The sequence below is a fragment of the Faecalibacterium sp. i21-0019-B1 genome (assembly GCF_042852915.1).
In the GTDB taxonomy this organism is placed as follows: Bacteria; Bacillota; Clostridia; order Oscillospirales; family Ruminococcaceae; genus Faecalibacterium; species Faecalibacterium taiwanense.
Genome location: NZ_AP031425.1, coordinates 338621 through 395388, shown reverse-complemented (window position 1 = coordinate 395388; position 56768 = coordinate 338621). Strand labels below are relative to the sequence as shown.

General features: G+C 57.5%; 51 protein-coding genes and 3 rRNA genes (1 of these 54 cut by a window edge). 13 read left to right on the top strand and 41 right to left on the bottom strand.

All coding sequences use genetic code 11. The annotated features are described in order from the left end of the window. Window positions 1-16: 16 nt before the first annotated feature. The 4 genes from clpB to ACGHP1_RS01870 form a co-directional block, all read right to left on the bottom strand. Entirely contained in the window at window positions 17-2629 is a 2613-nt protein-coding gene (clpB, locus tag ACGHP1_RS01885; protein ID WP_097774301.1) for an ATP-dependent chaperone ClpB, read from the bottom strand. 322 nt (window positions 2630-2951) lie between these two features. Continuing rightward, window positions 2952-3854, bottom strand: coding sequence for a DegV family protein (locus tag ACGHP1_RS01880; RefSeq protein ID WP_005943906.1), 903 nt, complete (start codon window positions 3852-3854; stop codon window positions 2952-2954). A 45-nt stretch (window positions 3855-3899) separates the two neighbouring features. Then, the gene (locus ACGHP1_RS01875) at window positions 3900-5192 is read right to left on the bottom strand and encodes an adenylosuccinate synthase (protein ID WP_044953951.1); all 1293 of its coding nucleotides are present in this window, start codon (window positions 5190-5192) and stop codon (window positions 3900-3902) included. 210 nt (window positions 5193-5402) lie between these two features. Continuing rightward, window positions 5403-5627: a DUF896 domain-containing protein gene (locus ACGHP1_RS01870; protein WP_005943900.1), complete on the bottom strand. Its 225-nt coding sequence runs from the start codon at window positions 5625-5627 to the stop codon at window positions 5403-5405. A gap of 131 nt (window positions 5628-5758) precedes the next feature. Between ACGHP1_RS01870 and ACGHP1_RS01865 the strand changes: the two genes are divergently transcribed. Then, window positions 5759-6388 (top strand): epoxyqueuosine reductase QueH, encoded by a 630-nt coding sequence (locus ACGHP1_RS01865; RefSeq protein ID WP_097781321.1) that lies wholly within the window; start codon window positions 5759-5761, stop codon window positions 6386-6388. Window positions 6389-6416: 28 nt separating this feature from the next. On the opposite strand, the gene ACGHP1_RS01860 is transcribed toward ACGHP1_RS01865, so the two are convergent. From ACGHP1_RS01860 to rsxC, 7 genes are all read right to left on the bottom strand, one after another. Further along, a complete protein-coding gene (locus ACGHP1_RS01860) occupies window positions 6417-7556 on the bottom strand; it encodes an MFS transporter (RefSeq protein ID WP_390507415.1) in 1140 nt (379 codons plus the stop codon). 132 nt (window positions 7557-7688) lie between these two features. Beyond that, a complete protein-coding gene (locus tag ACGHP1_RS01855) occupies window positions 7689-8588 on the bottom strand; it encodes an RnfABCDGE type electron transport complex subunit B (protein ID WP_390507413.1) in 900 nt (299 codons plus the stop codon). Between the two features lie 15 nt (window positions 8589-8603). After that, complete coding sequence (locus ACGHP1_RS01850) at window positions 8604-9236, bottom strand: electron transport complex protein RnfA (protein ID WP_005943888.1); 633 nt, start codon at window positions 9234-9236, stop codon at window positions 8604-8606. Between the two features lies 1 nt (window position 9237). Continuing rightward, window positions 9238-9903, bottom strand: coding sequence for an electron transport complex subunit RsxE (gene rsxE / locus ACGHP1_RS01845; protein WP_005943886.1), 666 nt, complete (start codon window positions 9901-9903; stop codon window positions 9238-9240). Window positions 9904-9919: 16 nt separating this feature from the next. After that, window positions 9920-10468: an FMN-binding protein gene (locus tag ACGHP1_RS01840; RefSeq protein ID WP_097777392.1), complete on the bottom strand. Its 549-nt coding sequence runs from the start codon at window positions 10466-10468 to the stop codon at window positions 9920-9922. After that, complete coding sequence (locus tag ACGHP1_RS01835) at window positions 10465-11424, bottom strand: RnfABCDGE type electron transport complex subunit D (RefSeq protein ID WP_291012736.1); 960 nt, start codon at window positions 11422-11424, stop codon at window positions 10465-10467. Before ACGHP1_RS01835 ends, ACGHP1_RS01840 begins: the two co-directional genes overlap by 4 nt. Then, window positions 11424-12740: an electron transport complex subunit RsxC gene (rsxC, locus tag ACGHP1_RS01830; RefSeq protein WP_242959231.1), complete on the bottom strand. Its 1317-nt coding sequence runs from the start codon at window positions 12738-12740 to the stop codon at window positions 11424-11426. The genes ACGHP1_RS01835 and rsxC overlap by 1 nt, the downstream gene beginning before the upstream one ends. Window positions 12741-13051: 311 nt before the next feature. Between rsxC and ACGHP1_RS01825 the strand changes: the two genes are divergently transcribed. After that, the gene (locus ACGHP1_RS01825; protein ID WP_005943878.1) at window positions 13052-13177 is read left to right on the top strand and encodes a hypothetical protein; all 126 of its coding nucleotides are present in this window, start codon (window positions 13052-13054) and stop codon (window positions 13175-13177) included. 134 nt (window positions 13178-13311) lie between these two features. On the opposite strand, the gene ACGHP1_RS01820 is transcribed toward ACGHP1_RS01825, so the two are convergent. The 11 genes from ACGHP1_RS01820 to ACGHP1_RS01770 all read right to left on the bottom strand — a co-directional run bounded on the left by ACGHP1_RS01820 (window position 13312) and on the right by ACGHP1_RS01770 (window position 23722). After that, a complete protein-coding gene (locus ACGHP1_RS01820) occupies window positions 13312-13848 on the bottom strand; it encodes a DUF5662 family protein (RefSeq protein ID WP_390507410.1) in 537 nt (178 codons plus the stop codon). A 163-nt stretch (window positions 13849-14011) separates the two neighbouring features. Next, complete coding sequence (locus tag ACGHP1_RS01815) at window positions 14012-15913, bottom strand: glycosyltransferase (protein WP_390507408.1); 1902 nt, start codon at window positions 15911-15913, stop codon at window positions 14012-14014. A gap of 1 nt (window position 15914) precedes the next feature. Continuing rightward, window positions 15915-16658 carry an ABC transporter ATP-binding protein gene (locus ACGHP1_RS01810; RefSeq protein WP_005943870.1) on the bottom strand — a complete coding sequence of 248 codons (744 nt, stop codon included), beginning with the start codon at window positions 16656-16658 and terminating at the stop codon, window positions 15915-15917. A 12-nt stretch (window positions 16659-16670) separates the two neighbouring features. Continuing rightward, window positions 16671-17480: an ABC transporter permease gene (locus tag ACGHP1_RS01805; protein ID WP_390507406.1), complete on the bottom strand. Its 810-nt coding sequence runs from the start codon at window positions 17478-17480 to the stop codon at window positions 16671-16673. Between the two features lie 6 nt (window positions 17481-17486). Next, on the bottom strand, window positions 17487-18053 hold the full coding sequence (gene rfbC, locus ACGHP1_RS01800; protein WP_097777386.1) for a dTDP-4-dehydrorhamnose 3,5-epimerase: 567 nt from the start codon (window positions 18051-18053) through the stop codon (window positions 17487-17489). Between the two features lie 71 nt (window positions 18054-18124). Then, the gene (locus ACGHP1_RS01795) at window positions 18125-19465 is read right to left on the bottom strand and encodes a D-alanyl-D-alanine carboxypeptidase family protein (RefSeq protein ID WP_294648618.1); all 1341 of its coding nucleotides are present in this window, start codon (window positions 19463-19465) and stop codon (window positions 18125-18127) included. Window positions 19466-19561: 96 nt separating this feature from the next. Continuing rightward, a complete protein-coding gene (locus ACGHP1_RS01790) occupies window positions 19562-20152 on the bottom strand; it encodes a dipicolinate synthase subunit B (RefSeq protein WP_390507403.1) in 591 nt (196 codons plus the stop codon). Beyond that, complete coding sequence (locus ACGHP1_RS01785; RefSeq protein ID WP_390507401.1) at window positions 20149-20943, bottom strand: NAD(P)-dependent oxidoreductase; 795 nt, start codon at window positions 20941-20943, stop codon at window positions 20149-20151. Before ACGHP1_RS01785 ends, ACGHP1_RS01790 begins: the two co-directional genes overlap by 4 nt. A 137-nt stretch (window positions 20944-21080) precedes the next feature. Next, entirely contained in the window at window positions 21081-21674 is a 594-nt protein-coding gene (locus ACGHP1_RS01780; RefSeq protein ID WP_005943857.1) for an ECF transporter S component, read from the bottom strand. A 142-nt stretch (window positions 21675-21816) separates the two neighbouring features. Continuing rightward, window positions 21817-22797 carry a Gfo/Idh/MocA family oxidoreductase gene (locus ACGHP1_RS01775; RefSeq protein ID WP_332375874.1) on the bottom strand — a complete coding sequence of 327 codons (981 nt, stop codon included), beginning with the start codon at window positions 22795-22797 and terminating at the stop codon, window positions 21817-21819. Window positions 22798-22825: 28 nt separating this feature from the next. Next, on the bottom strand, window positions 22826-23722 hold the full coding sequence (locus tag ACGHP1_RS01770; protein WP_390507399.1) for a type III pantothenate kinase: 897 nt from the start codon (window positions 23720-23722) through the stop codon (window positions 22826-22828). 228 nt (window positions 23723-23950) lie between these two features. Between ACGHP1_RS01770 and coaBC the strand changes: the two genes are divergently transcribed. Further along, on the top strand, window positions 23951-25147 hold the full coding sequence (gene coaBC / locus ACGHP1_RS01765) for a bifunctional phosphopantothenoylcysteine decarboxylase/phosphopantothenate--cysteine ligase CoaBC (RefSeq protein ID WP_097774290.1): 1197 nt from the start codon (window positions 23951-23953) through the stop codon (window positions 25145-25147). A gap of 36 nt (window positions 25148-25183) precedes the next feature. On the opposite strand, the gene ACGHP1_RS01760 is transcribed toward coaBC, so the two are convergent. After that, entirely contained in the window at window positions 25184-26032 is an 849-nt protein-coding gene (locus ACGHP1_RS01760) for a DegV family protein (protein ID WP_390507397.1), read from the bottom strand. 329 nt (window positions 26033-26361) lie between these two features. Here ACGHP1_RS01760 and murC point away from each other — a divergent pair, with 329 nt between their 5' ends. Next, complete coding sequence (gene murC, locus ACGHP1_RS01755) at window positions 26362-27744, top strand: UDP-N-acetylmuramate--L-alanine ligase (RefSeq protein ID WP_294648621.1); 1383 nt, start codon at window positions 26362-26364, stop codon at window positions 27742-27744. A gap of 62 nt (window positions 27745-27806) precedes the next feature. Here murC and ACGHP1_RS01750 read toward each other — a convergent pair whose 3' ends face one another. The 5 genes from ACGHP1_RS01750 to ACGHP1_RS01730 form a co-directional block, all read right to left on the bottom strand. Continuing rightward, a complete protein-coding gene (locus ACGHP1_RS01750) occupies window positions 27807-28280 on the bottom strand; it encodes an LURP-one-related/scramblase family protein (RefSeq protein WP_005943839.1) in 474 nt (157 codons plus the stop codon). A gap of 147 nt (window positions 28281-28427) precedes the next feature. Beyond that, the gene (locus tag ACGHP1_RS01745; protein WP_390507394.1) at window positions 28428-30041 is read right to left on the bottom strand and encodes a TraX family protein; all 1614 of its coding nucleotides are present in this window, start codon (window positions 30039-30041) and stop codon (window positions 28428-28430) included. Window positions 30042-30181: 140 nt separating this feature from the next. Beyond that, a 5S ribosomal RNA gene (gene rrf, locus ACGHP1_RS01740) occupies window positions 30182-30298 on the bottom strand. A 127-nt stretch (window positions 30299-30425) separates the two neighbouring features. Then, window positions 30426-33260 (bottom strand): 23S ribosomal RNA (locus ACGHP1_RS01735). Window positions 33261-33525: 265 nt separating this feature from the next. After that, window positions 33526-35036: ribosomal RNA gene (locus tag ACGHP1_RS01730) — 16S ribosomal RNA — on the bottom strand. The 16S, 23S and 5S rRNA genes sit together here, the layout of an rRNA operon. Before the next feature lie 574 nt (window positions 35037-35610). Between ACGHP1_RS01730 and aroD the strand changes: the two genes are divergently transcribed. Together aroD and ACGHP1_RS01720 are read left to right on the top strand one after the other, a co-directional pair. Then, a complete protein-coding gene (aroD, locus tag ACGHP1_RS01725; protein WP_390507392.1) occupies window positions 35611-36366 on the top strand; it encodes a type I 3-dehydroquinate dehydratase in 756 nt (251 codons plus the stop codon). 37 nt (window positions 36367-36403) lie between these two features. Next, entirely contained in the window at window positions 36404-36811 is a 408-nt protein-coding gene (locus tag ACGHP1_RS01720) for a hypothetical protein (protein WP_097781243.1), read from the top strand. A gap of 104 nt (window positions 36812-36915) precedes the next feature. On the opposite strand, the gene ACGHP1_RS01715 is transcribed toward ACGHP1_RS01720, so the two are convergent. From ACGHP1_RS01715 to ACGHP1_RS01680, 8 genes are all read right to left on the bottom strand, one after another. Next, window positions 36916-38127, bottom strand: coding sequence for an NADP-dependent isocitrate dehydrogenase (locus ACGHP1_RS01715; RefSeq protein ID WP_005937607.1), 1212 nt, complete (start codon window positions 38125-38127; stop codon window positions 36916-36918). A gap of 84 nt (window positions 38128-38211) precedes the next feature. After that, window positions 38212-39399, bottom strand: a complete 1188-nt coding sequence (locus ACGHP1_RS01710; RefSeq protein ID WP_097774283.1) for a pyridoxal phosphate-dependent aminotransferase — start codon at window positions 39397-39399, stop codon at window positions 38212-38214. Window positions 39400-39418: 19 nt separating this feature from the next. Continuing rightward, complete coding sequence (locus tag ACGHP1_RS01705; protein WP_097774282.1) at window positions 39419-40600, bottom strand: cation diffusion facilitator family transporter; 1182 nt, start codon at window positions 40598-40600, stop codon at window positions 39419-39421. Between the two features lie 183 nt (window positions 40601-40783). Beyond that, a complete protein-coding gene (ptsP, locus tag ACGHP1_RS01700; protein ID WP_371292250.1) occupies window positions 40784-42424 on the bottom strand; it encodes a phosphoenolpyruvate--protein phosphotransferase in 1641 nt (546 codons plus the stop codon). A gap of 106 nt (window positions 42425-42530) precedes the next feature. Next, entirely contained in the window at window positions 42531-42794 is a 264-nt protein-coding gene (locus tag ACGHP1_RS01695; protein ID WP_005937619.1) for an HPr family phosphocarrier protein, read from the bottom strand. Window positions 42795-43087: 293 nt separating this feature from the next. Further along, the gene (locus ACGHP1_RS01690; protein WP_005937622.1) at window positions 43088-43810 is read right to left on the bottom strand and encodes a DUF4830 domain-containing protein; all 723 of its coding nucleotides are present in this window, start codon (window positions 43808-43810) and stop codon (window positions 43088-43090) included. A gap of 364 nt (window positions 43811-44174) precedes the next feature. Further along, a complete protein-coding gene (locus tag ACGHP1_RS01685) occupies window positions 44175-45032 on the bottom strand; it encodes a Cof-type HAD-IIB family hydrolase (RefSeq protein ID WP_390507388.1) in 858 nt (285 codons plus the stop codon). A 14-nt stretch (window positions 45033-45046) separates the two neighbouring features. After that, the gene (locus ACGHP1_RS01680) at window positions 45047-46249 is read right to left on the bottom strand and encodes a GH25 family lysozyme (protein WP_390507386.1); all 1203 of its coding nucleotides are present in this window, start codon (window positions 46247-46249) and stop codon (window positions 45047-45049) included. A gap of 342 nt (window positions 46250-46591) precedes the next feature. Here ACGHP1_RS01680 and ACGHP1_RS01675 point away from each other — a divergent pair, with 342 nt between their 5' ends. Continuing rightward, the gene (locus ACGHP1_RS01675) at window positions 46592-47650 is read left to right on the top strand and encodes a PTS transporter subunit IIC (RefSeq protein WP_005937634.1); all 1059 of its coding nucleotides are present in this window, start codon (window positions 46592-46594) and stop codon (window positions 47648-47650) included. Between the two features lie 116 nt (window positions 47651-47766). Here the strand turns inward: ACGHP1_RS01675 and ACGHP1_RS01670 are convergent, their stop codons facing one another. Together ACGHP1_RS01670 and ACGHP1_RS01665 are read right to left on the bottom strand one after the other, a co-directional pair. Next, window positions 47767-48276, bottom strand: coding sequence for an 8-oxo-dGTP diphosphatase (locus ACGHP1_RS01670; protein WP_044953245.1), 510 nt, complete (start codon window positions 48274-48276; stop codon window positions 47767-47769). Between the two features lie 163 nt (window positions 48277-48439). Then, window positions 48440-49033: an RICIN domain-containing protein gene (locus ACGHP1_RS01665; protein ID WP_097774277.1), complete on the bottom strand. Its 594-nt coding sequence runs from the start codon at window positions 49031-49033 to the stop codon at window positions 48440-48442. Window positions 49034-49257: 224 nt separating this feature from the next. Here ACGHP1_RS01665 and ACGHP1_RS01660 point away from each other — a divergent pair, with 224 nt between their 5' ends. The 6 genes from ACGHP1_RS01660 to ACGHP1_RS01635 all read left to right on the top strand — a co-directional run bounded on the left by ACGHP1_RS01660 (window position 49258) and on the right by ACGHP1_RS01635 (window position 53395). Next, window positions 49258-49779 (top strand): nitroreductase, encoded by a 522-nt coding sequence (locus tag ACGHP1_RS01660; protein ID WP_154260633.1) that lies wholly within the window; start codon window positions 49258-49260, stop codon window positions 49777-49779. 8 nt (window positions 49780-49787) lie between these two features. Next, window positions 49788-50282 carry a GNAT family N-acetyltransferase gene (locus tag ACGHP1_RS01655; protein WP_005937642.1) on the top strand — a complete coding sequence of 165 codons (495 nt, stop codon included), beginning with the start codon at window positions 49788-49790 and terminating at the stop codon, window positions 50280-50282. Between the two features lie 102 nt (window positions 50283-50384). After that, a complete protein-coding gene (locus ACGHP1_RS01650) occupies window positions 50385-50684 on the top strand; it encodes a YerC/YecD family TrpR-related protein (RefSeq protein WP_005937644.1) in 300 nt (99 codons plus the stop codon). 161 nt (window positions 50685-50845) lie between these two features. Next, window positions 50846-51397, top strand: a complete 552-nt coding sequence (locus tag ACGHP1_RS01645; protein WP_097774274.1) for a DJ-1 family glyoxalase III — start codon at window positions 50846-50848, stop codon at window positions 51395-51397. A gap of 14 nt (window positions 51398-51411) precedes the next feature. Next, window positions 51412-52296: a fumarylacetoacetate hydrolase family protein gene (locus tag ACGHP1_RS01640; protein ID WP_390507381.1), complete on the top strand. Its 885-nt coding sequence runs from the start codon at window positions 51412-51414 to the stop codon at window positions 52294-52296. 148 nt (window positions 52297-52444) lie between these two features. Then, window positions 52445-53395: an ROK family glucokinase gene (locus ACGHP1_RS01635; RefSeq protein ID WP_390507379.1), complete on the top strand. Its 951-nt coding sequence runs from the start codon at window positions 52445-52447 to the stop codon at window positions 53393-53395. 64 nt (window positions 53396-53459) lie between these two features. Here the strand turns inward: ACGHP1_RS01635 and ACGHP1_RS01630 are convergent, their stop codons facing one another. The 3 genes from ACGHP1_RS01630 to ACGHP1_RS01620 form a co-directional block, all read right to left on the bottom strand. Next, entirely contained in the window at window positions 53460-55250 is a 1791-nt protein-coding gene (locus ACGHP1_RS01630) for an ABC transporter ATP-binding protein (protein WP_390507377.1), read from the bottom strand. 271 nt (window positions 55251-55521) lie between these two features. Beyond that, window positions 55522-56244 (bottom strand): YggS family pyridoxal phosphate-dependent enzyme, encoded by a 723-nt coding sequence (locus ACGHP1_RS01625; protein ID WP_005937660.1) that lies wholly within the window; start codon window positions 56242-56244, stop codon window positions 55522-55524. A gap of 5 nt (window positions 56245-56249) precedes the next feature. Beyond that, on the bottom strand, window positions 56250-56768 hold the 3' portion of the coding sequence (locus ACGHP1_RS01620) for a TIGR01440 family protein (RefSeq protein WP_097774267.1). 42 nt of this gene lie beyond the right edge of the window; 519 of the gene's 561 nt are visible here — the last part of the coding sequence; its start codon lies off the right edge, out of view; it ends in the stop codon at window positions 56250-56252.

The window sequence follows — 56768 nt, the reverse complement described above, 5'->3', positions numbered from 1 at the left end:
ACAGGTAAAATTCACATTATCGCAGGGTCAAAGCGCCATTCTCGCAGTCTACCGTCAGGGTGTTGCCCTCGGTATAGCTGCCCTGAATGATGGCCTTGGCAATCAGGGTCTCCACGCGGCTCTGGATGAACCGCTTGATGGGACGTGCGCCATAGACGCTGTCGTAAGCAGAATCGATGATGAAGTCCTTGGCAGCGGTGGTGACCTCCAGCTTGAGGTGCTTGCCCTCGTCCATGCGCTTGCGCAGATCCTGCAGCTGCAGATCCACGATCTTGCGCATCTCGTCCTTGGTCAGGCTCTTGTAGTAGACGATCTCATCCAGACGGTTCAGAAATTCGGGGCGGAACTTGCTCTTCAGCAGTTGGTCGATCTGGTGCTTTGCTTCCTCGCTCAGCTCGTTGGAGCCGTTGGCACGGCGCTGCTCCAGATCGTTCAGGATGATGTCGCTGCCCAGATTGGAGGTGAGGATGATGACCGTATTCTTGAAGTCCACGGTGCGGCCCTGACTGTCGGTGATGCGGCCATCGTCCAGCACCTGCAGCAGGATGTTGAACACATCGGGGTGGGCTTTTTCCACCTCATCGAACAGCACCACGCTGTAGGGCTTGCGGCGCACAGCCTCGGTCAGCTGGCCGCCCTCTTCGTAACCGACGTATCCCGGAGGCGCGCCGATCAGACGGCTGACGCTGAACTTTTCCATATACTCGGTCATATCGATTCGCACCATGTTGCGCTCGTCGTCAAACAGGGCCTGTGCCAGTGCCTTGGCCAGCTCAGTCTTGCCCACGCCGGTGGGGCCGAGGAACAGGAAGCTGCCGATGGGGCGGTTGGGGTTGGCGATACCGGCGCGGCTGCGCAGGATGGCCTCGCTCACCTTGGTCACAGCCTCGTCCTGACCGATGACCCGCTGGTGCAGCACATCGTCCAGATGCAGCAGCTTCTCGCGCTCACCCTCCACCAGTTTCTCCACCGGGATGCCGGTCCAGCGGGCCACGATGCGGGCGATTTCCTCATCGGTCACGCGGTCACGCAGCAGGCTGTCCTCCTTCTTGGCGGCGGCGATCTTCTCTTCCTCTTCCAGCTGTTTCTGCAGCTGAGGCAGCTTGCCGTATTTCAGCTCGGCAGCCTTGTTCAGGTCGTACTCACGCTGAGCCTTTTCAATGTCGGCATTGGTCTGCTCGATCTGCTCACGCAGGGATTGCACCTTGCCGATGGCGTTCTTCTCGTTCTCCCACTTTGCCTTCATGCTGCGGAACTTGTCCTGCAGCTCGGCCAGCTCCTTTTCCAGATCCTTCAGGCGGCTCTGGCTCAGGGCATCGGTCTCCTTTTTCAGGCTCACCTGCTCGATCTGCAGCTGGGTGATGCGGTGGGCCAGATCGTCCATCTCGCTGGGCATGCTGTCCATCTCGGTCTTGATCATGGCGCAGGCTTCATCCACAAGGTCGATGGCCTTATCCGGCAGGAAACGATCCGTGATATAGCGGTCGGAAAGGGTGGCAGCGGCGATCAGGGCGCTGTCGTTGATCTTCACGCCGTGGAACACCTCATAGCGCTCCTTCAGGCCGCGCAGGATGGAGATGGTGTCCTCCACGGTGGGCTCATCCACCTGTACCGGCTGGAAGCGGCGCTCCAGAGCGGGGTCTTTCTCGATATACTGGCGGTACTCGTCCAGCGTGGTGGCACCGATGCAGTGCAGCTCGCCCCGGGCCAGCATGGGCTTGAGCAGGTTGCCTGCGTCCATGGCACCATCGGTCTTGCCGGCACCCACGATGGTGTGCAGCTCATCGATGAAGAGGATAATCTTGCCCTCGCTCTTCTTCACCTCGTTCAGCACGCTCTTCAGGCGCTCCTCGAACTCGCCGCGGTACTTTGCACCGGCCACCAGAGCGCCCATGTCCAGACTGAACACGATGCGGTCCTTCAGGTTTTCGGGCACATCGCCGCGCACGATACGCTGTGCAAGACCCTCTGCAATGGCGGTCTTGCCAACGCCGGGTTCACCGATCAGGCAGGGGTTGTTCTTGGTCTTACGGGACAGGATGCGGATCACGTTGCGGATCTCCTGATCACGGCCGATGACGGGGTCCAGCTTCTGCTTGCGGGCAAGATCTACCAGATCCTGACCATACTTCTGCAGGGCGTTGTAGGTCTCCTCGGGATTGTCGTTGGTGACGCGCTGGTTGCCGCGCACTGCTGTGAGCTGCTGCAGGAACTTATCTTTAGTGATGCTGAACGCACGGAACAACTCGGTGGTGTTCTGGGTCTGCTCGTCCAGCAGACCAAGGAACACATGCTCCACGCTGATATAGTCGTCCTTCATGGCCTTGGCTTCTCGGGCGGCGGCGCTGAGCACCTTATCGGCAGCCTGCGAGATATAGACCTTGTCGGGGTCACGGCCGGAGCCGGAGACCCGGGGCAGAGCCGAAAGCTTTTCGGCCACGGCGGCAGCAAAGCTGCCGGGGTCAACATTCAGCTTCTGCAGCAGCTGCGGGATCAGGCCCTGCTCCTGCGAAGCGAGGGCGTGCAGCAGATGTTCAGGTTCCAATTGATTGTGCTGGTACTCCACAGCCAGCTGTTGCGCTGCCTGCAGAGCCTCCAGCGTTTTCTGTGTATATTGATTGGTATTCATAAAGTCAAGCCTCCATTCATACCGGAAGGTTTATTTTAGCGGACACGATAGTCATCTGCTAAAAGCCCGGTGCAGAGATGCTGCCGAACGGGAAGCAGCGGCTATTCTTCAGTTGTTTCACGGTTTCAAGCACCTCCTGCCGAACTGGTTTTACTTGTTTTAGCACTCTATCTGTTCGACTGCTAAAACTATACTCCTGTTTTCCCACTTTGTCAATAGGGTTCATAAAAAGTTTGCAAATAGGAAAAAAGCGCCTGCGGGGGCTAAAAAAAGACCACCGCACAACGTTTGTGCGGTGGTCTTGCCTTTTTATATAAAGATATCAGCCCTGCTTTTTCCAGCGGCGCATCACGCCCATGCCCAGCGCATAGGGGCCGGTGTGCACGGCAATGGTGCAGCCGATCTGCAACAGGCCCACTTCGCACTGTGCGCCGGGGTACTTTGCACGCAGGGCCGCGCGGGTCTGCATCCACAGGCGCTTGCCTTCCTCTTCGTCGTAGCCGTAGCCTACGGTGATGCGGTAGTCGTCCGGGGTGCCGCCGTGGGCATCCAGATAGTTCATCAGCTGTTCCAGCGCTTTTTCAAAGCTCTTCTGTCGGCCGCGTGCCACACCGCCGGAGAAGATCTCACCATCCTTGAACAGGATCATCGGCTTGATGCCCAACATGTTGGCTGCACGGCCCGTCACCTTGCCGATGCGGCCGCCCTTGATGAGATAGTCCAGATTGCCTACCGTGAAGAAGATCTGGTTGGTAGCTTTCTCTGCTTCCAGCCATGTCACAGTCTCGTCCAGCGTGCAGCCTGCGTCCCGCATGGCCACGGCGTTTTCCACCATGGTGGACTCGGTAACGGTAGCCGCCGCGCTGTCAATGACCTCAATGCGGGCATCGGGGAAATCTTCCAGCACCAGATCCCGGGCATTGCGGGCGCTGCCCACACAGCCGCTCATCTTGCTGGTGAACACCAGACACAGCACATCCCGGCCAGCAGCAGCATGGGCACGGAATGCCTGCTCAAAGTCCTCAATGGAAGCAAGGCTGGTTTTGGGGTAGGCCGAAGGGTTGTCCACCATGAACTGGTAGAAGTCCCGCACGGCGATCTCCTTGCCTTCTTTGCGGTAGTGCTCGCCGTCCAGCGAGACATAGAAGGGCACGACCTCGATTTGGAGCTGTTTGGCAGTGTCCAGCGTCAGGTCGCATGCGCTGTCGGTAATGATATCAAACATCTGTGACGCTTCCTTTTCTGAATCATTCAGGAGCTTTGCAGGGGATCATACGTGGTGGATATAAGCCTCACGCTCGGCACCCACAGAGATGTAGGTGATCTTGCAGCCGACAGCCTTTTCCAGATATTCCACGTAATCGCGTGCTTCCTTGGGCAGGTCTTCCCACTTGCGGGCTGCGGTGATATCACAGTGCCAGCCGGGCAGGTACTCCACCACGGGCTGTGCGGTGTCCAGAGCTTCGCCCATGGGGAAGCGGGTGGTGGTGCTGCCATCGGTCAGCTTGTAGGCAGTGACCATGGGGATCTTTTCCATGTAGTCCAGCACGTCCAGCAGGGTCAGAGCAACTTCATCGCAGCCCTGGCAGAACACGCCGTAGCGGCTTGCCACCAGATCGATGGGGCCAACGCGGCGGGGACGGCCGGTGGCTGCACCGTACTCGTGGCCAGCCTCACGCAGGTCGTGCTTTTCCTCTTCGGTCATAGCCAGCTCGGCAGTGAAGGGGCCGTCACCCACGCAGGAGGAGTAAGCCTTCATCACGCCGATGGAGTTGTGCAGCTTGTGGCCCGGGATGCCTGCGCCGATGGGAGCGTAAGCACCGATGACGTTGGAAGAGGTGGTATAGGGGTAAATGCCGAAATCGATGTCGCGCAGAGCGCCCAGCTGAGCCTCGAACAGGACCTTCTTGCCTGCAGCGTCTGCATCGGCCAGATACTGGCCCACATCGCAGATGTAGTCCTTGAAGATGGCGGCATACTTTTCGAGCCATGCCCACATCTCATCCACGCTGATGGGAGCTGCGTTGTAGCTGCCCTCCATGACCAGATTCTTGGAATCCACCATGGTGACCAGGCGCTTCTTCACAGCGTCGTCCAAATGCAGCAGGTCGCCCATGCGCAGGGTCTTCTTCATGTACTTGTCGCCGTAAGCGTAGGCAATGCCGCGCTTGGTGGAGCCGAACTGTGCGCCGGTCTTGGACAGACGTGCTTCTTCCAGACCGTCCTGCTCCACATGGTAGGGCATGGTGATGGTTGCACGGTCGGAGATCTTCAGGTTTGCCGGGCTGATCTCAACGCCCTGCTCCCGCAGCTTGTTGATCTCGCCGTCCAGATGATGCGGGTCGATGACCATGCCGTTGCCCATAACGCAGACCACGTTCGGACGCAGGATGCCGGAGGGCAGCAGATTCAGCACGAACTTGCCGCGCTCGTTCTTGACCGTGTGACCGGCGTTGTTGCCGCCCTGATAACGTGCAACGATGTCATACTCCTGGCTGATGAGGTCGACCATGCGGCCCTTGCCTTCATCGCCCCAGTTGATACCCGTAATTGCAGTAAGCATAATAAATGACCTCTTTATCATTTTTTCAAAAGACAGCCTTTTCCGTGCACCTTGCCCGGGATACGCCACCTTGGGAAAACACATCAGCAGGCATACACAAAGCACATACCAATGCAAGTATAGTATAGCACAGATCGCCGTGCAAAAAAAGAGGAAAACACAGCTTTTGGCTGCGTTTTCCTCCAAAAAAGTGTGCGCAAAATTGTGCGTTCAGCTGCGGGGGTTCTCAAGGTCGGCACGGCGGGTCACCTTGTGGATGGTGCCGTCCGGCTCCTGAATGGAGGTGTTGGCCAGCTGCGCGCGCAGGCTGGCCTTCATGTCGTCGATGTATTCGCGGCGCAGGGCCTGCTGCTCTGCCTTTTCGGCCTCGGTCAGGCCAGTGGTCTTGCTCTTTTTTGCCAGCTCGTTGATGCGGGCGATCTTTTCCTGTGTCATGGTGCCTCCTGTATTTTCAAGCGGAATATGTTATAATAAGAAAGCAAACCCTCTCAGTCATTGCTGTGCAATGCCAGCTCCCCCGAAAGGGCGAGCTTTTTAAGGAATTTTCTCAATCAGTATAGCAAAGGATGATAAAAATGGCAACTCAATTGAATTTTGCACAGCAGATGGATGCCGTGCTCAAAACGCTGGACGGCACCCGGCCGCGCCTTTTGCTCCACGCCTGCTGCGGCCCTTGCTCCAGCGCAGTGCTGGAACAGCTGTGCCAGTATTTTGAGATCACAGTGCTTTACTATAACCCCAACACATGGCCTGCAGAGGAATACTACCGCCGCGGCGAAGAGCTGAAGAAGTTCGTGGCAGCAGCCCATCCTTTGGGCGTGACCGTGGTGGAGGACCACTACGACCCACAGGAGTTCTACTCTGCTGTCACCGGCCTTGAAAACGAGCCGGAGCGGGGCAGCCGGTGTACAGTCTGCTACCGGCTGCGGATGCGCCGGGCGGCGCAATACGCCAGTGAGAACGGCTTCGACTGGTTCACCACCACACTGTCCATCAGCCCGCATAAAGATGCCAAGCGCATCAATGCCATCGGGCAGGAGCTGGAAGCCGAGTTCGGCGTAAAGCATCTGCCTTCGGACTTCAAAAAGCACAACGGCTATCTGCGCAGCCTGCAGCTTTCGGAGGAATACGGCCTGTACCGGCAGGATTACTGCGGGTGCGAGTTCAGCGCGAAGGCAAGAGGGATCGAAAAGTAAGCCGTTATCGGGCAGGCCGCTTTTTTGCTTACTCTTCCGGCAGCTTTGCCACCAGGAGGGTGAAAATAATCAGCCCCACGCAGGGCACGATGTTGGAAGCCATACCGGCGGCAAGGCCAGCCTTTTCGGCCACGATGCCAATGATCCACGGCATGAGGATGGCACCGCTGGATGCCACCGGCAGCATGATGCCCATGCTGGTCACGCTGGTCATGCGGCCCGCGCTGGCCACAGCGGTGGGGTTCAGGCCCGCCATGGAGAACGCAAACGCAAACAGCAGCACGATGGCCATGGCCTGCGTGTGGGCCATGACCAGCAGCACATAAAAGATCGTACACAGCACGCTCATGCCCACCATGGCCTTGCGCGGGCTCTTGAACGGGAACACGAATGCGATCAGCAGACGGGCCACCAGCGTGGCACCCCACATAACCGTGACGGTGTAAGCCGCCAGTGTGCCCGCAATGATGCCGCTGCCCTTGAAGTAAGTGACCATCCAGCCGTTGACGCTCTGCTCTGCAGCGTTCTGGAAGAACAAAAGGCCGGTCAGCATCCAGAACCGTGCCGAACGCAGAAAGCTCCAGTCAATGGCCTGCTTTTCCTTGGCATTCTTGGCCTTGCCGCCGCCCAGCGGGGTAAAGGCATATACCAGCCACAGCACAAGTCCCAGTGCCGCCAGCAGGAACACCGCCAGCTCAGTGCTCACCTTCGCCGCTGCCGCAATGAGGAAGGGGCACAGCAGCGCACCGCAGGCGTAGCAGCTGTGCATCAGGTTCATGCCGCGGGTGCGGTCGGCAGAGTGATCGCTGACCAGAATGGTGCAGGTGTTGATAACACTGCCCTTGGCAATGCCCACCAAAAAGAAAGCCACTGCCAGCAGGATCTCTACACCGGTCAGGCCCATGATGCCGTAGCCCACCGCATAGCCGATGGTGAGCAGCAGCACACTGGGCTTCATGCCCAGTACACTGGGCAGCATACCAATGAGCAGGCCTGCCAGCAGATTGCCCACACTCATAAGTGAGAGCAGGGTGCCGGTCATGCCGTAGGCAAAGCCGTAGCGCTCCTGCAGCAGGCTGACCACCACGCCCGCACTGATGGCACAGATGCCACTGAAGAAGAAAGTAAGAAAGCCTGTATTCCGCAGGCGTGCAGACTGTTGTTCCATAATCGTCCTCTTTCTGTGAAAATATCCTCCCTCTATTTAACCATAATTCCGCATCATTGCAACCGGATTTTCTTACAAAAAGTTGCAAAAAGCCCGCCGGGCATCGCTGCACGGCGGGCTTTGGTTTACAGTTTACTCTGCCTTGGTCTCGGGCTTTGCCTCAGCAGCGGCTTCCGGCTTTGCTGCGGGAGCAGCAACGGGAGCGGCGGGCTTCACCACGGGCTTCGGGGGATTGGGGTCATCCTTCAGCGGGAAGAGGATGATGTGCTTGGGGCACTTCTGGGCACACATGCCGCAGCCCTTGCACTTGTCATAGTCGATGCGGGCCACGCCGTCCACCACGTGGATAGCGTCGAACTTACAGGTGCGCTCGCACATACCGCAGGCAATGCAGGAGGTGGTGCAGGCCTTCATGGCCACAGGACCCTTGTCCTTGTTGGAGCACATGACCACCGGCTTGCGCGGGCCGCCCACGTCGATCATGATGACCTGCTTGGGGCAGATGTTTGCGCAGGCACCGCAGCCGGTGCACTTGTCCTTGTCCACCTTGGCAACGCCGTCCACAATGTGGATAGCATCGAACTTACACACCTTGGTGCAGTCGCCCAGGCCAACACAGGCAAAGGAGCAGGTCTTGGGACCGCCGTACAGTGCAGCAGCGGCTGCACAGGTCTGGATGCCCTTGTAATCATAAGCAGGCTTGCAGTGCTCGGAATTGCCCTGACACTGGACAACCGCCTTCTTTTCCACAACGCTGGCCGTGCCGCCCATGATCTTGGCAATGGCAGCGGCAGCCTTAGGGCCGCCGGGTGCGCACTTGTCGCAGGGCACGCCGTCCATGACCACAGCCTTTGCGTAGTCCGCACAGCCTGCGTAGCCGCAGCCGCCGCAGTTTGCACCGGCAAGGCAGTTGGTAACTTCTTCAATGCGGGGGTCTTCCTCCACCGCCATGAACTTGGACGCTGCGACCAGAACGATCGCGCCGACTGCGCCCACGATGGTACACAGGATAACAGCAGATACAATATTCATAATCCTGTTCCTCCCTTACAGCGTGACATTGAACAGGTTTTCGACGATGCCGCCGAAGCCCATGAAGGACAGGCTGGTGATTGCTGCTGCGATCAGGGTGATGGGCAGGCCCTTGAAGGGTGCCGGGGGATCGCAGGCTTCCACGCGCTTGCGCACGCCGCTGAACATGACCATGGCCAGCATGAAGCCGCAGCCTGCGCCGATGGCACACACCAGAGCCTCAATGTAAGCAACACCGAAGCCCATAGCAGCCACATCTGCGCCGTAGTCGCCCACGACCAGAATGGTGACAGCCAGAACACAGCAGTTGGTGGTGATCAGGGGCAGATAAACGCCCAGAGAGTTATACAGTGCAACCACGTACTTCTTGAGGAAGATCTCGATGAACTGCACCAGAACAGCAATGACCAGAATGAACACGATGGTCTGCAGGTAGCTCAGACCAGCCGGGTCCAGAATGAAGATCTGGATGGGGAAGGTAACGGCCGTTGCCATGAACATGACGAAGATGACGGCACCGGACATACCAACCGCAGAATCCAGCTTTTTGGAAACGCCCAGGAACGGGCAGATACCGTAGAACTTCACCAGCACGTAGTTGTTGACCAGGATCATGCTGAAGAAGATCGCAGCGAGTTTTACTAACATCTTATTCTGCCTCCTTCTTCAGGTTATCAAGGTCGCAGCAGCTCTTGCGCTCGATGCGGGCATCCAGCTTGCCTTCCAGCCACACACAGCCGGCCATCAACAGGCCAAAGCAGAAGAATGCGCCGGGGGCCTGCGTCATGATGGAGACCTTGGCAACGCTTTCCGGGATCACCTGGAAGCCCAGCCATGTGCCGCTGCCCAGGATCTCACGGATGGATGCCATCAGGGTAGCGGTGAGGGTGTAGCCAACGCCCATGCCCACGCCGTCCAGTGCGGAGTCCACGATGCTGTTCTTGCAGGCGAACATCTCGGCACGGCCCAGAATGATACAGTTGACAACGATCAGGGGCAGGAACACACCCAGAGCGTTGTACAGGCTTTCCATGTAAGCCTGCATGAACATCTGAACGATGGTCACGAAGCTTGCGATAATGACGATGTAGCAGGGCAGATGCACCTTGCCGGGGATCACCTTGCGCAGCAGGGAGATCATGATATTGGAGCACACCAGCACGAAGGTGAAGGCGGCACCCATGCCCAGAGCGCTGGAAACTGCAGTGGTAACTGCCAGAATGGAGCAGGTACCCAGAACCAGACGCAGAACGGGGTTTTCTTTGATAATGCCGTTGGTAAGGATGCTTACCTTGGACTTATTTTCTTGTGCCATTTCTTACCAACCTCCTTTACGCCAGCTCGTTGTAGCAGTTGACACAGTCATTGATGGCAGCAAACAGTGCGGTGGAGGAGATGGTTGCGCCGCTGTAGGCGTCGTAATCCTGATTCATCACAATGTTCTGGGTGCCGTCCATGCCGTCGAACTGCGCCAGGAAGTCGTCACTGCTCACGTTGGAGCCGATGCCCTTGGTCTGGGTGGAAGCGTCCACCCAGATGCCGGTCTCGGCGCCGTTGGCGTCGAAGCCCATGATGACGGTCAGGATGCCGCCGTCAAAGCCCTTTTCCTCGGCCTTGATGGCAGTGCTGCCGTCCGGAGCCTTGACCACGCCGGTGATGCCGGCGGTGGTGTAATCGGTCACTTCTTCCAGCTCGCTGGCATCCGAAACGGAGGGCAGCACGCCGACATAAGCGGCCAGAGTGGTGCGCTTGGTGTTCTCGGCAATGACCGGGGCGGTCATACCGTTCACCAGTGCCAGCAGCAGGCTGGCGATCAGGGAGATAACGCTCAGCACAACAATGGGCTTGATGGTGCTCTCCCAGTTGGAAGACTTACTCATTTGCCAGCACCCTCCTTTGCTTTCTTTGCAGGCTTGATGTAGCCATACGGGGTCTGACGGGTCAGATCGTTGATGTAGGGAACCCACAGGTTCATGAACAGCAGTGCGAAGGACACGCCCTCGGTGTAGCTGCCCCAGTAACGGATGGCAAAGGTGACGATGCCCAGTGCCACGCCGTACACCAGCTTGCCCTTCAGGGTGAAGGGGCTGGTAACGTAGTCGGTAGCCATGAACACGGCACCGAACAGCAGGCCGCCGCTCAGCACGGCAACCAGAGCCTCGTGCACACTGTGGGTAGCAATGAGGTAGAACACGAACATGCTGCCGACGTAAGAAGCCGGGATGGCGATGCTGATGGTCTTGGTGGCCACCAGATAAATCAGGCCCAGCACGATGGCCAGTGCGCAGGTCTCGCCCAGCACACCGCCGTGGATGCCCATGAACAGATCCAGCAGGCTCAGCTTGGACTTATCGGCCACAGCCAGCGGGGTAGCGCTGGACAGCTGATCCACCGCTGCATCCGGGAACACCCACTTGTTCATGGAACCGGCAAAGCTGATGAACAGCACGATACGGCCCACCAGAGCGGGGTTTGCAAAGTTCATGCCGATGCCGCCGAACAGCTGCTTGACGATGACGATGGCCACCAGATCACCGATGATGAGCTGGCCGATGGGCATGCCCACGGGCACGTTCATAGCCAGAATGATGCCGGTGACGACGGCGGACAGGTCGCTGATGGGGTTGGGCTTCTTGAGCAGCTTGCAGTACAGCCACTCAAAAACCACGCAGGCCACCACGGACACGGCTGTTACCAGCAGTGCACGCATACCAAAAATGATGGCAGAGGCCACCACGCAGGGGCACAGGGCGACGATCACGTTGGCCATCAGGCTCTGGGTGGTCTCTTCGCTGCGCACATGCGGGGAAGCCGAAACAATAAGCTTCGTATCCATTACTTATTGCCTCCTTTTTTGATTTCACCAAGGTAGAACGCCTTTGCCAGACTCATCATCTGGGTAACAGGGCGCTTTGCCGGGCAGACGAACGAGCAGCTGCCGCAGTTGAAGCAGTAGTCTGCATGCAGCTTGCCCAGCTCCTGCACATCGCGTGCAGCGTATGCCTGATTGACCTCCACAGGCTCCAGACCCATGGGGCAGTACTCCACGCAGCGGCCGCAGCGGATGCAGGGATTCACCGGTGCAGGCTCTGCAGCGGCCTTGCTCAGGAAGATCAGGCCGGAGGTGGTCTTGGTGGTGGGGTAGCTCAGGTTCTCCACAGCGGGGCCCATCATGGCACCGCCGGCAACCACTTTGCCCAGCTCGCCCTTGACGCCCGCAAAATCGATGATGTCCTGATAGGCAGTGCCCACGGGGACAACGATGTTCTGGGGCTTTGCGCAGGCGTCGCCGTCCACGGTGATGGTGCGCTCGACCACCGGCATACCGGTAGCCAGATACTTGCCAAGGGTGGAGACGCTGGTCACGTTCATGACGATAGCGCCGGCATCTGCGGGCAGACCGCCGTGGGGCACTTCGCGGCCCAGACACTTTTCAATAAGGATCAGCTCTGCGCCGGTGCCGTAGACACTGGGCAGGGGCTTGACCTCGATGGTGCTGTCGCCATTGGTCTTTTTGCACAGCAAGTCGATGCACTCGGGCTTGTTGTTCTCAATGCCGATGACGCACTTCGGGATGCCGGTGTACTGCAACACGGCCTTGATGCCGCGGATGATATCATCGCTGCAGTTCAGCATCTCCTGCGTATCGCTGGTCAGCCACACTTCACACTCGGAAGCGTTGATCAGCAGGGTATCCACCTGCTGCTTGGGCTGCAGCTTTACATCGGTCGGGAAGCCTGCGCCGCCCAGACCGACCAGACCGCACTCACGCACAGCCTTGAGGAAGCTGGCCTTATCGGTCACTTCCGGTGCCTTGACAGCCGGGTCCACGGTCTGTTTGCCATCGGTCTTGATGACGACAGAGTCGCACATGCGGCCATTGGACAGACGGAAGGGCTCCACTGCGGCAACCGTGCCGGAGACACTGGAGTGGATGTTTGCAGAGACGAAGCCGCCAGCCTCGCCGATCTTTGTACCAACGAACACCTCGTCGCCCTTTTTGACCAGAGCTTTTGCGGGAGCGCCGATGTGCTGGCTCATGAGGATGCGTACCTGCGCGGGCAGAGGCATCGGGATCGGTTTGCTTGCAGCAGTTGCCTTGTCATGCGGCGTATGCGCGCCAAGCGCCGCACGTTTCAGCTTGTTCAACATGGAATTCAAATCCCCCATTCTGCTTGAATTGCCGCCCCCACGCCCATGCAGGCGCACTGGTACAGGGACAGCAGCTGCTTAACATGTTTATTGTATCATTTTGGCGTGGGAAGTCAACGACAATGGCACAAAAATGATGTGTTTTCCTGAACTTTCTTTTCATTTTTTGTGGTTATATACAACTAACCACCGTATTTTTCTTCCTGTATCCGGTGTTTGCCTTTGCATGCGGATTATGCTATACTAAGGGCAACCAAAAACTGCGGAACGTCCCCCGCTCCGCGCCAGACTTACCAAGGAGGCTTGAAACGATGAAGGTTCTCAAAGCACTGCTCGCCGTCCTCACTGCTCTGGCGGTGGCCCTGACCGCCGCGCTGCTGTTCATTCAGGATAAGAACGCACCCCGTTATATCCAGATCTACGAGAACGAGCAGTAACACCCGTCTTGCACAAAAAGCATCCCCCAGCCTGAACGGCATGTGCCGCCCGGGCTGGGGGATGTGTTGTTTTATGGCATACAAAAAACACCGCCGTGTCTCCCTCAGCGGTGTTTTTAAGCAAAATATTCCTTTTAGTAATCTTTTTCGCAGCCCAGCAGGTATTTCATGTGCTCAAAGGTGCGGTCATGCCCAAGGTCACGCACCATTTTCAGCAGTTCTTCCAGCAGGGCACGGGTCTCCGGGTGGAGCAGGTAGTGGGTCTTGCTGCGCTCGTAGTATTCCCACGGGGAAGCATCGGTGTACCTGTCGCCCAGATAGATCTGGCTTGCAGCCACGCGGTCGCACACCATTTCGCACACATAGCGCAGGGGCATCTTCATGCCGGCAAGGCCCACCTTCCGGGTGCTGTAGTCGATCCAGTATTCCAGATGGTGCTTGTTGCGGCCCTTGTGGTGCAGCCACGCGGAGGAATAGCCCCGCGCCAGACGTTCCGCTTCGTTGGGGCTGTGGTCACCCTGATAATAGATGCAGCCCGGAATAAACTCGGTAGGGCTGTACTTGCTCAGGTCGTGGGCAAGGCCCTGCTCATAGAGCCCGCAGGCAAAGCAGTATTTCATCACCAGCAGCTTGTGCCGGGTGATGGTCTCAAAATGGCCCTTGATGTTCATTTGGTGTTCCTCCTAATAACCCTCTCAGCCATCGCTGCGCGATGCCAGCTCCCCCGAAGGGGGAGCTTTTTCCCTGCGAATCGGCAAGTTTTTCCTGCAAACAGAAGGTTTTCTTTTCCTCCACAGCGCATAAAGCTCCCCCTTTCGGGGGAGCTGGCGCACGTCAGTGCGCCTGAGAGGGCGAGGCATCTCCCCTCCACTGCACCGTGATACGTCCCTCTTTCAGCCCGCGCAGATCATTGCTTTCAGAAAAATCCTCCCGGTCCATGGTCAGGTTGGGGTTGTAGTAGGGGTCGTGCAGGATGTTCGCCTTGCCGTGCACAGCATACAGCCGCTGCTGCTCGGCGGCAAAGCGCCGGGCTTTCACCGGGTCTTTTTCGTCGCCGCCGCGGCTCTTGCTCTCGTAATGGGTCAGCTGAGCATAGGGTGTCCACGCAATGCGGTACCCTGCATCCCGCACCCGCAGACAGAAATCCACATCGTTGAAGGCCACCGCAAAGGCTTCGTCCAGACCGCCCACTTCGTCCCACACGCTGGTCTTTACCAGCAGGCAGGCACCGGTGACGGCGGAAAAGTCCTGCACCGTTGCAGCGCGGAACATGTAGCCGCTGCCGCCCGCCTTGCGGTATTTGTGGCTGTGGCCCGCGTAGCCGCCAAGGCCGGTCACGACGCCCGCATGCTGCAACGTCTCGTCCGGGTAGAGCAGCTCCGCGCCGCAGATGGCCGCGCCGCCGGGGTGGGCGCACTGCCGCAAAAGCTCCGTGAGCCAATCCGCATTGCGCACCTCCACGTCGTTGTTCAGCAGCAGCAGGTAATCCCCGCTGGCGTACTGCCGACCAAAGTTGTTGATGCCGGAAAAGTTGAAGCCCTTCTGCGGGTAGTTGACCACCTGCAGGCCGTCGTAGCGCTGCCGGGCTTCCTTATAATAGGTAAAGGTCGCCGGGTCGGTGGAGTTGTTCTCGATGACGATAACCTCAAAGTTCTCCCAGCTGGTTTTGGTCCAGATGCTGTGCAGGCACTTTTCCAGATCGTCGGTGTGGTCCTTGTTCGGGATGAGGATGCTCACCTTCGGGTCGCCCACGATATCCCACTTCACCCGGTAGGTACTGGGGAACAGGCCGTCCTCCACGGTGCCGGTGCGCCCGGTGCGGGCCAGATGGTCGGCCAGCACCTTTTTGGCTGCTGCCGCCACATAGGGCTTGGCATCGGTGCCGCCGGAGGTGGAGCCTGCGTGCACCCGCCAGTAGTACAGCACCTGCGGCACATGGGCCGCGCCGCTGGTCTTTTCCACAAGGCGCAGAAACAGGTCGTGGTCCTGACTGCCGTCGCACTCCGGCCGCTCCCCGCCGATCTCATCCCACAGCGCCTTTTGGAACACCGCCAAGTGGCAGATGTAGTTGCAGCACAGCAGGTAGTCCGGGGCGTAATCCGGCTTGAAGTGGGCCACCATGGGCCGCTGGATGCTCTTGGAAAAGAGTGCTTCATCGCTGTAGAGGAAGCCGTCCGGCTCGCCCTGCGCCCGCAGCTGCAGAATGGCTTTGCCCATGGTGTACATGGCGTGGGGCGCAAGGATATCATCGTGGTCGGCAAGGGCCAGATATTCCCCTGCGGCAAGCTCTGCCGCAGCATTGGTGTTGGCCGCAATGCCTTTGTTTTCGATCTTTTTGTATACGATGCGTTGATTCTTTGTCTGATATTCCTCCACGATGCGCTTCACATCGGCATGTTCTGCATCGGAAGCATCCGCAAGGCAGAGCTGACCGTTGGGGGCCGTCTGGTTCACAAAGGAATCCAGAAATTCCCGCAGGTATTTTTCCGGTGTATTATACAGCGGAGTCAGGATGCTGATGGTGGGCAGGCCGCAGTCTGCCGCCGTTTTGCCGGCCATTTCGGCCCGCTGGGCTTCCAGCACCTTTTTGGCGGGCAGATAGCGGGCACGCTTGCCAAAGCAGCGGCGCTTGACAAAGCCCGCGCCCCGTTTGAGCATGGTGGGCAGGCCCTCGTCCTTCGTCAGCTGCACCGCATAGCCTGCCAGTTCTCTGGCGCGTTTCAGTCGTACATTCATATCAGGCCTCGCCGCGCTGCGTTGCCTTGTAGGCCGCGCAAACCGTTGCCGTATCGCCGTTCATTTTCAGGTGGCCGTGGCTCAGCCATGCCACCTTGCTGCACATGCGCTCGATCTGCTCAATGGAGTGAGACACCAGAATGACCGTGGTGCCGCCCGCCATCAGCTCCTGCATCCGCTTTTCGCACTTCTGCTGGAACAGGAAATCGCCCACCGAAAGCACCTCGTCCGCAATGAGGATATCGGGCTTGGTGATGGTGGCAATGGCAAAGCCGATGCGGGCCACCATGCCGGAGGAGTAGTTCTTGAGCGGCACATCCAGAAAGTTCTGCAGCTCGCTGAACTCCACGATCTCATCAAACTTTTCGTCCAGATACTTGGGCGAGAAGCCCAGCACCGTGCCGTTCAGGTAGATGTTCTCGCGGGCAGTCAGGTCCATATCAAAGCCCGCGCCCAGCTCGATGAGCGGGGCGATGGAGCCGCGGACCGTCACCTTGCCCTTGCTGGGCTTGTACACGCCCGCAATGGTCTTGAGCAGGGTGGACTTGCCCGAGCCGTTCAGGCCCACAAGGCCATAGAAATCGCCGGGCATGATGTCCAGACTCACGTCCTTGAGGGCGTAAAATTCATCGTACTGCAGGCGGCCCTGCACCATGGCAAGGAAGTATTCCTTCAGGCTCTCATGCTTTTCCTTGGAGAGGTTGAAGCACATGGAAACATTGTCCACTTTGATGATCGGTTCCATTGTTCTTCCTCCTTAAATATGCAGCACAAAGCGGTCCTGCGTTTTGCGGAATACCCACACGCCCACCAGCATGGAGAGCACGGCGCAGCAGCCGCACACCGCGAACATGTTGAAATCCAGCGGGATGCCCCACATCACGGTACGGCGGAAGCCTGTGATGTACCAGTACATGGGATTCAGCTTGATGATCTGCTGCATGTTGAACCCGCCGATGGAAAAGGTCATCTGGGTGGGGTCGTAGAAGATGGCGGAAAAATACAGCAATGCGGTGATGAACACGCTCCAGATGTGCATGATATCCCGGAAGAACACGGTAGCCGCTGCCAGAAGCAGGCCCACGCCCAGACTGAAGAAGAACAGCGTCACCAGCGGGTAGACCGCCTCGATGAGGGTCAGGTGGAAGGGTGCACCGGTAAAGATCATGACCAGCAGCAGCGCCACAAAGCTGAACACGCAGTTCACCATGGCAAAGCAGCACTTTTCCAGCGGGAAGATATACTTGGGGATATACACCTTTTTGAGCAGGGGCGCAGCGCCCAGCACACTGCTCATGCCGGTGGAGGTGGCCTCGTTGAAGAAGTTGAACAGCAGCTGGCCGCACATCAGGAACACGGCAAAGTTGTCGATGCCGCTGCCGCGCATGTCCATCAGACTGCTGAACACGGCCCAGTACACAAGGCACATGAGCAGCGGGTTCAGAACGCTCCACACCACGCCCAGCACGCTGCGGCGGTATTTGAGCTTGAAGTCACAGCTGACGAGGTTCCACAGCAGATAGCGGTAGCACCAGAAGCCGTTCCACATTGCTTTGAATTTTGCCACAGGCGATCACCACTTTTCAAAATATTCAAACTTCTGTGCAGCAAAGGGCTCGTGCAGCTTGTCCTTTGCGCTGGTCTTGTGCTCGCAGCCGCAGTCCGGCCACTGCACGTTCACGGTGGGGTCATCGTAGGGGATGCCGCCCTCGCTGGTGGGGTCGTACACATCGGTGCACTTGTAGCAGAACTCTGCCACATCGCTCAGCACCAGAAAACCGTGTGCAAAGCCCTCCGGGATGTAGAACATCTTCTTGTTTTCCTCGGAAAGGGTCACGCCCACCCACTTACCGAAGGTGGCGCTGTGGGGGCGGCAATCCACGGCCACATCGAACACCTCGCCCTTGGTCACGCGCACCAGCTTGCCCTGCGTGTGCTCCTTCTGGAAGTGCAGGCCGCGCAGCACGCCGCGGGTGGAGCGGCTCTGGTTGTCCTGCACGAATTCCTTATCGATGCCGGCTTCGGCAAACTGATCCTTCTGATAGGTCTCCATAAAATAGCCGCGGTCGTCGCCGAACACCTGCGGCTCAATGACCACAACACCGGGGATCTCGGTCTGAGTAAACGTAAACTTGCCCATATTTTGTACCTCTCTTTTGTGAAGCATGTTTGTTTTATCTGGAAAAGTCTGTTCGACGCAGGCTTTTGCGCTTATTTGCCGCGGCGGGTCTGTCCCTGTTCCGTGCGCGTTCTGCGGCGTTTCTTCCGCCAAGTGATGAACCGCACCACCAGAAAAGTCACCAGCGCTGCCGCTGCGGTGGACCCCAGCGAGATGCCCAGCAGCCAGAATGCATGGCTTTGGGGCTTTACCGCCTTGGCCGCTTCCAACTCCTGACCGGTGCTGTTCTCCAGCAGTTCAGGCAGGCCGGAAATCTCCGCATCCACACGCACGCTGGTGCTCTCCTGCTTTTCGCCGCCGTGGACGGTGTACACAGCGTACACCTCCGGGTCGGAGCCAAGGACATAGCTTTCCGGCAGTTCCAGCGTCACCTCCACATCGTCGGCAGTCAGGCCGTTGGCCAGCAGCAGCCGCACGCCGGGGTCGGAGACGGTCACGGTGCCAAGGCTCCCGCCGCCGCCCACCACGCTCAGCGGTGCTGTGATGCCCTGCGCGGGCAGGTCGGTGTAGCCGGTAAAGGTGCTGAACGCATAATCCAGCAGGGTGCGCATATCGTTGTATTTATCAGTGCTCAGCTCGCTCTGCATGGTCACGCAGATGAGCCGGACGCCGTTCTGCTCCGCCAGACAGGCGTAGCTGTAGCGGGCCGTGTTGGTATAACCGAGCTTGGAACCCAGAATGGACGAGATGTAGTACCGGCTGGAGCCAATGCGCATTTTGTCCTGCTGGGAAAAGTAGCGGGTCACGGGCTGGATGTTGGTGGGGTCCATGGTGTACATCTCATTGCGGGTGAACACCTGCTCAAAGCCCGGCTGCTCCAGTGCCCAGCGCAGGATCTGCGCCATATCGTAGCAGCTGGTGTAGTGGTCCTCGTCGCTGATGCCGTGGGGGTTTGCAAAGTGGGTGTGCGCAAGGCCCAGCTCTTCTACCCGCGCATTCATCTTTGCCACGCCGTCCGCGATGGTGCCCTCTCCCACATATTCGGCCAGCAGGTTCGCGCCGTCGTTGGCACTGGCCATCTGGGTGGCATACAGCGCATCGGTCAGGGGCACTTCTTCGCCCTCGCGCAGGGCAATGTGACTGGAATCGGTGCCTGCCAGCGAGTAAACATCCTCGTGGGTCACGGTGAGCTTTATATCATCCCAGTTCCCCTGCGCCTTTTCGCAGGCAAGGCCCAGCGTCATCACCTTGGTGATGGATGCCGGGTGCAGCTCTTCGTTCATATTCTGCTGTGCCAGCACAAGGCCGGTGTCTGCATCGATGATGCAGTAAGCGCGGGTGGCACCAAGGGCAGGGCCAGCCGCCGCTGCCCCCGGCACGAACACGCAGATCATAAGCAGCACAACGCACAGCGCCGCTGTCAGTTTTTTCATCTGGTTTTTCTCCATTGAGCGTTTTTCTGCCCGTCGTACTGCACCGGCAAAGCATCAAATTCAGTATACCACATTTTGTCCCGGCTGAAAAGCCATTCAGACGTTGTTTTGCAGCAGAACGGGCTGCAGCTGCAGCCCGGCCAGCGCAGCGTCCAGTGCAGCGGGCAGACGGGCAAAGTCCGCCTTCAGGCTGTTGGGCTTGTGGATGGGGTCATCCTGCCCGTAGGGCACAAAATAGTAATGCTTGCGTTGGTAGAGCCGGGCCATGTTCTCCCCCGATGCGCCCAGCCCGTCGTTTGTGGAAACGCCCACCACCACCGGGCATCCCACCCGCAAAAGGCTTTTTGCCGCCAGCGTTACCGGCGTATCGGAAATGCCTGCCGCAAGCCGTGCCAGCGTGGCCCCGGTGCAGGGCGCAATCACCAGTGCACTGACCAGCTTTTTAGGGCCAAGCGGCTCCACGGCCTGCAACGTGTCCAACACTGCATGGCCGGTAAGGGCTTCCAGCCGTTCCTGCCAGAACTGCCCGGTGCCAAAGCGGGTATCCTGCTTTGCGGCAAAGCTCATGATGGGCAGCAGCTCCCAGCCCTGTTCTGTCAGCTGCTGCGCTGCCGCAAGCGCCGCTTCCAGTGTGCAGAAGCTGCCGCACACTGCAAATGCAATGCGTCCTTTTTTCTGCGTTCTCATATGTGTTCCTCCCGCTCCCGCAAAATGGTCAGCACGGTGCGTGCCACCGCTTCCCCAGCCGTGTCCGGTGCACAGGCGGCGGGCAGGCTGAGCGCATGGATGGCCTTGCAGCCCAGCCGCTGCGCCGCAGCAAAGTCGGTGCCGCCGGGCTTTGATGCCAGATCTACGATCAGGCTGCCGGGCCGCAGAGCCGCCAGCACCGGCTCGGTCAGCACCGGGGCCGGGATGGTGTTCACCACCGTATCAAAGGCCGGAGCCAGCGCGGCCAGCCGGGCAAGCTCTGCACCCCGCAGACCAAGGCTCTCGGCCAGCGCACGCTGTTCGGCGCGCCGGGCACAAACAGTCACATTTACCCCCAGTGCCGCCAGCCGCGCCCCCAGCGCCTGCCCCACCGGGCCAAAGCCCAGCAGCAGAAGGTTTGTGCCCCACAGGGTACGGGTGCGCTCGGCCAGCAGGATGCCAATGCAGCCCTCCGCCGTAGGGATGGCATTGTACACCGTCAGCTCCGGTCGGGCAAAGTAATCCACCAGCTCCACGCCAGCTTTCTGTGCGATGGTCTTTGCCTGAACTGAGAGCCTGCCGCCCAGTGCCACCGCGCCGGGTTTTGCAGCCCGCAGCAGCTCTGCCAGCGGGGTGCGGGCCGCATCCAGCGGCAGAGGCAGCAGGATATAATCTGCCAGTGCAACCTGTTCGGCTCCGCCCACCGCATAACCTGCTTGTTCCAGCACCCGGCCTGCCGCCGCCTGCCGGGCATCGGTGCCCACCACCGCAAACAGCTTTTTCGCTTCCATGCCGCATCCCCCTTTGCCTGCTCGTGGGCCATCCTATGCAGGAGAAATATTTGTTGTGAAAAAACTCCTCCAGCTTTCGCCGGAGGAGTTTTTTATCACGATTATAGAATGCGCCGCCCTGACATCCGGCACATCTTTTATTTTACGAACTTTGCCACAGCACGGGCTACGATGCCGCCCAGAATGCCGGAGACAAGGAACTCGGCCACGCCCTGCACGCCGACCAGCAGCACCACGAACATGAAGGGGTTCGCAGCGCCCTTGACGGACACCAGGTTCTGCACGTAGTCACAGCCGTAGAAGGCCAGCACGATCCAGCCCATGAAGAACACCGTATTCAGGAAGGGTGCGCTCATGGCGCTGAGGATGTAGCTCCAGGTGCCGGGCTTGTCAAAGCGCTTCAGGCCGCTGAAGATCAGGCCGCAGCACAGGCCCATCAACACGCGCATGCCCACGCACAGGATAAAGGTGTTCACAGGGCTCACCTGAAACAGCGCACCCGTCATAGCGGAAGCACCGGTGATGGCATCGTAGAAGCTCACTGCGCCGAACACACCGCCCAGCAGTGCGCCCACAGCGGGGCCCATGGTGATGGCACCCACTGCAATGGGAAGGGTCAGGAAGCTCATGTACAGCGGGCCCACAGGCACACTGCCCAGACCCACCATCTTCATGACCAGCTCAATGGCAACCAGCAGCGCCACACGGGTAAGAGTTTTCGTATTTTTCATATTCAGTTTTCCTCCTGCTGCCGTTCCGCCCTATACGTCGGATACGGCGCAAACCTGCCCGCTCTATGCGGGTTTTAAAGTAAATATTCAAACAATTTGGAGCGCGTTTTTGTCAGGGCGTGTTCCAATGGGAAAGGCTTTTTCAGCGGTCGCACGGGAAGCGGATGCCCGCATTGCGGCGGGCCACCGTGAGCACACGGCTCACAGCGATGGTGGTATCCTGCATCCGGCCGCACAGCTCCTGATCTCCGCTCTCCAGCGCACGGGCAAAGGCTTCAAACTCTGCCGCCTGCCGGGGCCTGCCGCCATTCAGGTTATAGTGCTCTTCCTTGCCCTCGTTAGGGTGGAAGGTGATGCCGCCGCAGCAGTTGGCGGTGGACTTCTGCATGATATAGCCCTTCGTGCCCTGAATGATGTACCGGGCCGGGGCCGCGCAGTCCTTGGCGGCGATGCTCACGGCCTTGAAGCCGCTGTAATCCATGGTCAGGATGCCGCTGGTGTCGATGCCGCGCTCCATGTTGGCGGTATATTTGGCCTGATTCGGCTCCCCGAACAGGCCCACGATGTAGCTTACATTATATACGCCAAGATCCATCAGGGCACCGCCGGCACAGGCCGGGTCAAAGGCAGGCTGTACATCGCCTGCACAGAAGGCATCGTACCGGCTGGAATACTGGCTGAAATTGCACTGTACCAGCTTCACGGTGCCAATGCGGGGCAGCAGCTCCCGGATCTTTGCGTAGTTTTCAAGGTACTGGGTGGTGATGGCTTCAAACAGGAACACCTTTTTGTGCCGTGCCAGATTTACCAGTTCTTCCGTCTGGGCCGCCGTGGGTGCCAGCGGCTTTTCCACAATAACATGTTTGCCTGCTTCCAGCGCCACGCGGGCATAGCGCACATGCTGCAGGTTCGGCACTGCAATGTACACCACATCCACCCACTGCAGCAGTTCCAGAAAATTGGTGGTATGCTGCGGCACGCCGTACTGTCCGCAAAGGCTCTGAGCCAGCTCGGCGCTGCGCTCGGTGCTGCAGATGGCCTGCACCGTAAAAGGCGTGTGCTCTGCAAGCCATGGCAAAAATTCCCGCACGATCTTGCCCGTGCCAAGAATGCCTAATTTCATCTGATTTTTCTCCCCATCCTGTCGTTGGTCAGCCTACCAGCGCTTCCGGCTCGCGGCGGGTGCGCTTTTGGGGGTAGGTGCGCTGTTTTGCATGGCCGTGCTGGTTCTGCCGGCCATAGTGCCTGCCGCCGCCCGCACCGTGGTGCTGCGGCTGGGACGCATTGAGCTGGTACAAAAGGGCAAGTCCCTTCATCAGCAGCTCCGGGTCGTAGGTCAGCGGGTGGCGGCACAGCGGTGTCACATACTTTGCCAGCCCTCCTGTTACCACCAGAGTGACCGGACGGCCAAGCTCTTCCTCAATGCGCTGCACCATGCCGTCAATGAGCACAGCCGTGCCCATCACGGAGCCGGACAGCATGCATTTTTCGGTGTTGGTGCCAATGGCGCTTTTGGGCGAGCCAAGATGCACCTGCGGCAGCTGGGCACAGCGGTCGCCCAGTGCCCGCAGCCCGGTGGAAAGCCCCGGGCAGATGACACCGCCCCGGAACACGCGGTTCTCGTCCACCACATTAAAGGTCGTGGCAGTGCCAAGGTCCACCGTGACCACCGGCAGCGGAAAATTCGCCGCCGCATAAGCCGCATCCACAAGGCGATCCTTGCCCACAGCGTGGGGTTCATCCACGCCCATGGTCAGTCCGGTTCGGATCTCCGGCGAGACGATGACCGGCTTCCTGCCCGTATAATGGCGGGCGCACTCAGCCAGTGCCCCGGTGATCTGGGGCACCACGCTGGTGAGCACAGCGCCCTCAAAGCGCATGGGGCGCTCAGGATGGCGGCGGTGCGCAAAAATTTTATCCATTTCGACACGATATTCTGCAGCCGTGCGGGTGCGCACCGTGTCCATGCGCGCCACAAAGCATACACGTCCGTCCCGAATGCCCCCAAGGGCGACGGTGGTGTTGCCTATATCAATGGCTAAGATCATAATTCTGTTTTCCCTTTATAACGCGGCAGTATCCGGCAGGACGGCGGAGAAAGCTCCCCGATGGCCTGCCCCTCACCGCAGTCTGTCTATTCTTTGTCAAGCTGTATTTTACCGCATTTTGTTCCCAATTACAAGCCTGTACAAAGATTTTGTTGTGCTGGCGGAACTTTTGCATTATACTAAGGTAAGAAATGTGGAAACAGTACGTTTTTGCAGGAGGTTTTACCAATGGATCTGAACGGAAAATGCGTCCTTCTGGGCGTAAGCGGCGGCATTGCCGCCTATAAAATGGCCAACGTGGCCAGCGCACTGCGCAAGCTGGGAGCCGATGTGGAGGTCATCATGACCAAAAATGCGACCCAGTTCATCACCCCTGTTACATTTGAAACGCTTACCGGCCACAAGTGCATGGTGGATACCTTTGACCGGGATTTCAAGTTTGAAGTCACCCACATCTCGCTGGCAAAAAAAGCCGATGTGATCCTTGTCGCCCCGGCCACTGCCAACGTCATCGCCAAGATGGCCCACGGCATCGCCGATGATATGCTCACCACCACAGTGCTGGCTGCAAAGTGCCCCAAGCTCGTTTCTCCGGCCATGAATACCGGAATGCTGGAAAACCCCATTACGCAGGATAATATCGCCACGCTGGAACGCTACGGCTTCACGGTGATCCCCTCCGAGAGCGGCGTGCTGGCCTGCAAGGATGTTGGCAGCGGCCGTCTGCCTAAGGAAGATGTGCTGATCGAGTATATCCTGCATGCCATTGCCCGGCCCAAAGATCTTGCCGGTCTGCGCATTGCCGTCACCGCCGGCCCCACGCAGGAGCCGCTGGACCCGGTGCGCTACCTCACCAACCATTCCACCGGCAAGATGGGCTATGCCCTTGCCCGTGCCGCCGCCATGCGCGGCGCGGATGTCACCCTTATCCACGGCGAGACTGCCCTGCAGCCGGTCAAGTTTACCACCGATGTGCCCGTGACCACTGCTCAGCAGATGTACGAAGCCGTCACCAGCCGCTTTGATGCTACGGATGTGCTCATTATGGCCGCTGCCGTGGCCGACTACCGCCCCGCTGCCGTGGCAAACGACAAGATCAAAAAAAAGGACGGCGACATGTCCATCCCTCTGGAACGCACGCCGGATATTCTGGGCACCATCGGCCCCAAAAAGACCCACCAGTTCCTGTGCGGTTTTTCCATGGAGACCCGCGATCTTGTGGAGAACTCCTCTGCAAAGCTGACCAAAAAGAATCTGGACATGGTGGTTGCCAACAACCTGAAAGTGGCCGGTGCCGGTTTTGGCGTGGACACCAATGTAGTCACCCTCATTACCCCGGACGGCACCCGTGAGCTGCCGCTGATGAGCAAGGCCGATGTGGCCGATGCCATTCTGGATGAAATTTTAAAACGCCGCTCCCAGTGAGAAAAAGTGGCTGTTGCATGTGCAACAGCCACTTTTTTATTTTTCCTTCCGTGCAAACACGATGCCAATGGTACCCGGGCCGGAATAGCCGCCGATGGTGGTGCCGATGTCTGTCTCGTGGCATTCCTTGAAGCTGCCGTATTTCTTCAGCCCCGCCTTCACTGCGTCCATGCAGCCGGGCTTCGGCTGGCAGGAGGAGATGAACACAAGGCTGTCCTCGATGTCGTCGCGTTCCACCAGACGGTCGGTGATGTACTTGCCCACGCAGATGGGCAGGCTGCCGCGGTATTTTTTGACTACCTTCAGTTCGCCGTCGATCACTTCCAGTGCGGGCTTGATGCCCAGCAGGTTTGCCCCGAAGGCCAGCACACCGGAGCAGCGGCCGCTCTTGGCCATAAAGTCCAGCCGGTCCAGTACAAAGCTCAGCTCTACCCGTTTGGCAAGGCTCTGCAGCCGTATCGTAATGTTGCGAGGGGGCAGGCCATCTGCAGCCCACTTGGCCGCTTTCAGCACCAGATAGCCCTGCCCGGTACAGATATTCTGGCTGTCCACCACATAGACATTCTCGAATTCGCCTGCCGCCAGCTTCGCATTCTGGAAGCAGGACGAAAGCTTGCTGCTGACCGAAATATGGATCACCGCATCGCACTCTTTGGCAAACGGCTCAAAAAATTCGGTATATTCCACCAGATTTGCGGCGGCGGATTTGGGCATTTTGCCGCCCGCATTCACATAGGCAAACACATCTGCCGGGTGGATCGTTACGCCGTCCAGATAGCTATCCTCGCCCATCAGAATGTGCATGGGCATCAGGGCAATGTCCCACTGTGCCAAAAGCTCTTCGGACAGGTCGCAGGTGCTGTCCGCTGTGATCTTGATTCTCACATTATTTCTCCTTTTATAAAACCGTTCTGCATCCTCTGTCGGCCGCACCAACGATCCCTTAAAAAATTGTCCTTTTCTATTTTACCACAGATGATTCAAAGTTGTTAAGTATTTTGTAAAGGCAAATGTAAATCTTTTATGAAGAAGTTCCCGGTTTCGGTTTTCTTGTACACTTATCACAAATTCCGAATTGGATTTATGGTTCTTTCCGAAAATTCGGGTTTACCTGTTTATTTTGTCCGCCAAAAATTATATAATAAGATGTATCCTAATAGAATGGATTGAATCGGTCTGCTCTGCGGCCGTTATTTATTTGGAGGTTGCCTTATATGTTCATGTACACCGATTACAACCAGCACCTGCTGGACAATGTAAAAAAGATCCACTTCATCGGCTGCGGCGGCAGCGGCATGTATCCGCTCATCCAGATCCTTGCCGCAAAAGGCTACGAGATCTCCGGCAGCGATGTGCTGGATGGCAGTATCATCCGCTACGAGCGTGAGATGGGTGTCAAGGTCAGCCTGGGTCACAGCGCCGATAATGTGATCGGCACCGACATGGTGGTCTACTCTGCCGCCATTTCCAAAGATAACGTGGAGCTGAATGCCGCTGCCTCCTACGGCATCCCCACCATCGAGCGCAGCGTTCTGCTGGGTTACGTGAGCCGCCTGTACAAACAGAGCATCTGCGTCTCCGGCACTCACGGAAAAACCACCACCACTTCCATGATCACCACTGCGCTGGAGTTGGCAGGCCGCGACCCGTCTGCCGTCATCGGCGGCAAGCTTCCGCTGATCAATGGCTACGGCAAGGCTGGCAAGGGCGACGATATCGTAATTGAGTCCTGTGAATTTGCCGAGACCTTCCTGAAACTGACCCCGTACCTGTCCGTTGTGCTGAACATCGACAATGACCATCTGGATTACTACGGCAGCATGGGCGAACTGAAATTCGCCTTCAAGCGCTTTGCCCTGATGACCAAGTTCATGATCTTTGCCAATGCGGACGACAAGAACACCATGGATGTCATGTACACGCTGGACCGCCGCGTGCGCACCTTCGGCATCCAGAACGACGGCGATTATCAGGCATTGAACGTGAACGAATACAAACCCGGCTTCTTTGAGTTCGACCTGAAGGAGTGGAACAAGGTCACCGGCCATATCCGTCTGGCTGTGCCCGGCTACCACAACATTTACAATGCGCTTGCCATGTGCGCCGTCTGCCGCTTCGTCGGTCTGACCGTGGAGCAGTGCGCCGATGCCGCCCTGAATTTCAAGGGTGCCGGCCGCCGCTTTGAGGTCTACGGCGAGTGTAACGGCGCTTTGGTCGTGGACGATTATGCACATCATCCCACCGAGCTGCGCGCTACCCTGAACACTGCCAAGGAGATGGGCTACAAGCGTCTGATCGCCGTCCACCAGCCGTTTACATACAGCCGCACCAAGATGCTGTTCAACGACTTTGTGGATGTGCTCAAGATCCCCGACATCACGGTGCTCACTCCCATCATGGGCAGCCGTGAGCCCAACGATCCCACCATTACCAGTGCAAAACTGGCCGCTCAGATCCCCGGCTCTGTTCTGGTGAACAGTCTGGAGGAGGCCGCCGAGTGGGTCAAGCAGAACGCCCGGGAGGGCGATCTGGTCATCACCCTCGGCTGCGGCGACATCTACAAGGCCAGCAAGATGATGGTGGCCGACAACCAGTAAAGAATCTGCTATACAAAAAGAGGAACGACAGCTGTCGTTCCTCTTTTTTTCGTTGATCCGGGTCAGTTCCGCGAGCACTTTTCCGCGTCGATGGCCAACACGAACATCAGCACATAAAGCGCATCCTTCGGGTCGGTGATGTCCAGAACGTAGGTGTCCGTCCAGTGGAACGGTTCCTTGGACACGGCAGCCACCGTGCCGCCGTCCGGGCCGGTGATGGTATAGTCCCACTCGAATACATCGCCCTCCACATGCCAGCCGTTGAAGTCGATGTTGTACTTCGGCTTGAAGAAGGTCAGCTCCTTTTTCAGGGTACCGATGCAGGTCTCGCCCTCGTACAGCTCAAACTTGGGCAGCCAGGTCAGGATCTCTTCCTTGACGGTGCCCAGCTCCTGCTGTTCTTCCGGGTCGTAGATCTTCAGGCAGTGCCCCCAGGACAGCTGCCCCTTGACCACATACACGGTGTTTTCGTTTTCGTCGTAGATGTCGTAGCTGTCAAACCAGCTGAATGCACGCTGTCTAAAAAGCAGTTTCATCTTCCTCACCTCACTCGGAATACGATTTGGGACGTCCTTTTCGTGCGGTTCTTCCGCTTTTTTCCATCATACCAGATTCTGCCTCATCGTGCAATCCCGAAGCAGCCCCGCCCGGAACATTCTCCGGGCGGGGCTGCCGTTTGCCGTTCAGTTTTCTACGATTCGGCATGTTTTGTCATTCTTTTTCGTTTTGTATTTCAGTGGTGTCTGCACTTCGGCGCGGATCTTGCCAAGATAGGTGCGGGTCTGCTCTGCGCCCTGCAAAATAGACTCCACCTGCGTTTTCTGCTCTGCGGTCAGGCCGTCATCCTCTGCCAGCAGCTCCGCGTTGCCCTCAATGATGGTCAGCGGCGTTTTCAGCTTGTGGGACAGCTGAATGATCCGCTCCCGCTGCCGCTGCTCCATGGCCCACTGCTTCTGTAAGCTGCCGGTCAGTGCATCGCCCATGGTCTGCAATGCCTGCAAAGCGCTCTCGTACTCCCGCACCTTCGCGCCGGAAAACACCGCGCTGTCCAGCTCCTTCCGTGCCACCGCCTGCGCTGCGGCGGTCAGCTTTTCGGTCTCCCGGGTCAGGAAGCGCCCTGTCCTGTGGGTGCTCCACACCACTGCCCCTATCAGCAGCAGAATGCCCAGAATGCAGTGCACGGTCTGCATATCCGGCAGCACGCCCCGCAGCGCAGGGTCGGAGTAGGGCACGGCATAGTCAAATTGCAGCAGGCAAACCGTTCCGTCCTGCAATTTTGATGTCATATAATACTGCGTGTAGCCAAAATGCCAGCGGGTTTTCCCCTGTCGGTTCTCCATTGCCCGCTGCAAGTGCCCGGCATCCATGTTGGTGGCCAGCACCTCGCTGCTGTCCGGCGCGGCAAACAGGGCGTAACGGCACAAGGAGTCCAGCTGCGTCTCGTCAAAAGTAGCGGCGGTCATGCCTGGCAAAACGTCCTGTGCGGCTTTCTGACAGGCCTGTGCAGCTTGATTCGCGGGAAGAAACAGCCCGCCGTTCTGGATCCACAGCATCAGCAGCACCGCCGCTACGCCGAACCACTCGTAGTAGTCGGTGAACATCTGCGTCCACACAAAATCCGCCTGTCTGCAAAGCATCCCAAAGGTCGGCACAAAATCACATAGGAAAATGAGCACGGCCCATGCCGTCAGCTGTACGCGGCGATGCCCCCGCAGGGCATACAGCAGCACACCGCCCAGCAAAAAGCTCCAGCCGCCGTCCGTGATGGTTGTCCACATGGGCAGCGGGCTTGTAATGACAAAGGCCACGATCGTTGAAGCAATGGGCATCTCCTGTACCCCGGGGAAGAGCAGCAGAAATACTACCACCACATACGGCCAGCACAAAACGGCGGCAATGGCGCCAATGCCCTTTGCGAATTTTTTCTCCCGCAGCCAGTCAATGCCCTGCCAGACGATGCACAGCAGCACAAAATCCTGAAAAATAGCATTCTGCGGGTAGAAGCCATCCCCGCGCCGGAAGGCCTTGGCGTAAATCATAAAAAATTCCAGCGCCGCCATGGCTGCGCCGATAGCCCAGATGCGGATAAAATACCGCCTGCGGTCATGGGTATGGGCAAAGCCCTCTACCGTGCAGAACAGAAACAGCGGCGCACTGAGCCGCCCCAGCATACTGAACACCGTCGGGATGCAGCCGGTGAACTCGAAGAAATAATGAATGTGATCCAGTACCATCAGCACCAGTGCAATGGTCTTGAGCTGGGTACCGTCCAGCCCTTTTTTCGTCAATTTTTCCATACAGGCTCTCCTTTCCTTGTGCATTCAGTGTAACAGGAAAATCTGTAGAAAGTATAAGTTTCTGCCTTTATGATACTATTTTTTGCCCCAAAACGCAAACAAAAAAGCCCTAAGACTTTCATCTCAGAGCTTTCTGTTCAAGTCGGCGACTACCTATTTTCACGCGCCGTTTCCAGCGAACTATCTTCGGCACAAGTGAGCTTAACTTCTGTGTTCGGAATGGGAACAGGTGGAACCTCACCGTCATCGACACCGACCGATCTGACTGAACCAGTATAACATGTTTGTTGTACTTTGTCCAGTGTTTCTTAGAAGGACGTGCCTTCAAAACTGAATAATCACTGCTTACATTTTTTCGTTGACTCTCAGAGTCTCAAGCGAATTGTGGTCAAGCCCTCGACCTATTAGTACACGCTTGCTGAATGGATCGCTCCACTTACACATCGTGCCTATCAACCTTGTAGTCTTCAAGGGGTCTTACTTGTTTGAAACAATGGGATATCTTATCTTTGGGTCGGCTTCACGCTTAGATGCTTTCAGCGTTTATCCGATCCGTACATAGTTGCCCAGCTATGCTCTTGGCAGAACAACTGGTGCGCCAGAGGTACGTCCGCTCCGGTCCTCTCGTACTAGGAACAGCTCCCATCAAATATCCTGCGCCCACGACAGATAGGGACCGAACTGTCTCACGACGTTCTGAACCCAGCTCGCGTACCGCTTTAATTGGCGAACAGCCAAACCCTTGGGACCGAATACAGCCCCAGGATGCGATGAGCCGACATCGAGGTGCCAAACCTCCCCGTCGATGTGGACTCTTGGGGGAGATCAGCCTGTTATCCCCAGGGTAACTTTTATCCGTTGAGCGATGGCATTTCCACTCACATACCACCGGATCACTAACTCCAACTTTCGTTACTGCTCGACCCGTCAGTCTCGCAGTTAGGCTCGCTTCTGCGTTTGCACTCTTTTGCTTGATTTCCGTTCAAGCTGAGCGAACCTTTGAACGCCTCCGTTACTCTTTAGGAGGCGACCGCCCCAGTCAAACTGCCCACCTAACAATGTCCCCCGCCTTGATTCAAAGGCGCAGGTTAGAATTCCAATATCGCAAGGATGGTATCCCAACGGCCACTCCACAAGCGCCAAAGCACCTGCTTCCCAGTGTCCCATCTATCCTGTGCATGCAACATCGAAACCCAATATTAGGCTACAGTAAAGCTCCATGGGGTCTTTCCGTCTTGTCGCGGGTAACCGGCATCTTCACCGGTACTACAATTTCGCCGGGCGGGCTGTTGAGACAGTGCCCAAATCATTACGCCTTTCATGCGGGTCAGAACTTACCTGACAAGGAATTTCGCTACCTTAGGACCGTTATAGTTACGGCCGCCGTTCACTGGGGCTTCGATTCAATGCTTGCACATCTCCTCTTAACCTTCCAGCACCGGGCAGGCGTCAGCTCGTATACGTCATCTTTCGATTTAGCACAAACCTGTGTTTTTGGTAAACAGTTGCTTGGGCCGATTCTCTGCGGCTGCATTGCTGCAGCACCCCTTCTCCCGAAGTTACGGGGTCAATTTGCCGAGTTCCTTAACAACCCTTCTCCCGTTGGCCTTAGAATCTTCTTCCTACCTACCTGTGTCGGTTTGCGGTACGGGCACCGCAGAAATTCACACAGCTTTTCTCGCCATCTTCCATCCCGGACTTCGGTACTAACTTCCCTCGATCGCTACCGGAACCAACACCCGGCTCCGAGACTTCATATGTGTCCCTGTGCTTAACTCTTTTGGTGGTGACGGAATCTCTACCGTCTGTGCATCGGCTACGCCGTTAGGCCTCACCTTAGCTCCCGACTAACCTGGAGCGGACGAACCTTCCTCCAGAAACCTGAGGCTTTCGGCCATGCAGATTCTCACTGCATTCGCGCTACTCATTCCGGCATTCTCACTTCTATACACTCCACAGCCGCTTGCGCTACTGTTTCACCGCGTATACAACGCTCCCCTACCCAATACATTGCTGTATTGCCTAAGCTTCGGTGTCAGGTTTAGCCCCGTTAAATTCTCCGCGCAAAGACGCTCGACCAGTGAGCTATTACGCACTCTTTGAATGAGTGGCTGCTTCTGAGCCAACATCCTGGTTGTCTACGTATCTTCACATCGTTTTCCACTTAACCTGACTTTGGGACCTTAGCTGTAGATCTGGGCTGTTTCCCTTTTGACAATGACATTTATCTGACACTGTCTGACTCCCAAGCATCAATACTCTGGCATTCTGAGTTTGATAAGCTTCGCTAACCTCTCGGCCGCTAGGCTATTCAGTGCTTTACCTCCAGGTATCTAACTTGAGGCTAGTCCTAAAACTATTTCGGGGAGAACCAGCTATCTCCGGGTTCGATTGGAATTTCTCCGCTACCCACAGTTCATCCGCCGCCTTTTCAACGGAGGTCGGTTCGGTCCTCCATGGAATTTTACTTCCACTTCAACCTGACCATGGGTAGGTCACCCGGTTTCGGGCCCATTATATGCAACTTAACGCCCTTTTCAAACTCGCTTTCGCTTCGGCTCCAGACCTTAAGTCCTTAACCTTGCTGCATACAATCGCTCGCCGGACCGTTCTACAAAAAGTACCCTATCACGCTTTGACGCGCTCTAGGTGCTTGTAGGCACAGGGTTTCAGGTTCTTTTTCACTCCCCTCCCGGGGTGCTTTTCACCTTTCCTTCACAGTACTATACGCTATCGGTCACTGGGTAGTATTTAGGGTTGGAGGGTGGTCCCCCCGTATTCCGACCAGGTTTCACGTGTCTGGCCGTACTCTGGAATTCGCTCGGCTCTTGTCGTTTTCACCTACGTGGTTCTCACACTCTCTGACCGGCCTTCCCATGCCGTTCGGTTAACAACTTAAGTCCTAAATGCGCTCCGTACCCCGAAAGTATTTCTACTCTCGGTTTGCCCTCTTCCGCGTTCGCTCGCCACTACTTACGGAATCTCGTTTGATGTCTCTTCCTCGCCCTACTTAGATGTTTCAGTTCAGGCGGTTCCCTCGATATACCTATTTTGAAGTTCAGTATAACGTACCTGAGTATGAACCCAGGTGAGTTTCCTCATTCAGAGATCTCCGGATCAATGCTTATTTGCAGCTCCCCGAAGCTTATCGCAGCTTATCACGTCTTTCATCGGCTCCCAGTGCCAAGGCATTCGCCCTGCGCCCTTGTTCGCTTGACCTTTCAAACGTTCTCTTGGAACATTTGGTATCCTCTTGATTCTCTCTTGCCAACGAAGATTATTGTTACCCTTCCTTTTGAAATTGCAATATTTCTTAAAAAGAACTTACTATAATCTTTGTTTCGCAGTTATTATTCAGTTTTCAAGGTACGTCTTTGAGTGTCCTTTTCAGGGCCCTCAAAATCGAACAATATCTACTCTTCTCGTTTGTTACCTGTCCGAAAGATCTCCATCTTCGATGTCGCTCTTTCGCCTGACTCCTTAGAAAGGAGGTGATCCAGCCGCAGGTTCTCCTACGGCTACCTTGTTACGACTTCACCCCAATCACCAGTTTTACCTTCGGCGGCGTCCTCCTTGCGGTTAGACTACCGACTTCGGGTCCCCCCGGCTCTCATGGTGTGACGGGCGGTGTGTACAAGGCCCGGGAACGTATTCACCGTGGCATGCTGATCCACGATTACTAGCAATTCCGACTTCGTGCAGGCGAGTTGCAGCCTGCAGTCCGAACTGGGACGTTGTTTCTGAGTTTTGCTCCACCTCGCGGTCTTGCTTCTCTTTGTTTAACGCCATTGTAGTACGTGTGTAGCCCAAGTCATAAAGGGCATGATGATTTGACGTCATCCCCACCTTCCTCCGTTTTGTCAACGGCAGTCTGGCCAGAGTCCTCTTGCGTAGTAACTGACCATAAGGGTTGCGCTCGTTGCGGGACTTAACCCAACATCTCACGACACGAGCTGACGACAACCATGCACCACCTGTCTCCTTGCTCCGAAGAGAAAACATATTTCTATGCCTGTCAAGGGATGTCAAGACTTGGTAAGGTTCTTCGCGTTGCGTCGAATTAAACCACATACTCCACTGCTTGTGCGGGCCCCCGTCAATTCCTTTGAGTTTCAACCTTGCGGTCGTACTCCCCAGGTGGATTACTTATTGTGTTAACTGCGGCACTGAAGGGGTCAATCCTCCAACACCTAGTAATCATCGTTTACGGTGTGGACTACCAGGGTATCTAATCCTGTTTGCTACCCACACTTTCGAGCCTCAGCGTCAGTTGGTGCCCAGTAGGCCGCCTTCGCCACTGGTGTTCCTCCCGATATCTACGCATTCCACCGCTACACCGGGAATTCCGCCTACCTCTGCACTACTCAAGAAAAACAGTTTTGAAAGCAGTTTATGGGTTGAGCCCATAGATTTCACTTCCAACTTGTCTTCCCGCCTGCGCTCCCTTTACACCCAGTAATTCCGGACAACGCTTGTGACCTACGTTTTACCGCGGCTGCTGGCACGTAGTTAGCCGTCACTTCCTTGTTGGGTACCGTCATTATCTTCCCCAACAACAGGAGTTTACAATCCGAAGACCTTCTTCCTCCACGCGGCGTCGCTGCATCAGGGTTTCCCCCATTGTGCAATATTCCCCACTGCTGCCTCCCGTAGGAGTCTGGGCCGTGTCTCAGTCCCAATGTGGCCGTTCAACCTCTCAGTCCGGCTACCGATCGTCGCCTTGGTGGGCCGTTACCTCACCAACTAGCTAATCGGACGCGAGGCCATCTCAAAGCGGATTACTCCTTTTCCCTCTGGTCGATGCCGACCCGTGGGCTTATGCGGTATTAGCAGTCGTTTCCAACTGTTGTCCCCCTCTTTGAGGCAGGTTCCTCACGCGTTACTCACCCGTTCGCCACTCGCTCGAGAAAGCAAGCTCTCTCTCGCTCGTTCGACTTGCATGTGTTAGGCGCGCCGCCAGCGTTCGTCCTGAGCCAGGATCAAACTCTTTATAAATGATATTTATCACTTAAAAGTGTTAAATCTTGTTCGCTCAGCACGCAATCGCTTGCGTCCTGTGTGAATTACTTTTGGAATTGTTTTTAGTGTTTTTCCAAACACTTAAAAGGTTCCTTGCAAGTTTTTCGATATTGTTCAATTTTCAAGGTCCTGTGCGCCTCAGCCTTGCGGCTGACGACCTGTTTATTGTACCACCGAAGTGGTTTTTTGTCAAGCCTTATTTTTTAGAAGCTTTTGAACTTTTTGAACTTGGACATCCAAAAAGTTTCTCAGAACAAACTGGAACTTTTCAGCGTCTATTGGTTCTTTTCAAAGGCTTCCTGCTGAGGCTCCGGAAGTCATTCTTTTGCCTCAGCGCTTGGCGCTCAAGTATAATACCACACCCCCGCCTCCTTGTCAACACTTTTTGACAGATTTTTTCCAATTTCTTTGCAGCGCAAAGATTCTTCCTGTTTTTCACCCGTTTCAAGGCGTGCCTTTTTCTTGACAAGGCTGCAGACAGAACGTATTATGGAGTCATCCCCGTATCCTGTATAAGGTAGCTATACTTATTACATAAAGGAGAAGCGCCATGTCCTGTGTCAACATCCGCGGCTGCTGCATCGGCGAGGGCCGCCCCAAAGTTATTATTCCTATTGTAGAGCCCACGGAAACCGCCGTTCTTGAAAAAGCCGCCGAGTTTTCCACATTGCGCGCCGATTGTGTGGAATGGCGCATCGATTGCTTTGAAGGTGCAAAAGACTATTCGGCCATTGTGCACTGCGCTGCAAAGCTTCGCGTCGCCTTGAAGGACAAACTGCTTCTTTTCACCTTCCGCACAAAGGCCGAGGGCGGCAAAGTCGCTCTGGCCCACGAAGAGTATCTTCATTTTATCCGCACCGTTCTTGCCACCGACTGCGCCGATCTGATCGACATTGAATTTTTCACTTCAGGCGCAGAGCTTCCCGCGCTGATCGAAGAAGCCCACACCGCCGGGGCTGCAGTGGTGTGTTCCAGCCACGACTTCCATAAAACGCCGCCGCGCGCCGAACTGGTGAGCCGCATGGTTGCCATGCAGCAGGCCGGGGCCGATCTGCCCAAACTGGCTGTGATGCCCCAGAGCCGTGCCGATGTGCTGGAGCTTCTGGCTGCCACCGCTGAAATGGCCGACCGGCATCCGGAGACTCCCATCATCACCATGAGCATGGGAGCTCTGGGCGCGGTGAGCCGCCTTTCCGGCGAAGCCATCGGTTCCGCCATGACCTTTGCCAATCCCGGGCAGGCCAGTGCACCGGGGCAGGTGTCGCTGGAGGTCGTAAACGAAGTATTGGATGCATTGCATTTGTAACCAACAAATCGGAAGTTGACAAAGGAGTTGAGCTGATATGAAAAAGAAAATCATCATATTGCTGTCTGTTGTGATAATTCTTTTGATGGGCATTGTTGTATGGTTTAATATTCCACTCGACTTGATGGACTTAGACCCTAATGAGGTCATGGAAATAGTTGTTTTCAATGGCAATAGCGGAAACGCAACACATATTACCGACAAAGAGCAGATTCAGCATATTGTCGAAAATTTGAATGGCGTCGAATTAAAGCGGTCAAAGCCGTCTTTGGGATATATGGGATATAGTTTCAAAGTTACTATTTATTTGTCTGATGGCAACGAGGCAGGCGATTGGAATAATTTTATTATCAATTCAGATGATACAATTAGAAAAGATCCATTTTTCTATTCTGTTACAAAGGGAAATATTGATTACAGCTATATTGAAGGTATCGTAGAATAACAAAAATTCCAGTTTGTCGCACATCCTGCCTAAAACACAAACCGGAACGATCTTCCCTTTTTCGGGTGGATCGTTCCGGTTTTTATGTTATATTGAAAATCGTTTTATGCCAGCTTGGCTTCCAGACGGGTGCGGATGGCCTTGATAAAGCCCTCGCTGTCCACGGCGGTGGGGGTGATGCCCTCAGCCAGACCGCACAGGTCTTTTGTCATGATGCCGTCGTTCAGGGTCTGCAGGCTGGCGGCTTCCAGTGCTTCGCCAAACTTCACCAGCTCCGGCAGGCCGTCCAGTTCACCGCGCTTCTTGAACGCGCCAGACCACGCAAAGATGGTAGCCATGGGGTTAGTGGAGGTCTTTTCGCCCTTCAGATACTTATAATAGTGGCGGGTGACGGTGCCGTGGGCGGCCTCGAACTCGTATTTGCCGTCCGGGCTGACCAGCACGCTGGTCATCATAGCCAGAGAGCCAAAGGCAGTGGAGACCATATCGCTCATCACGTCACCGTCGTAGTTCTTGCAGGCCCAGACAAAGCCGCCCTCGCTGCGAATGACGCGGGCAACAATATCGTCAATGAGGCTGTAGAAGTAGGTGATGCCTGCGGCCTCGAACTTTGCCTTATACTCGGCATCGTACACTTCCTGGAAGATATCCTTGAAGGTGTGGTCGTACTTCTTGGAGATGGTATCCTTTGCGCCGAACCACAGATCCTGCTTCACATCCAGTGCGTAGTTGAAGCAGCTGCGGGCAAAGCTGCGGATGGAATCATCCTTGTTGTACTGGCCCTGCAGAACGCCAGCGCCCTCAAAGTCAAAGACGGTGGCGCGCTGCTCAGAGCCATCGGCACCGGTGAACACCAGTTCAGCCTTGCCTGCACCCGGGATGCGGAACTCAGTGCACTTGTACACATCGCCGTAGGCGTGGCGGGCAATGGTGATGGGCTTTTTCCAGTTCTTGACCACCGGCTTGATGCTGTCGATCATGATGGGTGCGCGGAACACGGTGCCGTCCAGCACCGCGCGGATGGTGCCGTTGGGGCTTTTCCACATCTCATGCAGCTTATACTCGTCCATGCGCTGGGCATTGGGAGTGATGGTGGCGCACTTGACCGAAACGCCGTACTTCTTGTTGGCAAGGGCGGCATCCATGGTCACCTTGTCGGCGGTAGCGTCGCGGTTGGGCAGGCCCAGATCGTAATATTCGGTCTTGAGGTCCACAAACGGAAGGATCAGTTCGTCCTTGATCATCTTCCACAGAATACGGGTCATTTCGTCGCCGTCCATTTCGACGAGGGGCGTGGTCATTTTGATCTTTTCCATAGCAGGGTTCCCTTTCCTCTCTTTGGATCGTTTCTCCAGCCGCGCTGCACTGCCAGATGCCGCGCGGGCAGTTCGGCAGAATGTTTATTTGCGGTAAGCGGCTGCCAGCTTTTCAAGGGCAGGCAGGCTGCGCTTGACCTTTTCGGTATCGATGCAGTAGGCAAGGCGCACATAGCCCTTGACACCGAAGCTGTCGCTGGGCACCAGCAGCAGGTCAAACTCCCGGGCCTTCATGCAGAAGGCGTTGGCATCCTCTTCCAGAGCCTTGGGGAAGATGTAGAAGGTACCGCCGGGGCGCTCCACCTCAAAGCCCAGCGCGGTGAGCTTATCGTACAGCAGGTTCATGTTGGTCTCATACACACTCAGATCACTGGTCACATCCTGACAGCGGCTTACGGCCCGCTGGATGATGCTGGGCGGGCAGTTGTGGCCGGTGAAGCGGGAGATCTGGGCCATCATGTCCACCAGCACATCCTCGCCCTCACAGCCCGGACGCACCGCCACATAGCCAAGGCGCTCGCCGGGCAGGCTCAGGCTCTTGGAATAGGAGAAGCAGGTGAGAGTGTGGGGGTAGAACGCCGCCGGGTAGGGCACCTTTTTGCCGTCGAATGCGATATCCCGGTAGGGCTCATCGCTGACGAGGAAGATGTTGTGGCCGAACGCCTTGCTCTTCTCGGTCAGGATCTCTGCCATGCGGGTGAGCGTCCCGGCAGAGTAGACCACGCCGGTGGGGTTATTGGGGGTGTTGATGAGCACACAGGTGGTCTTTTCGCCGATCATCTGCTCGAATGCGTCCAGATTGGGCTGGAAGGTCGGTGCCTGCGGCGGCACCACCTTGAGGACTGCCCCGGTGCCCGCCACATAAGGGCCGTACTCCGGGAAGTAGGGCGCAAAGGTGAGCACCTCGTCGCCGGGCTGCGTGACCGCACGGATGGCATGGGCAATGGCACCCGCCGCACCGGTGGTGGGGAAGATGTGCTTCTGCTCATAGGGCAGGCCAAAGGTCTTTGTCAGGTGCGCTGCCACATCGGTGCGGAAGCCCGGGTCGCCCTGACTGGGGCAGTAGCCGTGCAGGTTTACCGGCTCTTCGTTGGTCAGCAGATCCTGCATAGCGGCAGTGAACTCCTGCGGGCAGGGCACGCTGGGGTTGCCCAGCGAGTAATCGAACACGTTCTCATATCCGATCTCGGCAGCACGCTGCTTGCCGTACATAAAGGTCTCGCGGATGACGCTCTTATTGCCGAGCATCGCGCGATAAGTCTCGTTCAGCATAATACTTTCCCCCGAGAGTTTATTTGTGGGCAGCCGTATAGCTCTGCTCCACCTTGATGATGCAGCTGTAGGCTGTATCCTGTTCCTTGATGAACTGTTCCAGCTGTTCCAGCAGCTCTACCTTATCCCCTGCATAGCCTGCCGGCAGCACCAGATCGAACAGCACGTTGGTGTGGGTCCTGCCCGGCACGATGCGCAGATCGTGCAGCGAAAGGGCCGGGTCGAGCTGGCGCAGCTTTTCGGTCAGGCGGGCACGCAACACGCCCACGGCAGCATCCGAGGTAACGATGGGGTCGTAGTGGATGGTCACCAAAAGCCGGTCATTCTTTAGAAAATCCCGTTCAATGTTGTCGATCAGGTCGTGTGCCTCCAGCGGGTCCTGCTCGGCAGGCAGTTCCACATGCAGGGAGGCGAACTGGTGTCCCGGGCCGTAGTCGTGCACCATCAGATCGTGCATTCCCAGCACGCCGGGATAGGAGAGCACCTTCTGCTCGATGTGGTCCACCAGATCCTCGCTGGGGCTTTCGCCCAGCAGCGGGCTGAGCGTATCCATCACAAGACCCCAGCCGGAGATCAGGATGAACGCCGCCACGCCTACGCCCATCAGGCCATCCAGCACATCCCAGCCGGTCACGCGGCACAGCACCGCTGCAATGAGCACCGCGCCGGTGCTCAGCACATCGTTGCGGCTGTCCGCAGCAGTGGCAATGAGGGTCTCGGAGCCGATGATACGCCCGATGGTGCGGTTGAAGCCGCTCATCCACAGCTTGACGAGGATGGATGCGATCAGCACGGCCACCGTGAGCCAGCTGAACATCACCGGGGTGGGGTGCAGCACCTTGACCACAGATTCCTTCAGCAGCGAAAAGCCGATGCCGAGAATGGTCACGCTGACTACCAGCCCCGCCAGATATTCATACCGGGCATGGCCGAAGGGATGCTCTGCGTCCGGGGCCTTGCCGGCCAGCTTGAAGCCCACCAGACTGACCACGTTGGACGAGGCATCCGACAGGTTGTTCAGGGCATCTGCCATGATGGCAATGGAGCCGAACAGAGTGCCTACGGTCAGCTTGCCCAGACACAGCAGCAGGTTGCATGCCACGCCCACCCAGCAGGCAAGGTTGCCGTAGGCGGCGCGCACCTTAGGGTCCTGCGCATGGTCGGGCTGGCGGATGAAAAGACGAATCAAAAACTGAGTCATAACGGTCCTCCATGGGCAGCGCTGGACACCTGCATACCCTGTCATCGCTTATAGTATAGCATTTCGCTTTATCGTTTTAAAGTATTTTCCGAAAACTTTTGCCCGGTATAGAAAGACCCCGGCAGAGCGGGATGCCCTGCCGGGGAGCTTTATGGGAACGGTAAACCGGGATTCTCGGATGAATTACTTCTCAGAAGGCTTGCTCAGGTCCACGCTGCGGATGATCTTGCGCACCGGCAGGATGCTCTTGGCATTCATGGACAGCTCGTCCACACCCATGCGCAGGAAGGTCTCGGTGAGGGCGGTGTCTGCGCCCAGCTCACCGCAGATGCCCACCCAGATGCCGTGGCGGTGGCCCGCCTCAATGGTCATCTTGATGGCGCGCAGCACAGCGGGATGGTGCGGGTTGAAGAACGGCTCCAGCTTTGCGTTCTGGCGGTCCAGCGCGCAGGTGTACTGGGTCAGGTCGTTGGTGCCGATGGAGAAGAAGTCGCACTCGGCAGCCAGCTCGTCCGCGATCAGCACAGCGGCGGGGGTCTCGATCATGGTGCCTACCTCGATGTTCTGGCCCATCTTCACGCCTTCGGCGGTCAGTTCTGCGCGGCACTCTTCCAGAACAGCTTTGGCATCCTGCAGCTCCCGCAGGCTGGTGATCATGGGGAACATGATGCTCATGTTGCCGTAGGCAGAAGCACGCAGCAGAGCGCGCAGCTGAGTCTTGAAGAAGTCCCTGCGGGTCAGGCAGATGCGGATGGCGCGGTAGCCCAGAGCGGGGTTCTCCTCGTGATCCAGCTTCATGTAATCGACGGTCTTATCGGCACCGATGTCACAGGTACGGACGACCACCTTGCGGGGAGCCAGACTCTCCACCACCTGCTTGTAGGCCTCGAACTGGTAGTCCTCGGTGGGGAAGTCCTTGCAGTTCAGGTAGACGAACTCGGTGCGGAACAGGCCTACGCCGCCGGCATCGTTCTGCTGCACAGCACCCACATCGCTCATGCCGCCGATGTTGGCAAAGACATTGATGGTCTTGCCGTCCAGCGTGGTGTTGGGCTTGCCCTTCAGCTCCTGCAGCAGGGCCTGCTTCTTCTGATCTTCCTGCTGGCGCTTCTTCAGGCTCTTGAGCAGGTCGGGGGTGGGTTCAACGTAAACGCAGGCGTTGTAGCCATCGATGACCGCCATCTTGCCGTCCCAGTCGTCCTGAATATCCTTGCACTGGATCAGGGCAGGGATGTTCATGCTGCGGGCCAGAATGGCGGTGTGGCTGTTGGAGCTGCCCTCACGGGTGATAAAGCCCAGCAGCAGGCTCTTATCCATGCGGACGGTCTCAGACGGGGCCAGATCCTCCGCGACCAGAATGCTGGGCTCGGTGCCCTGCAGGCTGGCGTTGTCCACCCCCTGCAGAATGTCCAGCATGGCCTGCGCAATGTCCAGCACATCGGCGCTGCGGGCCTGCAGATACGGGTCGTCCATGGCGGCGAACACCGCAGCCTGATTGTTGCCTGCCGTCTTGACGGCGTACTCGGCACACTTTTTCTGGCTGTTGATGATCTCCTTGATGGCGTCCACAAAGTCGTCGTCATCCAGCATCATGGCGTGGATGTTGAACACCTCGGCGATGTCCTCGCCGGCTTCTGCCAGTGCCTTTTCGTACAGGGCGGTCTGCTGCTCAATGGCCTTCTGGCGGGCAGCTTCAAAACGCTCCAGTTCTGCGGCAGTATCTGCCACAGGGGCGGTGGAAATAGCAGTATCCTTTTTCTTGTAGATCTTGAGCTTGCCGATGGCGATGCCATTCAGGACGCTCTTACCGGTGCCTACCTGCATTGCACACTACTCCTTCTTCATCTGTGCCGGGGCCGCACTGCTCCGACAGTCCAAAAAAAGCCCCCGCAGCTCACCCGCGAGGGCCTTCCTCATCTTAACTGCGGAATCAGACGTTCTCGGTCAGGAACTTCTGGATGGCTGCTGCTGCAGCTTCCTCGTCGTCGCCCTCGACCTTGACGGTAACGGTCTCACCCTGCTTGACGCCCATGCCCATCAGAGCCATCAGCTTGCGCATATCGCAGCTCTTGCCGTCCTTTTCCAGGGTAGCGCTGCTGGCAAAGCCCTTGACGGTCTTGACGAGCAGGCCGGCGGGACGAGCGTGGATGCCGCATGCATCCTTAACGGTATACTGGAATTCCTTCATAATCATTTTCTCCTTACTTGATCCCGTGCGGCGCTTCTGCACTTGCACCAGACGCGGCCGAGCCGCGGCACGGTTGATACATCTATTATAAACCCTTGCCGGTAATTTTTCACCATTTCATATTGCTAATTTTTTATGCAAAATTTTGGTACAATTGAACATACAAATGTGACAAAAATGCACGCATTTCACTTTTTCTTCTGCTTGTGCGCAAATTTTAGGCAAATTGCGACCTGATTTTGCATCAAAACCCGAAGCTGTTCCCGGTCGTTTCCGGCTTTGGCAGGTCGTTCCGGTGCTTATTCCACCGGATATCCCTCGGCATCCAGCGGCAGTTCCGTATAAGGCACAGCCTGCGGCACGGCATCCGGCTCACCGGAGGTCTGCTGGGCGGTCAATTCCTCGTCATGGCGTTCGCCCCAATCGCCGCTGTAGTCCTCGCCGGAGGTCTGCTGTGCCGGTTCGCTGCCGGTCAGCTCTTCGTCGTGGCGCTCACCCCAGTCGCCCTCGTAGTCCTCGCCGGAAGTCTGCTTTGCCTCAGCTTCCGCCATGGCGGCCTGCATGTCTTTCAGGCCCACCACAACGCCGGAGGGCCGTTCCAGCAGGTAAGCTCCCACGGCCTTTTTGCGGTACACCAACAGCACGCCGTAGCGGCTGGTTTCGCCGCTGCTTGCCGCCGGGATCAGCGCCGTCCATTTTTCCACGGTCTTTCCCTTGTAGCGTGCAAGGTCCATGCCGCTCTGCTGCACCACCCCGTTGAAGGCCGAAAAGCTGTCATCCCACTTGCGGGGGATCTTGACCTTGTCTGCCGTGATGGATGCGCCGTCCACATCCAGACCGTAGCCGGTGAACCATGTCTGGATGTCCTGTGCACTCTCAATTTTGTTCACCGCCGCCGAGACCGCAACGGTGCGGTTGCTGATGAACCGGCCCAGCAGAGCACTGCCCACCACCAGTGCGCAGCACATGGCACCCAGACCCAGTTTTTTCAGGCTCGTTTTGCTTAACGTGACTACAAACATATCCCCATGCCTCCCCAGCCTGTTTATTGCTCTGAGAACAATTTATTCAGAGTTCGGGCAGGTTATGACGATTTAAAATGCCCGCCGTTTCACTCTGGGCATATTCAGCGGAAATATTATTTTGTTTTCGCGTTTGGAGTGGCCTGCGGGCCGCTCCAAACGCATTTTTACAAAAAGAGTCGCTGCCGGAAAATGCATTTTTTCTGCTGCACGACGGCTGCAAACCGACAGCAGCAAAATACCGCTACCCGTTACGTCCCCTTCCCGTGAAAAAGCAAATCAGCCAGACCCGCAGGTCTGGCTGATTTGCAATACTAAAAATAATTATTTCCTCTATTATTGTTAGAGTGAAGCGGAGACAATTCTAAATCGTCACGTCTCCGTGCGCTTTCACAAAATCCTCCGGCGAGACTTCGCCGTTCTGGCGGAGCACCTGTTTCAGCACCTGCATCACGCCGTATTCCCGGTGGGACGGTGCCAGAAACGGCACCTGCGCCCGCAGCGGTCCGCTGCCGTTCTCCATCAAAAAGCCGTACTTCGCGGTGGTGAGCATCTCGGCATCGTTGTAGGTGTCGCCAAAGGCCATCATGCTGTCGGCCGGAATGCCCAGCAGTGCACCCACCTTTGCCAGTGCTGCACCCTTGTGCACACCTGGGTTCATCACGTCCACCCAGTTTCTGCCTGCCACTGCCACCGAGAATGCACCGCCATTTCCGGTGTGGAATGCGCCGTAGATCCGGTCGAAGGCTTTCTGTGAGTCGTCGTTGGCCAGGTAGACGGTAAACTTATCCGCCGCCGCTTCCACCGCAGTCAGGTCATCCACGTATTCCACCCGGGTATAAAAATTCTTGAAAACTTTATCGTATTTCTCGTCCTGCTTTTCCGCGTAGGCCGCCTGCAGTCCGCACAAAAGGCCCACGTCTCCGGCCTGCTTTGTGCTGCGGGCCAGCTGCCGCCAGCCCTCGGCAGGCATTTCGGACACAAACAGGTCTTTCCCCTTCCAGCGGGCAGCGCCGCCGTTGTCGCCAATGAGAATGATCTCCTCCAGCAGATCGGGGAACATCGTTTCCAGTGTGTACAGAGGCCGCCCGCTGGCGGCGGCAAACAAGATGCCCTGCCCGGCCAGTGCACAGATGGTCTCGGTAAACTTTGGCGGCAGCTGGCTGTACTCGTCCAGAAGGGTCGCGTCCATGTCCGATGCGATCAGGCGAATGCGGTCCATTGCAGTTTCCTCACTTATCCGATGTAGCTGATGTTCACGTCCATATCGCCCTTATAGCCGGGCAGGCGTGCCGTGCAGGTGCCCTGCCACAGGGCGCAGTCGATGGGGCTGCTGGCAACACCATAATGCGCGTTCCAGATGGTATATTTTTTCAGGCTGTTCAGATTGACACGCTTGCGGTACCACAGGGTAGAAGCATACACACCGGGTTTGTAGCCCTGTGCCTTGACCTCCTCACAGAAGGCGATGGCGCACTTGGTGCGGTCCTCCATACCCAGACCGTCGGCACGGCCGGAACCATTGGAAGCGCCGGATGCTTCGGTGTCAAAGAAGATGGGGTAATCCAGCTTGCGTCCGTTCAGTACGTAGGCGCAGGCAAAGGCTTCCTCCTTGGCTTCCTCCTCGGTGGTGGCCTGACTGAAGAAATACACACCCACCTTCAGGCCCGCATTCTTCACATTGGTGAAATGCTCCTCGAACATGGGGTCCAGCACCAGCGTGCCGGAAGCACCATAGCCGCGGTAGCCGATGCGGACGATCACAAAGCTCACGCCTGCCTTTTTGATCTGGTTCCAGTCGATGTTCTTCTGATACTTGGAAACATCCACACCAAAGGTCTTGCCATTTTCCAGCACACCGTCCGCATTGAAGTAATAGAGTTTATTGTCGATGCACTGGATGCCGGTCACCGGCTTGTTGGTGGTCTGGCTGTAGTAGTAGGTCTTGCCGCCGGAGGTGCGCCAGCCGGAGTAGGCTGGCTCCGGCTGGGACTCGTCTTTGCCCAGCCAGCCGAACAGGAAATTGAGCAGCCAGCTGAAAAAGCCGTTCTCATCGCTCAGGTCGATGCACTGGGCCTCGGCGGCATCCATGGCACCGGCATCCAGCGCGGCACGGATCTCTTCCGGTGTCAGCACCACGCTGTTTTCCGGCGTGTGCTGGTTCGTGCTGTTCTCCTCCGCTTCAGTGGCCTGTACAGGCGGTGCTTCCGGGTCCTGTGCAGCAAGCTCCGGGGTCTCCGTCTGCAGGGTGGGCATTGCCGTTTCCTGCTGTGCAGAAACAGTCTCGGTCACTGCCGCGGTACTTTCTTCCGGCTGTGCAGCCAGTGCCAGCGGTGCGCCCATTGAAAAGGTCATTGCCAATGCCAGAACTGCCGCTGCACACCGCGTTTTGCCGCGGGTGCCGCGGGCAGTCAGTTTATTCCAGAACGTTTTTTTCATGCTGTGCTCCAAACCTCATGCATTTTTATCGGGATGCCGCCCTTCGCAAAAAGGGCAGCGTTTCATCTTCTCAATACTCTTTCAGTATACACCCGCGGGCAAGCCCCCGTCAATTGCCGCACACTGCAAAGCGCAGCTCCGAAAAGCTGCCGCCCCGGTATCAGAAAATGCTCCAAAACAGATACGTCTCAGCCCGCAAAAACATTGCACAAAGCCAAAAATTGCAGATATTTCCAGCAAAATCAGCATTTTGTCTTGTTGTCTTGACATGTGTATGGTATTATACTTGACATGCAGTTTTTGCATTGAATCCACCATCTTGAAACAGAAAGGCAGTTTCTCATGTCAAATGTGAAAGATTTCTTAAAACGCAAGGATATCGTCATCACCCCGCAGCGCTATCTCATTGAAGCGCTGGGTGCCATGGCGCAGGGCCTGTTTGCCAGCCTGCTGATCGGCACCATTATCAAGACGCTGGGCCAGCAGACCGGCCTTGACGTACTGGTAGACCTTGGCGGCTACGCCACGGCCATGAGCGGCCCGGCCATGGCCTGCGCCATTGGCTGGGCACTGCACTGCCCGCCGCTGGTTCTGTTCAGCCTGATCACCGTAGGCTACTCGGCCAATGCTCTGGGCGGCGCAGGCGGCCCGCTGGCCGTGCTCATCATTGCCATCGTGGCTTCCGAACTGGGCAAGGCCGTGAGCAAGGAGACCCGCGTGGACATCCTCGTGACCCCGCTGGTGACCATTTTTTCCGGCGTGGGCCTTTCCATGCTGATCGCCGCACCCATTGGCGCTGCCGCAAGTCAGGTGGGCACCCTGATCATGTGGGCCACCGAACAGGCTCCGCTGGTCATGGGCATTCTGGTATCCGTCATTGTGGGCGTGGCGCTGACCCTGCCCATTTCCTCTGCCGCCATCTGCGCCGCGCTGGGTCTGACCGGCCTTGCCGGCGGTGCCGCCGTGGCAGGCTGCTGCGCCCAGATGATCGGCTTTGCCGTGATGAGCTACAAGGAGAACGGCGTGGGCGGTCTTGTCAGTCAGGGCCTTGGCACCAGCATGCTGCAGATGGGCAACATCGTCAAGAACCCCCGTATCTGGATCGCGCCCACACTGGCCAGTGCCATCACCGGCCCGCTGGCCACCTGTGTGTTCCACTTTGAGATGAACGGTGCCGCTGTCTCTTCCGGCATGGGCACCTGCGGTCTGGTGGGCCAGATCGGCGTGTACACCGGCTGGGTCAGCGACATTGCCGCCGGTACCAAAGCCGCCATCACCCCGATGGACTGGGCTGCCATGGTGCTGCTGTGCTTTGTTCTGCCCGCCGTGCTGAGTGTGATCTTCTGCGAGATCGAGCGCAAGCTGGGCTGGATCAAAGAGGGCGACCTGAAGCTGAACTGATTTTTAAGCGGAAAATTCTTTTTGCTTTTTGATAGAGCAAATCCCGGCAGGCTGCGGTCTGCCGGGATTTGTCTTTTCACGGTTAAACACGTGACGACGCTCTGCACAGGAAGCGCTCAAACGATCCGTTTCCCGTCCAGCACTGCCTGCGTGAGGGTGTCGCCTTCATACACCAGCTTGAGGGAGAAATAAGGCCGTTCCTCATTCAGCAGCCGGAAGAAGATTTTGTCGCCCTCCCAGATGGGCAGTTCAGCCGCCTTATCCTTCGGCACCCATTCCAGCACGCCTTCCCTGCAGGCATCGCCCTGCACCATCTCGCCCGTCCATTCATCAGCGGTGTACAGGTGGATGAACTCGGTCATGTTGCCCCAAATAAAGGTCAGCAGACCCCGGGCGCGGAAGCGCTTCAGCGTCAGGCCGGTTTCCTCCTTCACTTCCCGCAGCAGACAGTCCTCCGGGCTTTCAAACCGCTCAAACTTTCCGCCCACGCCGATCCATTTGTCGTGGTTGTAGTCGTCCTGCTTTTTGATGCGGTGCAGCATCAGGTAGGCATCGTCCCGTTCCAGATAGCACAGCGTGGTGCTGAAAATGGGAAATTCGGGGTTCATGAAGGCTCCTAGATTCATTGCGTTCTCCTTCTGATTTTGTTTTTGTGGAAAATGCCGTTTTTCGCTGCGGCCCCTCCCGTGAAAAAACACCCCCGGCAAAGCCCGCAGGCTTTGCCGGGGTGCAAACCAAAAATAACTTTTTCCTCTGAATATGCCAGAGCAACGCGGCGGCAATTTAAAATCATTGTCCCTTCCGGCTTGCTCTTCCCTTGCCCGCATTGTTCAGCTTGCGCACAAGGTCGTTCTGATGCTTGCGCTGGCTGGGCGTGGGCTGCGGGTCTTTGGCTTCCTCAGCGCGGCGGCCGCTCTGGGCGGTGTCCGGATCGATGCGTTCCAGCGTCCACTCCTGATTGCCGCCTGCTACAAAGTTCCAGATCTGGGCCTGTGCACCGTTGGCGGTGTTCATGCCCACAAGGTCAATGTATTTATCCGCCAGCACATTGCGGATGCGGGTGCGCCCGCTGCGGGTGGGCTCCAGCGCCCAGCACTGACTCAGCCCGCTGGTGCGGTCCCACTGGTGCAGCCATGTGCCCTCCACCACACCGCCAAGGGCCAGATCCATCATCTTGCCGGTAAAGCGGTTGCAGATGCGCCAGCGGCCCTCGCCTGCATCCACGAACTGCCACTGCTGCCACGGATGGCCTGCATAGCTCCACAGCTGGATGGCCGCGCCGTTCTCGGTGTTGAAGTTCTTTACTTCCAGTACCTTTCCATTGGGGGCTTTGATGATATAAAATTCATTTTCCAGAATGACTGCCTGCGATGCCTTTGCCATAGAGCACGACTCCTTTCCAGTTTGGTAGCCCTATTATAACGTATTTACCCTTTGGCAGCAAGAATGCTTTTCCATAATCTTTTTACGTTTTATTGTGCATTTTGACATGATTCCCGCAACGATAACGTTTACGTGCAACAAAAGCGTTTCCTGCTGGTTTCTCTTTGCACTCCGGCCTTTGTTGTGATACAATAAAGGCACATGTTTTAAGGGAGGGAATTGCCATGACCAACGAAACCTTGGAAACCATCAAAAACCGCCGCAGCTGCCGTGCCTATAAGCCGGAGCAGATCACAAACGAAGAACTGGATGCCGTGCTGGAAGCCGGCACCTACGCCGCCAGCGCCATGGGCCGCCAGAGCGCAAAGATCGTGGTCGTGCAGGACGCTGCCGCCCGCGCCCAGCTCACCCGCATGAACGCCGCTGTCATGGGCAGGGACACCGACCCCATGTACGGCGCTCCCACCATTCTGGTGGTGCTGGCCGATGCTCACGCCGCAAATGCCGTACCCGACGGCAGCCTTGTCATGGGCAACCTGATGCTGGCTGCAGCTTCGCTGGGGCTGGGCAGCTGCTGGATCAACCGCGCAAAGGAAGAGTTTGAAACAGAAGAGGGCAAGGCCCTGCTCCGGCAGTGGGGCATCGAGGGCGATTGGGTCGGCATCGGCCACTGCATTCTGGGCTACCCTGCTGCAGACCCCAAGCCCGCAGCACCCCGCAAGCCGGATTATATCGTAAAAGTATAAGGAGAACTATGAAGCCTGATTACAAGCTGGTCGCCAAGGCCAAATACATCCACGCCACCGCCGACCTTGCCAGTGAGCTCTGGCACGAGGTGTACAAGCGCTACTATCCCGCAAAGCAGCTGGACACCCTTGTGGAAGAGCTGCAGAGCGCAGACGCCATCGAAGCAGACATCGACAACGATGTGAACTATTTTCTGGTCGTTCTGGGCGGCAAAACCATCGGCTACTTTGCGTGGAAGATGGAGAACACCGCCCTGCACCTGATGCACCTGTACCTCAAGCCCGAATACCGCGGCAAGGCACTGGGCCGGGACATCGTGCTCTCCTGCGAGCGGCTGGCCCGCGGCGAGGGCAAGGGCCGTGTGTGGTGCACCGTGCACGCCAAGGCCCTGCCGGTGCAGCAGTTCTTCAAGGCCCTGCGCTACCGCAATTTAAAGCCCGCCGAGCAGGAAAACGGCACCGTCCCCCGGGACGAAGTGGTATTTGAGCACACGCTGGGCTAAAAAGCCGCAAATGCTATTGAAATTTCTCCCCGTTTGTACTACACTGGTGTAGTGTAATAAAGTGTCTGCCTGTGGGCGGCATCTGCAAAAAAGGAGAACAACATGGCAAAAGATCATCCTACCGGCCAGTCCGGTCTGTATCAGGCATTTTTGCAGCTCAAGACCCCGGAACAGTGCTACCGTTTTTTACAGGATGTGTGCAGCTATTCCGAGCTGAGCGCAATGGAGCAGCGCTACAACATTGCCGAAATGCTGGTGGACAAGCGCATCTACACCGAGATCATGGATAAGACCGGTGCATCCAGCGCCATCATCAGCCGGGTAAGCCGGGTGCTGAGTGCCAACGACAGCGTGCTGCGCGCCTTGCTGGAAGCGGAAAAAGCTGCCGACGATCAAAACTGAACTTCCACACAAACCATGCCGCGTGCCGCCCGTGCGGTATGCGGCTTTTATCATTCAACTGGGAAGGCAGAAGTCCCCACGCCAGCGGGGTACTTCTATCGTTTTTCCTCATGCGGTGCAGATGCGCCGTCTTCATCAGAAATCAGGGAGGTTTGATTTTTATGAGCAAAGCTGTTGTATTTTTTGCCGAGGGCACCGAGGAATGTGAAGCCCTGCTGGTGGTCGATCTGCTGCGCCGCGCCAAGGTGGAGGTGACCGTGGCCAGCGCATCCGGCAGCCGTGAGATCGTGAGCAGCCACAAGGTGCATATCACCGCCGACGCACTGGCCGAAGAGGTGGATTATTCGGATGTGGACATGGTGGTGCTGCCCGGCGGCATCCCCGGCACCCCGAACCTTGCCGCCAACAAGACCGTTACCGACACCTGCGTTTCCTTTGCAAAGAGCGGCAAAAAGGTAGCTGCCATCTGCGCAGCACCCAGCGTGCTGGCATCTCTCGGCCTGCTGGAGGGCAGAAAAGCCACGGCGCACGCCGGTTTCCAAGACAAATTGGCCGGTGCCGAGGTGCTGGATACCGAAGTGGTAGTGGACGGCAATATCACCACCAGCTACGGTCTGGGCGGTGCCATCCCCTTTGCGCTGGAGCTGGTGCGCCAGCTGGCCGGGCAGGCTGAGGCCGACCGCATCCAGAACGCCATCGCCTACCGCCACTGAGGGAGGAAACTGAAATGCGTTTTGTCACCTGCCGCCTGCCGGACGGCGTAGAAGATCCGGCCATTCTTTCGCCGGACGGCACACAGATCTGGCCGCTGAGCTGGCTGGGCCTTTCCTATAAAACCTTGTCCGATGCCATCCCCTTTCTGACCCCGCAGGTGCGGGCAGGCCTGCAGCTTGCCATTGCGGGCATCCCGGCCCTGCCCGTGGATGCCGTGCAGCTGCAAAGCCCTATTCCCTGCCCGGCGCAGGATGTGGTGTGCCTTGGCATCAACTACATGGCCCACTCGGACGAAGCGGAGAAATACTCTGCCGATGCCTTTACAACCAAACATCAGGATGCCATTTATTTTTCCAAGCGCGTTTCCCGCGCTGTGCCGGACGGCGGTTTTATTGAAGCTCACACTGACCTTGTGCAGAAGCTGGACTACGAATGCGAACTGGCTGTGGTTCTGGGCAAAGATGCCAGGGATGTGCCCGCTGGGCAAACAAAAGACTATGTGTTCGGCTACACCATCCTGAACGACGTTTCCGCCCGCGATGTGCAGACCGCCCACAAGCAGTGGTATTTCGGCAAAAGTCTGGACGGCTTCACGCCCATCGGCCCCTGCATCGTTACCGCAGACGAATTCGACACCTACCCGCCCAAGCTCGGCATCCGAAGCTTTGTCAACAGCGAAAAGCGGCAGGACTCCAACACCGGCCTGCAAATTTTTGACATCGACCATGTTATTCACGAGCTTTCGCAGGGCATGACCCTGAAGGCCGGCACCATCATTGCCACCGGCACCCCGGCAGGCGTGGGCATGGGCATGGACCCGCCGCAGTTTTTGAAGCCCGGCGACACGGTGCGCTGCGAGATCGACGGCATTGGCAGTCTGACCAACACCGTGCGGTGAGCACTGGCATTTGTGCCAAATATCCACTGCGTTTTCCGTCTGTTTGCATGAAAATCCGCAGCGGCACTGCTCTTTTGCGGGTAGGTGTGGTATACTGGAACACGCGAAATACTGCGGCCGCTGGCCGTCAAAAAGAGGTAAATGAAACATGAAAGAATACGCATTCGGCATCGATCTGGGCGGCACCACCGCCAAGATCGGCCTGTTCAAGACCACCGGCGCGCTGCTGGAAAAGTGGGAAGTTCCCACCGACACCTCCAACGCCGGTGAGCACATTCTGAAAAATCTGGCCGCTGCCGTGCAGGGCAAAATGCAGGAAAAAGGCCTTGCCGCTGAGCAGGTAGAGGGCGTGGGCGTGGGCGTGCCCGGTCCTGTGCTGGACAGCCGCATCGTGCCCATCATCTGTGCAAACCTCGGCGGCTGGGGCAAACACAATGTGGCCGAAGAGCTTGGCGGTATGCTGAGTGGCATCAAGGTTCTGGTGGGCAATGACGCCAACGTGGCTGCTCTGGGCGAGATCTGGATGGGTGCCGCCAAGGGCTGCCGCAGTGCGGTCATGGTCACGCTGGGCACCGGCGTGGGCGGTGGTGTCATCGTCAACGGCAAGGTCATTGATGGCACCCACGGTGCCGGCGGCGAGATCGGCCACATCACCGTGGACCGCCACGAGACCGCTGCCTGCGGCTGCGGCAAGCACGGATGTCTGGAGCAGTATTCCAGCGCCACCGGCGTTGTGCGCTGCATGAAGAAGCTGCTGGACGAGAACCCGGATACCCCCTGCACCCTGCGCGGCACCGAGTTTGCCGCCAAGGACGTGTTTGATGCCGCCCGCAATGGCGACGCCCTTGCCGCCCGCGAGGTGGACGAGATGACCGATACCCTCGGCATGGCGCTGGCAACCATTGCCGCCACCGTGGACCCGGAGATGTTCATGGTGGGCGGCGGCGTGTCCCGCGCAGGCGAGGTTCTGTTTGCCCCGCTGCGGGAGCACTTCAAGGTCTATGCCTTCAAGTCCTGCCGTGAGACCCCCATCGTGCCCGCCATCCTCGGCAACGATGCCGGTATCTATGGTTCTGTGCGCCTGATCGTGGGCGAATGATCCCTCTGTACGCAAAAAGCTCTGCCGTGCTTGCGGTAGAGCTTTTTTGTATGCGTGTGTTTTTTTACAGCGTTTCATCCCCCGGCAGCTGATTCCACAGGCGGTAGTAGACGCCCTGCTTTGCCAGCAGCTGGTCGTGGGTGCCGGATTCCACGATGCCCTCTTCGCCCAGCACAAGGATGCGGTCGTAGTCCTTGATGGTGGTCAGGCGGTGGGCGATGGTGAGGGTGGTACGGCCATGGGCCAGCTTTTCAAGGCTCTGGCCCACCAGGATCTCGCTTTCGTTGTCCAGCGCGCTGGTGGCCTCGTCCAGAATGAGGATGGGCGGGTTCTTCAGGAACACCCGCGCAATGGCGATGCGCTGCTTCTGTCCGCCGGAGAGCTTGACACCGCGCTCACCCACATAGGTATCAAAGCCATCCTTCAGGGCCAGAATGAACTTTTCGGCCCCGGCCAGACGCGCTGCTTCCATGATCTCTTCGCGGGTGGCGCCGGGCTTGCCGTAGGCGATGTTCTGGGCCACCGTGCCGCTGAACAGATACACGTCCTGCTGCACGATGCCGATATCCTGCCGCAGGCTTTTCAGGGTGACATGGCGGATGTCCTGCCCATCGATCAGGATGCGGCCGCTGGTCACTTCGTAGAAGCGGGGGATGAGGTTGCACAGGGTGGTCTTGCCGCCGCCCGAAGGGCCGACCAGCGCCAGCCGTTCGCCCGGCCGGATATCCAGACTGACGTTGTGCAGCACCTTGTTGTGGTCGTCCGGGTACTCAAAGCTGACGTTTTCAAACCGGATGTCACCGGGGCCGGGCTGCAGCGGTACCGCATCCGGGACATCGCCGATGGTCACAGGGGTGTCCATGATCTCGGCAAAGCGCTCGATGCCGGTCATGCCGCGCTGGAACTGCTCGGCAAACTCCACGATGCGGCGGATGGTGGCAATAAGGGTGGTGACGTACAGCATATAGGCCACCATGTCACCGGCGGTGATCCTGCCGTACACCAGCGAGAGGCCGCCTGCCAGAATGACCACCAGATACATCAGGCCGTCGAACAGGCGGGTGGAGGTGTTGAAGGCACCCATGGCGTAGTAGCCGAGGGTCTTGATCTGCTCAAAATCCCTGTTGCCCTTTGCAAACTTCTCGCGTTCCTCATCCTCGGCGGCAAAGGCCTTCACGACACCCTGCCCCAGCAGGCTGTCCTCGATGGTGGAGTTCAGCTCGCCGATCTGCACGCGCTGCTGGCGGAACCGCGCCCGCAGCCGTCCGTTCAGGTAAACGGACACCACGCCCATCAGCGGCACGCAGGCGAACACCGCCAGCGTCAGCGGCACACTGGCCCGGCACAGGATGACAAAGGACACCACGATCTTGATGGCCGCAATGAAAAATTCCTCCGGGCAGTGGTGGGCGAACTCGGTCACATCGAACAGGTCGTTGGTGATGCGGCCCATGATGGTGCCTACCTTGGTGTTGTTGTAGTAGGTGTGGTCCAACTTGAGCAGGTGGTCAAAGGCATCGCGGCGCATATCCGTCTCGATGTGCACGCCCATGATATGACCGATGCTGGACATGTAATAGCTGGCTGCACCGTCGATGATGCGCAGCACAAAATAGAGTGCTGCCAGCCGCAGCACGATGCCCACCGTCAGAGTGATGCCCACGCCCATGGCGGCGTTGGTGATGGTGCTCATGATCTTGGGCAGCACGATGTCACACAGGGTGGTCAGCGCTGCACAGAACAGGTCCAGAAACAGGGTCTTTTTGTACTTTGCCAGATAGGGCAGAAAACGCCGGATCAGCGCACCGCTGCCTGCGTGGTGCGCCCCGGGGTCGTTGATCTTGGTTTTTGACATGGTTCCTCCGTTTTTTGGTTTCTTTAGGCCTTTACGATTCAGGATGTTTCAGATACTTTTCAGTGGGCTCGCCCCCTCAGTCAAATCCTTCGGATTTGCCAGCTCTCCCAAAGGGAGAGCCCTTGGCAAAGAGATGAAGTTTGCGTGGACTGCCAAAGGCTCCCACTTTGAGGAAAGACTTCCCCCGGCCGGGGGAAGATGTCACCGCAGGTGACAAAAAGGGGAATCTGGCATCGCGCAAGCGACTGAGAGGGCGAGGCCGTTTTTATTTTTACACTTTTTTACTGTAATCCCGCTCGCCGTAGATGGCGGTGCCGATGCGCACAAGGGTGGCACCCTCCCGGATGGCGTTTTCAAAGTCGCCGCTCATGCCCATGGAGAGGGTCTCCATGGACACGTTGGAATAGCCGCGCTCTCCGGCCTGCACAAACAGCTTGTATACCTCGGCCAGATAGCGGCGGTTGCGGGCATCGTCGTCGTTCACGGGCGGAATGGCCATCAGTCCCTTGACCCGGATGTGCTCCTGTGCGGCAGCAGCATCCAGCAGCGGCCAGAGCGCTTCCGGTGCCACGCCGGTCTTGCTCTCCTCGCCGCCGATGTTCACCTCCAGCAGCACGTTCTGCACGATGCCGGCCTTGGCTGCTTCCTTCTCGATGGCGTTCAGCAGATGCTCACTGTCCACGCTTTGGATGAGGCTGGCACGGCCCAGCACTTTTTTAATTTTGTTCGTCTGCAGATGGCCGATAAAGTGGCTGGGCTTGCCGCAGTAAGCACCTGCGTCAAAGTTTGCGCACAGCTCCTGTACATGGTTCTCACCGAACACATCGATGGGCAGGGCTGCGCTTGCAGCCACGGTCTGCGCCGTGCGGGTCTTGCAGGCGGCGCACAGCTGCACCGCTGCCGGGTCGCGGCCTGCTTCACGGGCCGCGGCTGCCATCTTTTCCCGGATCTCTGCCACGGCCTCCTGCATCTGTTCCAGATTCTTTTCTGCCATGATGCTCAGTCCTCCTCGGTATACTTGGCACGTTCGCCGCCGATGAGCTTCGGGCGGGTGCGGGCGCACAGAATGTTCGCTTCACCAATTTTGGAAAGGCTCAGCCGCACCGGCACAGCCACCCGCTTCAGGTGCATCCCGATCAGGGTGCCGCCGATATCAATGCCTGCATGGGCACGGATCTCTTCCACGGCCACCGGCTCCCGGAACTTCTTCCAGCAGGTAGTGGCCCAGCTGCCGCCTGCGTGGGGGCGCGGCACCACGCACACCTCTTCCCAGCCGTATTTTTCGGCGGCTTCGCGCTCGATGATAATAGCGCGGTTCAGATGCTCACAGCACTGCGCGGCCAGCCAGATGCCGTTTTCGGCCAGCACTGGGGCAATGCCCGCGTACACGGCCTGCGCGGCTTCCAGACTGGAATCCTTGCCAATGTGCCCGCCCACGATCTCGCTGGACGAGCAGCCTACCACGAACACATCGCCCTTTTTCAGCTTTGCTTCGGCCAGCAGTTCGGTCACTGCCTG

Coding starts and splice junctions, on each gene's coding strand:
- clpB (WP_097774301.1), bottom strand. CDS start 2,629: ATGAATACCAATCAATATACACAGAAAACGCTGGAGGCTCTGCAGGCA.
- ACGHP1_RS01880 (WP_005943906.1), bottom strand. CDS start 3,854: ATGTTTGATATCATTACCGACAGCGCATGCGACCTGACGCTGGACACT.
- ACGHP1_RS01875 (WP_044953951.1), bottom strand. CDS start 5,192: ATGCTTACTGCAATTACGGGTATCAACTGGGGCGATGAAGGCAAGGGC.
- ACGHP1_RS01870 (WP_005943900.1), bottom strand. CDS start 5,627: ATGACACAGGAAAAGATCGCCCGCATCAACGAGCTGGCAAAAAAGAGC.
- ACGHP1_RS01865 (WP_097781321.1), top strand. CDS start 5,759: ATGATAAAAATGGCAACTCAATTGAATTTTGCACAGCAGATGGATGCC.
- ACGHP1_RS01860 (WP_390507415.1), bottom strand. CDS start 7,556: ATGGAACAACAGTCTGCACGCCTGCGGAATACAGGCTTTCTTACTTTC.
- ACGHP1_RS01855 (WP_390507413.1), bottom strand. CDS start 8,588: ATGAATATTGTATCTGCTGTTATCCTGTGTACCATCGTGGGCGCAGTC.
- ACGHP1_RS01850 (WP_005943888.1), bottom strand. CDS start 9,236: ATGTTAGTAAAACTCGCTGCGATCTTCTTCAGCATGATCCTGGTCAAC.
- rsxE (WP_005943886.1), bottom strand. CDS start 9,903: ATGGCACAAGAAAATAAGTCCAAGGTAAGCATCCTTACCAACGGCATT.
- ACGHP1_RS01840 (WP_097777392.1), bottom strand. CDS start 10,468: ATGAGTAAGTCTTCCAACTGGGAGAGCACCATCAAGCCCATTGTTGTG.
- ACGHP1_RS01835 (WP_291012736.1), bottom strand. CDS start 11,424: ATGGATACGAAGCTTATTGTTTCGGCTTCCCCGCATGTGCGCAGCGAA.
- rsxC (WP_242959231.1), bottom strand. CDS start 12,740: ATGTTGAACAAGCTGAAACGTGCGGCGCTTGGCGCGCATACGCCGCAT.
- ACGHP1_RS01825 (WP_005943878.1), top strand. CDS start 13,052: ATGAAGGTTCTCAAAGCACTGCTCGCCGTCCTCACTGCTCTGGCGGTG.
- ACGHP1_RS01820 (WP_390507410.1), bottom strand. CDS start 13,848: ATGAACATCAAGGGCCATTTTGAGACCATCACCCGGCACAAGCTGCTG.
- ACGHP1_RS01815 (WP_390507408.1), bottom strand. CDS start 15,913: ATGAATGTACGACTGAAACGCGCCAGAGAACTGGCAGGCTATGCGGTG.
- ACGHP1_RS01810 (WP_005943870.1), bottom strand. CDS start 16,658: ATGGAACCGATCATCAAAGTGGACAATGTTTCCATGTGCTTCAACCTC.
- rfbC (WP_097777386.1), bottom strand. CDS start 18,053: ATGGGCAAGTTTACGTTTACTCAGACCGAGATCCCCGGTGTTGTGGTC.
- ACGHP1_RS01795 (WP_294648618.1), bottom strand. CDS start 19,465: ATGAAAAAACTGACAGCGGCGCTGTGCGTTGTGCTGCTTATGATCTGC.
- ACGHP1_RS01790 (WP_390507403.1), bottom strand. CDS start 20,152: ATGAGAACGCAGAAAAAAGGACGCATTGCATTTGCAGTGTGCGGCAGC.
- ACGHP1_RS01785 (WP_390507401.1), bottom strand. CDS start 20,943: ATGGAAGCGAAAAAGCTGTTTGCGGTGGTGGGCACCGATGCCCGGCAG.
- ACGHP1_RS01780 (WP_005943857.1), bottom strand. CDS start 21,674: ATGAAAAATACGAAAACTCTTACCCGTGTGGCGCTGCTGGTTGCCATT.
- ACGHP1_RS01775 (WP_332375874.1), bottom strand. CDS start 22,797: ATGAAATTAGGCATTCTTGGCACGGGCAAGATCGTGCGGGAATTTTTG.
- ACGHP1_RS01770 (WP_390507399.1), bottom strand. CDS start 23,722: ATGATCTTAGCCATTGATATAGGCAACACCACCGTCGCCCTTGGGGGC.
- coaBC (WP_097774290.1), top strand. CDS start 23,951: ATGGATCTGAACGGAAAATGCGTCCTTCTGGGCGTAAGCGGCGGCATT.
- murC (WP_294648621.1), top strand. CDS start 26,362: ATGTTCATGTACACCGATTACAACCAGCACCTGCTGGACAATGTAAAA.
- ACGHP1_RS01750 (WP_005943839.1), bottom strand. CDS start 28,280: ATGAAACTGCTTTTTAGACAGCGTGCATTCAGCTGGTTTGACAGCTAC.
- ACGHP1_RS01745 (WP_390507394.1), bottom strand. CDS start 30,041: ATGGAAAAATTGACGAAAAAAGGGCTGGACGGTACCCAGCTCAAGACC.
- aroD (WP_390507392.1), top strand. CDS start 35,611: ATGTCCTGTGTCAACATCCGCGGCTGCTGCATCGGCGAGGGCCGCCCC.
- ACGHP1_RS01720 (WP_097781243.1), top strand. CDS start 36,404: ATGAAAAAGAAAATCATCATATTGCTGTCTGTTGTGATAATTCTTTTG.
- ACGHP1_RS01715 (WP_005937607.1), bottom strand. CDS start 38,127: ATGGAAAAGATCAAAATGACCACGCCCCTCGTCGAAATGGACGGCGAC.
- ACGHP1_RS01710 (WP_097774283.1), bottom strand. CDS start 39,399: ATGCTGAACGAGACTTATCGCGCGATGCTCGGCAATAAGAGCGTCATC.
- ACGHP1_RS01705 (WP_097774282.1), bottom strand. CDS start 40,600: ATGACTCAGTTTTTGATTCGTCTTTTCATCCGCCAGCCCGACCATGCG.
- ptsP (WP_371292250.1), bottom strand. CDS start 42,424: ATGCAGGTAGGCACCGGTAAGAGCGTCCTGAATGGCATCGCCATCGGC.
- ACGHP1_RS01695 (WP_005937619.1), bottom strand. CDS start 42,794: ATGATTATGAAGGAATTCCAGTATACCGTTAAGGATGCATGCGGCATC.
- ACGHP1_RS01690 (WP_005937622.1), bottom strand. CDS start 43,810: ATGTTTGTAGTCACGTTAAGCAAAACGAGCCTGAAAAAACTGGGTCTG.
- ACGHP1_RS01685 (WP_390507388.1), bottom strand. CDS start 45,032: ATGGACCGCATTCGCCTGATCGCATCGGACATGGACGCGACCCTTCTG.
- ACGHP1_RS01680 (WP_390507386.1), bottom strand. CDS start 46,249: ATGAAAAAAACGTTCTGGAATAAACTGACTGCCCGCGGCACCCGCGGC.
- ACGHP1_RS01675 (WP_005937634.1), top strand. CDS start 46,592: ATGTCAAATGTGAAAGATTTCTTAAAACGCAAGGATATCGTCATCACC.
- ACGHP1_RS01670 (WP_044953245.1), bottom strand. CDS start 48,276: ATGAATCTAGGAGCCTTCATGAACCCCGAATTTCCCATTTTCAGCACC.
- ACGHP1_RS01665 (WP_097774277.1), bottom strand. CDS start 49,033: ATGGCAAAGGCATCGCAGGCAGTCATTCTGGAAAATGAATTTTATATC.
- ACGHP1_RS01660 (WP_154260633.1), top strand. CDS start 49,258: ATGACCAACGAAACCTTGGAAACCATCAAAAACCGCCGCAGCTGCCGT.
- ACGHP1_RS01655 (WP_005937642.1), top strand. CDS start 49,788: ATGAAGCCTGATTACAAGCTGGTCGCCAAGGCCAAATACATCCACGCC.
- ACGHP1_RS01650 (WP_005937644.1), top strand. CDS start 50,385: ATGGCAAAAGATCATCCTACCGGCCAGTCCGGTCTGTATCAGGCATTT.
- ACGHP1_RS01645 (WP_097774274.1), top strand. CDS start 50,846: ATGAGCAAAGCTGTTGTATTTTTTGCCGAGGGCACCGAGGAATGTGAA.
- ACGHP1_RS01640 (WP_390507381.1), top strand. CDS start 51,412: ATGCGTTTTGTCACCTGCCGCCTGCCGGACGGCGTAGAAGATCCGGCC.
- ACGHP1_RS01635 (WP_390507379.1), top strand. CDS start 52,445: ATGAAAGAATACGCATTCGGCATCGATCTGGGCGGCACCACCGCCAAG.
- ACGHP1_RS01630 (WP_390507377.1), bottom strand. CDS start 55,250: ATGTCAAAAACCAAGATCAACGACCCCGGGGCGCACCACGCAGGCAGC.
- ACGHP1_RS01625 (WP_005937660.1), bottom strand. CDS start 56,244: ATGGCAGAAAAGAATCTGGAACAGATGCAGGAGGCCGTGGCAGAGATC.